The 41,894-nt window shown below is 71.5% G+C and carries 23 protein-coding genes (1 of these 23 running past the window's edge); 15 read left to right on the top strand and 8 right to left on the bottom strand.

Translation table 11 applies throughout. From position 1 onward, the window contains the following. Positions 1 to 930 precede the first annotated feature (930 nt). Positions 931 to 2,037 carry a DUF4037 domain-containing protein gene (locus tag HAV40_RS27070; RefSeq protein WP_166386041.1) on the top strand — a complete coding sequence of 369 codons (1,107 nt, stop codon included), beginning with the start codon at positions 931 to 933 and terminating at the stop codon, positions 2,035 to 2,037. Positions 2,038 to 2,129: 92 nt separating this feature from the next. Here the strand turns inward: HAV40_RS27070 and HAV40_RS27065 are convergent, their stop codons facing one another. Both HAV40_RS27065 and HAV40_RS27060 read right to left on the bottom strand, forming a co-directional pair. Then, positions 2,130 to 3,494, bottom strand: a complete 1,365-nt coding sequence (locus tag HAV40_RS27065; RefSeq protein WP_166386039.1) for a fibronectin type III domain-containing protein — start codon at positions 3,492 to 3,494, stop codon at positions 2,130 to 2,132. A gap of 129 nt (positions 3,495 to 3,623) precedes the next feature. Next, positions 3,624 to 7,928: a fibronectin type III domain-containing protein gene (locus tag HAV40_RS27060; protein WP_166386037.1), complete on the bottom strand. Its 4,305-nt coding sequence runs from the start codon at positions 7,926 to 7,928 to the stop codon at positions 3,624 to 3,626. Between the two features lie 439 nt (positions 7,929 to 8,367). Between HAV40_RS27060 and HAV40_RS27055 the strand changes: the two genes are divergently transcribed. The 4 genes from HAV40_RS27055 to HAV40_RS27040 all read left to right on the top strand — a co-directional run bounded on the left by HAV40_RS27055 (position 8,368) and on the right by HAV40_RS27040 (position 13,158). Continuing rightward, complete coding sequence (locus tag HAV40_RS27055; RefSeq protein ID WP_166386036.1) at positions 8,368 to 9,138, top strand: SDR family NAD(P)-dependent oxidoreductase; 771 nt, start codon at positions 8,368 to 8,370, stop codon at positions 9,136 to 9,138. A gap of 34 nt (positions 9,139 to 9,172) precedes the next feature. Further along, positions 9,173 to 10,552 (top strand): FAD-dependent oxidoreductase, encoded by a 1,380-nt coding sequence (locus HAV40_RS27050; RefSeq protein WP_166386034.1) that lies wholly within the window; start codon positions 9,173 to 9,175, stop codon positions 10,550 to 10,552. 237 nt (positions 10,553 to 10,789) lie between these two features. Next, a complete protein-coding gene (locus HAV40_RS27045; protein WP_203671942.1) occupies positions 10,790 to 11,962 on the top strand; it encodes an acyltransferase family protein in 1,173 nt (390 codons plus the stop codon). 179 nt (positions 11,963 to 12,141) lie between these two features. Next, entirely contained in the window at positions 12,142 to 13,158 is a 1,017-nt protein-coding gene (locus HAV40_RS27040) for an alcohol dehydrogenase catalytic domain-containing protein (protein WP_166386030.1), read from the top strand. Between the two features lie 73 nt (positions 13,159 to 13,231). On the opposite strand, the gene HAV40_RS27035 is transcribed toward HAV40_RS27040, so the two are convergent. Then, complete coding sequence (locus tag HAV40_RS27035; RefSeq protein ID WP_166386028.1) at positions 13,232 to 14,800, bottom strand: MFS transporter; 1,569 nt, start codon at positions 14,798 to 14,800, stop codon at positions 13,232 to 13,234. 67 nt (positions 14,801 to 14,867) lie between these two features. Continuing rightward, a complete protein-coding gene (locus tag HAV40_RS27030) occupies positions 14,868 to 15,425 on the bottom strand; it encodes a dihydrofolate reductase family protein (RefSeq protein WP_166386026.1) in 558 nt (185 codons plus the stop codon). A gap of 347 nt (positions 15,426 to 15,772) precedes the next feature. Here HAV40_RS27030 and HAV40_RS27025 point away from each other — a divergent pair, with 347 nt between their 5' ends. From HAV40_RS27025 to HAV40_RS27005, 5 genes are all read left to right on the top strand, one after another. Further along, positions 15,773 to 17,137: an extracellular solute-binding protein gene (locus tag HAV40_RS27025; protein ID WP_166386024.1), complete on the top strand. Its 1,365-nt coding sequence runs from the start codon at positions 15,773 to 15,775 to the stop codon at positions 17,135 to 17,137. A gap of 180 nt (positions 17,138 to 17,317) precedes the next feature. Continuing rightward, the gene (locus HAV40_RS27020; protein ID WP_275413528.1) at positions 17,318 to 17,554 is read left to right on the top strand and encodes an MbtH family protein; all 237 of its coding nucleotides are present in this window, start codon (positions 17,318 to 17,320) and stop codon (positions 17,552 to 17,554) included. A 16-nt stretch (positions 17,555 to 17,570) separates the two neighbouring features. Further along, positions 17,571 to 18,647, top strand: a complete 1,077-nt coding sequence (hppD, locus tag HAV40_RS27015) for a 4-hydroxyphenylpyruvate dioxygenase (RefSeq protein ID WP_166386020.1) — start codon at positions 17,571 to 17,573, stop codon at positions 18,645 to 18,647. Beyond that, positions 18,644 to 19,885: a cytochrome P450 gene (locus HAV40_RS27010; RefSeq protein ID WP_166386018.1), complete on the top strand. Its 1,242-nt coding sequence runs from the start codon at positions 18,644 to 18,646 to the stop codon at positions 19,883 to 19,885. Before hppD ends, HAV40_RS27010 begins: the two co-directional genes overlap by 4 nt. Further along, a complete protein-coding gene (locus HAV40_RS27005) occupies positions 19,876 to 21,642 on the top strand; it encodes a non-ribosomal peptide synthetase (RefSeq protein WP_166386016.1) in 1,767 nt (588 codons plus the stop codon). Before HAV40_RS27010 ends, HAV40_RS27005 begins: the two co-directional genes overlap by 10 nt. Before the next feature lie 68 nt (positions 21,643 to 21,710). On the opposite strand, the gene HAV40_RS27000 is transcribed toward HAV40_RS27005, so the two are convergent. The 3 genes from HAV40_RS27000 to HAV40_RS26990 are packed head-to-tail and all read right to left on the bottom strand — an operon-like array spanning position 21,711 to position 25,754. After that, complete coding sequence (locus tag HAV40_RS27000) at positions 21,711 to 23,102, bottom strand: condensation domain-containing protein (RefSeq protein ID WP_166386014.1); 1,392 nt, start codon at positions 23,100 to 23,102, stop codon at positions 21,711 to 21,713. Beyond that, positions 23,089 to 24,501: an FAD-binding oxidoreductase gene (locus HAV40_RS26995; protein ID WP_166386012.1), complete on the bottom strand. Its 1,413-nt coding sequence runs from the start codon at positions 24,499 to 24,501 to the stop codon at positions 23,089 to 23,091. The genes HAV40_RS27000 and HAV40_RS26995 overlap by 14 nt, the downstream gene beginning before the upstream one ends. Beyond that, entirely contained in the window at positions 24,498 to 25,754 is a 1,257-nt protein-coding gene (locus tag HAV40_RS26990) for an acyl-CoA dehydrogenase family protein (RefSeq protein WP_166386010.1), read from the bottom strand. Before HAV40_RS26990 ends, HAV40_RS26995 begins: the two co-directional genes overlap by 4 nt. Before the next feature lie 232 nt (positions 25,755 to 25,986). On the opposite strand from HAV40_RS26990, the gene HAV40_RS26985 reads away from it, so the two are divergent. Continuing rightward, on the top strand, positions 25,987 to 27,219 hold the full coding sequence (locus tag HAV40_RS26985) for a cytochrome P450 family protein (RefSeq protein WP_166386008.1): 1,233 nt from the start codon (positions 25,987 to 25,989) through the stop codon (positions 27,217 to 27,219). A gap of 227 nt (positions 27,220 to 27,446) precedes the next feature. Continuing rightward, the gene (locus tag HAV40_RS26980) at positions 27,447 to 28,124 is read left to right on the top strand and encodes a hypothetical protein (RefSeq protein WP_166386006.1); all 678 of its coding nucleotides are present in this window, start codon (positions 27,447 to 27,449) and stop codon (positions 28,122 to 28,124) included. Between the two features lie 230 nt (positions 28,125 to 28,354). Here the strand turns inward: HAV40_RS26980 and HAV40_RS26975 are convergent, their stop codons facing one another. Next, a complete protein-coding gene (locus HAV40_RS26975) occupies positions 28,355 to 28,741 on the bottom strand; it encodes a DUF6817 domain-containing protein (protein ID WP_166386004.1) in 387 nt (128 codons plus the stop codon). A gap of 202 nt (positions 28,742 to 28,943) precedes the next feature. On the opposite strand from HAV40_RS26975, the gene HAV40_RS26970 reads away from it, so the two are divergent. From HAV40_RS26970 to HAV40_RS26960, 3 genes are all read left to right on the top strand, one after another. Continuing rightward, a complete protein-coding gene (locus HAV40_RS26970) occupies positions 28,944 to 30,122 on the top strand; it encodes an MFS transporter (RefSeq protein WP_166386002.1) in 1,179 nt (392 codons plus the stop codon). Next, a complete protein-coding gene (locus tag HAV40_RS26965) occupies positions 30,119 to 40,459 on the top strand; it encodes a type I polyketide synthase (protein ID WP_275413527.1) in 10,341 nt (3,446 codons plus the stop codon). Before HAV40_RS26970 ends, HAV40_RS26965 begins: the two co-directional genes overlap by 4 nt. A 294-nt stretch (positions 40,460 to 40,753) precedes the next feature. Further along, a protein-coding gene (locus HAV40_RS26960; RefSeq protein WP_166385998.1) for a hypothetical protein crosses the window boundary here: on the top strand, positions 40,754 to 41,894 show its 5' portion. 641 nt of this gene lie beyond the right edge of the window; the window shows 1,141 of its 1,782 coding nt (coding positions 1-1,141); the start codon lies at positions 40,754 to 40,756; its stop codon lies off the right edge, out of view.

Below are 41,894 nucleotides of genomic sequence, written 5' to 3'. Positions count from 1 at the left end.
GGTCACCGGCATGATGCGGCGACCGACTCGATCGCTACAGGGGGATCTCGATGGACCCGCCCCTCTTCGCTCCGCTCAGAATCCGGCCCTTCGGGCCAGGGACCCCACTTCGTGGGATTATCTCGCGAAGTGAAGTTTTATTCAGTTGCTGTGTCCCTTCGGGACGGTGCCTTCGGCACCTGATTAGCTCATGTCGGTCCCTTTCTTCTGGTTGTCGAATCCTCAGCCTTGACACTCCAACCCCTTCGGGGTTGTGCCGGACCTTCGGTCCGGGTTGGTCAGCTCGTGGCTTCCCCTGTCCTCATTACGAGCTCATTGAAGCCGTAATTACAATATTACTGATATTTACAATACAGAAAAGTGACTCGGGAATGGACCTCCGCGCACAGAAGGCTTTGTAGCTCTGACCAACATCTTCTCGATAGCGGAACATCCGCGCGCGCATCCACAAGGTTCTAAGTTGAGACCATCGACCGCGAGCTGTGACTGCCACCTCGCCCAACGGAAACTAAATGGAAAACGACGCCACCGCCAGGCACGCTGTTGGACCGTCGGCAAGGGACGCCGAGATCACTGACAGCCCAGTTCGTGGCCGACCAACCAATCAGACAGCGCTGCCTGCCACCCTCCAGCCGAGCGTGCTACCAGATCAGCCGGTTCTCAAGACGCCACACCAACCCAACAGGCTTCATACACCACATGACCCTGACCGCCCGGACACCCGCGTGCCCTACAGGGCCCACGACAGCAAGCACCTCCATAACACCTCCGACAACACAACAAATTTATGCAAAACATGGCAATCACTAGAAATCGACACCAGTCGGGTACTGCCCGTGCTTGATGGGTGAGTTTCTGGGCGGAGTGGGTCTGAGTCGGCAGCAGTCGAAAGTGGTGGCCGCAGGGCGGACGGATACGTACGGTGGCGCTATGGCTCAATTTGTGCCCGGGGTGCGGCTGTGTGCGGTGTTCTATGCGCAGGCGGTGCGGCCGCTGGTGGAAGAGGTACTGCCGGGGGTGCGATACGCGGCGGCGCGGGTCGGGGCCGGATCAGAGGTGCTCGGATACGACACAGAGCAGTCAGTCGACCATGACTGGGGTCCGCGGCTGGAACTGTTCCTGACGGCCACCGATGCCGTCCGATATCAGGAACGACTCTCGCTACTGCTGGCCGACCGGCTGCCGAAACAGATACTGGGCTGGCCGACACATTTCGAGCCGCCCGACGAACGCATACGCGTCATGGCACATACGGACGGGGCGGTCGCGCATCGGGTACTGATCACCGATGTGGGTAGCTGGGCCACACCGCTGCTGGGATACAGCTCGGACGAACGGCCGACGACGCTGAGCTGGCTGTCGATACCCACGCAGACGCTCGCCGAGGTGACCGGTGGGAGCGTGTACCACGACAGCGTCGGTGAGCTGACCGCTCTGCGACGACAGCTGAGCTGGTACCCGGATGATGTATGGCGGTATGTACTGGCAAGCCAATGGACTCGGATCGGGCAGGAGGAAGCGTTCCCCGGCCGGACCGCGCAAGCCGGAGACGACCTCGGCAGCCGCATCGTCGCAGCACGCCTCGCTCGGGAAGTGATGCGGCTGTGTCTGCTACTCGCACGGCGATACCCGCCGTACAGCAAATGGCTCGGAACAGCGTTCGGGCGGTTGCCACAAGCCACGGGGATCGCCCAGGCGCTGCGGGCGGCGCTGAGCGCCGACGACGCTGATGCGCGCCAGGACGCCCTATGCACCGCGTATGAGGCAACGGGCAGGTGGCAGAACAGGCTCGGGCTGGCCGAACCTGTGGACCCGACACGACGGCCGTACCATGACCGGCCGTTCCCGGTGATCGGGGCACAACGATTCGCCGAGGCGCTGCGAGCACGCATCGGCGACCCATGGCTCGCAGGGCTCGCACCCGTTGGCGCTGTGGACCAGTTCATCGACAGTACCGACACGCTCACCCAGGCCGCCCTTGCCCGAGCTGCGACACGAGCCGTACACGCAAGCGGCCCACACACGGACAGACGGTGATCGACAACGGGGCGGGTGGCATAGGTGTGTCGATCGGTTGATGTCACCTTGCTGAGGCGATGCGGCACGGGGTGCGTTCTGGCGGGCGGCGGTCAGGTCGCCGGGTGGCTGCGCTCCTTGACGGTGGCGGCGACGGCGTTCTTCTTGTCGCACCTGGCGGTGATCTCGCTGTCGTTGCCCGGTGAGGCGAGTACTACGCGGACCTGGTCCTTGGGCTGTGGAACGTCCCGCACGGTGTAATCGGGAAGCGGGGCGATGCGTACGACCGTCGGTTTCCTGTTCACGCATGTGATCCGCACGGTTCCGCCGAGCGCGGTGACGTCGGTTCCCGGCAGCACGACGGGCGGCGACGGTGAGGGCGGGGAGGTGCCCGGCGGTGAGGGCGGGTCGTCCGTGGGCGGAACCGATACGGGCGGGCCGGCGGTGATCACGGTGACTGCTCTGCTCGGCGGGGATTGCCGACCTGCGGCGTTGTGCGCCACGACGACGAAGATGTACCGGGTGCCGGCCGTCAGGTTCATGATCGTCGCGGCCGGGGAGCGGGTCCAGCCGGCGTCGGCGCCGTCCTGCATGATGCGGTAGTACGCCACGCCGGCGGTCCCGGGATCGGCCGGAGGCGACCAGGTCAGCGTCACGCTGTTCTGCGTCGCGGCCATGGCGGTCAGATCTTGTGGCGCGGACGGCGGGCTGGATGCCGGGCCCACCGTCACGGGCTGCGGTGGCGGCTGGTCCGTGATCGCCGGCGGTGGCTGCGTGGCGGAGGGCAGCACGGTCGGCAGTGCGCTGGGCTGCGTCGAGGAGCCTACGACGACCGCCGCTTCTGTGGATGATGACGGAGCCGGCGGTCCGGCCGCTGAGGGCCCCTGGGAGGTGCGGTAGACCAGCGCGAGCACGGCCACGGCGGCCACTGATATCACTGACGCCAGGGCCCATGCCCTGCGTCTGGTGCTCGGAACGCCCTGACGTGGCTTGACCGGCGGGACGGGGTCGGCGTCGAGCTTCACCGTGTAGTCCGGGGTCGCCTGCGGTGAAGTGATCGCGTCGTCGCCCGGTGCGGGGGGAGCCGACGGGCCCCGCGTGCCGGCGATCTCGGCGTAGCCGGGCACCGCGTCGGTGGCAGCGCGCGCGGCCAGCCACTGGGCGGTGGCGAGTTCAAGGTGGATCTTCTGGGTGTTCGGGGTGCTGAAGGTGATCACAGTCGGCAGGACGATCCTCTGCCAGGCGGTCCCGGGCAGCGCGAAGCCTTGCTGGATGCCGGTCCACACCTGCGTGAACTCGTCGCGCCCGACCTCGACCCCGTCGATCCGGCTGTCGTCGTGCGGAGCGTCGAAGGCGTCCATCAGCGCGTGGTGGACCTCAAGGCTGCTTCGGCCGTTCACGACGTCGTCGAGCGTGACACCTAGCGTCATGATCAATGTGCGGGCGTTCTGCGCCTCGGCCGGCCATGGCTGAGCCACGTCATCTCCCGTCGTCGGTCGCGGCGATATGCCCGGCGGCCGGTGATCCAAACCTGCTGCGCCCTCGGCGCCGTCGCCGGGGCGCTTGCTCGACGTGCGTATCGAGAAAGCGCCCCGGCGACGGTCAACTCACATGACCGTCAGGTAGGTGTCGAAGGACGACGCGAGCACCCGTCGACGCGAGTACGCCTCGGAGTTGACGCCGTTGTACTCCTCGATGATCACGTATGCGCCGTCGACGCCGGCGACCCAGGCCACGTGCCCGTAGTCCCCTCGGCTGTGCTGGGCGATGGAGCCGACCACGGGTGTGGTCCAGACTGCGCCGCCGTGCTTGGGCGCTTCCTCGTCCCAGTTCTTGGCGTGCCAGTAGTTGGTGACGACGAAGCCCGGCGGGTCGGGGTTCGGATAGTGCCGCCACACTCGCGAGGCGACGAACGAGGTGCACTGCTTGCGCCAGAACCCGTACCGGTCGATCGGTGACCAGCCGCCGTTCCAGGGATAGTCGTCGACCGTGCCGAACGCCAGGATGGTGCCGGTCGAGTCGGGGCCGTAGACGCCGAAGCGGTCGGCGACGACACGGTAGGTGTAGCAGCCTGCCGCGCCGCCGACGCGGTGGGACGTACCCGTGATCATGAAGCCGACCCGGTACCAGGTTGACGTCTTGCAGACCTGTGCCTCCACGGTGTAGCCGGTGGCGTTGGCGACCGCGTTCCACGACACGTCCACGTCGGACGAGTCGACCCGGGGCACCGCCTTGACCCCGCCGGGCCGGCCCGGTGCGGTGATGGTCAGGGTGACCGCGGCGGTGTTGGACGCCGGCGACATGCCGGTCAGGTTCTCGGCCTTGAGGTGGAACTCGTAGCGTTTGCCCGGGGTGAGCAGGCTCATCGTGAACGCGCAGCAGGTGCTCAGCGGGTACTGCGCCTTCGTCCAGGCGCTCTGCCCGGCGATGCGGTAGAAGATCCAGTAGTAGACGCTGCCGGTCGGGCTAGCCGTCCAGGTCAGCCGCGCCGCCGTGTCACCCTGCGCGCTCACCGACAGCCCGCTCGGTGCCTGCGGCAGCGGCGGCATCGGCCTGGCCCCGGCCGCGACCGACGCCGCCGAATCGCCTGCCAGGTTCGTCGCCCGCAGCCGGAACTCGTAGTACGTGCCGTTGCTGAGCAGGCCGGCCGTGAACTGGCAGCACGTGGTGACCGGCAGGGGCAGCCGCTGCCACGTCCCGCCGGCCGGGCGCTGCTCGACCCAGTAGTACACGTTGGGGGTCGGGCTGGCCGTCCAGCGCAGCGTGATCTGCCCGTCGCCCACGATGGCGATCAGGCCCGTCGGTGGCTGCGGCAACGGCGGCAGGGGCCGCGCGCTGGCCACGTTCGAGGCCGCCGAGTCGCCGTGGACGTTGTCGGCCCGCACCCGGAACTCGTACGTCGTGCCGTTGTTCAGCAGCGTCGCGGTGAACACGCAGCAGGTACTCAGCGGATACTGCAGCCGCTGCCAGGTGCCGCCCGCAGCGCGCTGCTCGATCCAGTAGTACACGTTCGCGGTGCCACTGGCCGTCCAGCGCAACGTCACCTGCCCGTCGCCCGCGGTCGCGGTCAGGCCGCTGGGCGCCTGCGGCAGGCCGCCGGTCGCCGTAGCCCGCGCCACGGCCGTCGCCGGGCCCTCACCGCCCGGGTTCTCCGCGGTCACCTTGAACTCGTACACGTGCCCGTGCACCAGCCAGCCCCAGCTGGCCGACGTCCGGTCGGTCGGATACGCCGACTTCGTGAACGACTGACCCGCCGTGACATCGCGCGAGTAGATCCAGTACAGGACGTTGCCCGAGGTGGCGTCCCAGTCCAGGTCGATGCTGCCGTCCCCGGCGGCCGTCGCGCGCAGGTTCGCCGGAGCCGGCGGCTTGGCATAGTTCGCGGTGCCCCGTGCCGCTGCCGACGCGGGGCCGTCGCCGGTCTGGTTGGTGCCCGCGACCTTGAACTCGTACACGTGCCCGTGCGTCAGCAACCCGGCCGTGAACGTGCAGCACGTGCCGACGGGCAGAGACAGCTTCGTGAACGCGGTCTCCCCCGCCGTCACGTCGCGCTGGTACACCCAGTAGTACAGGTCGGCGTCCGGCGCGGTCCAGTTCAGCCGTAGCTCGCCGCCGCTCAGCGACGTCACCGTCAGCCCGGTCACCTGACCGGGCAGCGGCCGCAGCGGCGTCGCCCGAACCGTGTTCGACGCCGCCGACTCCCCCGCCTGGTTCGTCGAGGTCACCCTGAACTCGTACACGTGCCCGTTGGCCAGGTAACCCGCCGTCATCGTGCAGCAGGTCGAGATCGGGATGGGCAGCCGCGTGAACGCGGTCTCCCCCGCCGTCACGTCGCGCTGGTACACCCAGTACCAGGTGTCCGGGCTGCTGCTGGCACCCCAGGTCAGCTGAACCTGGCCGTTGCCGGCCACCGCGGACAGGATGCCCGGCGCAGCCGGCAGCGGATACGACGACACGGCCCTGGCCAGGTTCGACGCCGCCGACTCCCCGCCGGAGTTGCTGGCCACGACCTTGAACTCGTACTCGTGGCCGTGGGCGAGGTAACCGGCGGCCAGCTCGCAGCACGACAGCGGCAGCGGCAGCTGCGTGAACGTCGTCTCCCCGGCGGTCACGTCGCGCTGGAACACCAGGTAGTACACGTTGCTGGCCGGGCCGGACCAGGTCAGCCGGATCGTGCCGTTGCCCTGCGCGACGGCGGTCAGCCCGGTGGGCGTCGGCGGCAGCGCGTAGCGGGCGATCGCACGCACCGGCGCCGACTGCGGCGAGGTGCCGCCGCCGTGGCTGGCCGTGACGGCGAACTCGTACTCGTGGTTGTGTGCCAGCCAGGTGACGTTCAGCGTGGTGTCGCCCGGGTTGGCGTCGTTGACCGCGCTGAACGCCGTCTCGCCCGCCGTCACGTCCCGGCGGAACACGTCGTAGCGCCACGCGTACGGCACCGTGCCCCAGTTCAGGGTGATGGTGCCGTCGCTGCCCGCGACGGCGGTCAGCGCGCTCGGGGCCGGCGGGGCGGCGATGGTCACCGCGACGCTGCGCACCACCGACGCCACGCCCTCGCCCGCGGCGTTGCGGGCGGTGACCCGGAACTCGTACGTGTGGCCGGTACGGAACCCGCCCAGGGTCTGGTTCGCGGCCGTCGGTGACGCGACGCGGGCGAAGTGGGACTGTCCCGCGGTGACATCACGCTGGTAGACGGTGTAGGTCACGCCGCTGCCGGACACCGCGGGCCAGGTGAGGCTCACCGCGCCCGTCGGGTCGCCGGTCGCGGTCAGGCCCGCGGGCGCGGCCGGCACCGCGGCCGGGTCCGGGATCGGCACCGGCCAGGTCACGTCCACGAACCGGGGCCGGTAGATCCGCGCGTCGGCGTACAGATCCTCGCTGACCAGGCTGTGCACGTTGTACGACACCAGCAGCTTGCCGTTCGGCGCCAGGTGCGGGTGCAGGCGCGCGTCGTACACGATCACACCCTCCCGCTGGGCGGGCTCCGGCGCGGTGAACAACTCGACCGGGCCGGTGAACGGGCCGGTCGGGCTGCTGGCCGTGTACGCCACCGCGTGCGCCGCGAACGGGGTGTTGCTCTCCATCGTCACCACGACGTACTGCGAGCCGACCTTCTGCACCCCGAACGCGGTGCCGACCCCCGACAGGGGCAGCCGCGCCGACGCCGCAGCCGAGGCCGACCAGCCGCTGCCGGTCCAGTACTGCCACGCCCCGCTCAGCCCGCCCGCGGGCACCCTGGCCAGGCGGGCGAAACGCATCGCGTCGGCGGCGACGTACTCCGAACCGTAGATGTAGGTGTAGCCGCCGTCCTCCAGCAGCGCCGCGCCCCACGCGACGGTGTCGCCCAGCGGCAGCTCGGTGACGCTGCTGACGGTCAGGCCCGGCAGTGCCATGCTCGCCAGGGCGGTGCCCGTCAGCGCGAAGTCCAGGCCGCCGTCACCGGTCTTGCGATAGCGGTTGACCAGCACCTTCATCGTGCTCGCCTCGACGGTGGCGTCGGCGATCCAGTACCACTCGCCGCTGACCGCCGACGGGATCAGCGACTGCGGGGCGGCGGCCGAGCCGCCGTGCACGGTCGAGGTCAGCGCCGCGCCGTCCTGCACCACCAGCGAATTGTTGATCATCGGGCTGGACCGGGGCCGGCTGAAGTCGGCGTTGACCGCGCCGATCATCGTGTCGGAGAACAACCACGCCACCCGCCCGTCGGGCAGCAACACCGACGCGGTGCTGTCGGCACCGCTCCACCGGCCGCTGGTGTCGCCGTAGCCGGCGAACAGCTGGGTCAGCTGCGCACCGGTCATGCCGCCCGCGGGCGGTGCCGCAGCAGCCGCCGCAGGCCGCACAGCCGGTGCGGTGACCAATCCGATCAGGATTGCCGCCAGTGCCAGACCGGCGGTGTGGCGCCTCCGACGCATGAGCCCTCCCCAGGGGTCGTCGCCGCGCTCTGGCGGCGCGCCGGAAGGCTCGACCGGGGCGCGGGCCGATAAAAGATATCAATACATCGACTGGCTGATGGCCCCTCGCCCGCGATGTGACGAAGTCGCGCTCAGGCGGCCGGGTCACCGGCGGCCAGCAGGGGGTTTGCGTGCACCGTCGCGCCCCGCGACGATACTCGTCGGGCACCAACCGACCATCGCACCAGCCGCACGGCGGCGGCAACTCTCCGATTGCCTTCAGCGGGGCCCTGACCCCTGGCAGACCGCGCTCGTAGACGGCGGCGGCAGGGGCGCGGCAGCCAGCCGCCGAGCTACCGGGCGGTTCAGTGCGGCTGCGGTACGGCCAGCACGGGCGTCGACATCCCACTCGGCACTTCTGGAGATGAAAGTCGACCGCCCTCGATGTGAACCTACTGTCATGCATGACTTCCAAGGCAAATCAGTGCTCATCACCGGCGGCGGCAGCGGCATCGGGCTCGCCACGGCCAAACGGATGCTGGCCGCGGGCGCGAACGTGGCGCTGGCCGGGCGCAGCGGCGAACGCCTGGCATCGGCGGCCAAGGTGCTGGACGCGGGAGACCGGGTGCTCACCGTCCCCACCGACGTCAGTCGGCTCGCCGAGCTCGACAGCCTCGTGGAGTCGGTGCGCGGCCGCTTCGGCAGCCTGCACGGCGTCTTCGCCAACGCGGGCGTCGGCACCGCCGGCCGGGTGGCCCAGGTGACCGAAGACGAGTTCGACCGGGTTGTCGGCATCAACCTCAAGGGCACGTTCTTCACCGTGCAGCGGGCGCTTCCGCTGCTGGAGGACGGCGGCGCGGTGGTGCTGAACTCCTCGTGGACCGCGCACCGCGGGCTGGGCATCGGCTCGCTGTACTCGGCGACGAAGGCGGCCGTCGCGGCGCTGACCGGGTCACTGGCCGCCGATCTGGCCGAGCGCGGCATCAGGGTCAACACCATCACGCCAGGCCATGTCGCGACCGAGATGTTCGAGGGCATCACCGGAGGTTCCGAGCAGGTCCGGGAGATGTTCCGCAGCCAGGTGGCGCTGGGTCGGCTCGGCGACGCCGCGGATATCGCGGAGGCGGTGTACTTCCTGCTGTCGCCGCAGGCGTCGTACGTGACCGGGCAGCAGTTCGTCGTCGACGGCGGCCTGCTCGGCGCGGTCCCCTCAGGTCCCAGTCCCCGCTGAATCAGTGCCCACCGGCGTGTCAAGGAGCATTGTCATGTCCCACAAGAGCCGAGCCGTGGTGCTCGGGGGCAGCATCGCCGGCCTGTTCGCGGCAAGAGTGCTGGCAGAGGCGTACGACGAGGTGTTGGTGGTGGACCGGGACGAGCTGGTCGGGGTGCACGGTCCCCGGCGCGGTCGCCCGCAGAGCCGCCACATCAACGCCATGCATGTGCGCGGACGGGTGGTGATGGAGGAGTTGTTTCCCGGCATCACCGACGAACTGGTGGCCGACCAGTGCCCGACCGGCGACTTCGTCGGCTCGGTGCGCTGGTACTTCCAGGGCAAGCCGGTCAAGCGGGAGGACATCGGGTTCATCGCCGTGCCGGCCACCGCACCGGTGATGGAACGACACATCCGTGAGCGTACGCAGGCGCTGCCCAACGTCGTGTTCCTGGAGCGGCGTGACATCGTCGCACTGGAGATGTCGGCCGACCGCCGCCGGGTGACCGGGGTGCGGGTGAGGCACCTCGTGGACGGCGCGCAGGACGAGGTCGTCCCGGCCGACCTGGTCGTCGACGCGACCGGCCGGGGCTCGCGTACACCCGTGTGGCTGGAGGAGATGGGCTACCCGCGGGTCGAGGAGGAGCGCAAGAAGGTCGGACTGGGGTACGTGACCCAGCACTACGAGATCGACGGCGACCCGCTCGACGGCGACCTGGCCATCATCCCGGTCGCATCGCCCGACCTGCCCCGTGGCGCCATCTTCACCAAGACCGACAACGGCAAGTACGAGCTGACCGCGTACGGGCTGCAGGGCGACCACCCGCCCACCGACCAGGAGGGGTTCTACGCGTTCGTCAAGTCCTTGGCGGCCCCGCACATCCACGACGCGGTCCGTGACGCCCGGCCGCTGGACGAGCCGGTGCCGTTCCGGTATCCCACCACCGTCAGGCGACGCTATGAGCGGATGAGCCGCTTTCCCGAAGGCCTGCTGGTCACCGGGGACGCGGTCACCAGTTTCAATCCGGTGTACGCGCAGGGCATGACGGTGGCGGCACTGTCCGCGCTGATCATGCGCGACCACGTCTACGCCGGTAGCGCACCGCGGCCACTGGACTACTTCCGGGACCTGGCCTCGAACGTGATCGACCCGCCGTGGGACATGACCAACGTGGTCGACCTCAGCTTTCCGGGGGTCGACGGCGAGCGCACGTTCAAGGTGCGGATGCAGCAGGCGTACCTCAACCTCGTTCAGGCCGCGGCGACCCGGGACGTCAAGGTGACCACGGCGTACATGCGCGCGGCGGGCATGCTCGACCGGCCGGAGGCCCTGATGCGTCCGGCGATGGTGCTGCGGGTGCTGCTCGGCGCGGTCTTCAACCGGGGTGAGCCGGTGCGGGACGTGCCGCGGAAGGTGGCGGCGCGGTCGGTGTGAACGCGGCGTGCGGCGGCCTGCGAGTCGCCGCACGCCGTCGGCCGGTGCGTGCCGTGTGTCCGGCGGGCGTCGTCGGTCGCCGGTGAGCCGGCCTGCCGCAGTGGGAGGCGGCGAAGACTGAGCATTTTGGAAGATGCCCGAACGAGGTGCCGCATGCCACCCTGCGTTCTGGCACTGGCCATCAGCTGCGGTCTAGGGTGCCGATCCCGTCCCCATCGGCTGATCAGAGGTGCCTCCTTGGCAGACTTGTCGCAACAACCGCTCAACGTGACGACCTCCGGCAGGCGGCTGCCCGCCCTGACCGGCATGCGGTTTCTCGCTGCGGCGGCGGTGTTCTTCTTCCACGCCATGTATCAGGGCTTCTTCGCCTCCCCTGGCGTGCAGGAAGGCTATGTGTCGATCTTCGGCCGGGGCGGTCACCTGGGCGTCGGGTTCTTCTTCGTGCTGAGCGGATTCGTGCTCACCTGGGCCGCCCGTGACGAGGACACGGTCGGGCGGTTCTGGCGCAGGCGCCTGGTCAAGATCTACCCGAACCATGTGCTCACCTTCGCGGTGGCGTTCATCCTGCTGACCTGGGTTTCGCAGGCGGTCGTGGAGCGCGACACGGCGATCCTCAACTTCTTCCTGCTGCAGGCGTGGTTCCCGCAGCTGGAGGTCAACAACAGCGTCAACAGCATCTCGTGGTCGCTGTCATGCGAGGTGCTGTTCTACCTGGCCTTCCCGCTGCTGTACCGCCTCATCCGGCGCATCCGGCCATCGCGGCTGTGGGCCTGGGCCGCGGTCGTGGCCGTGATCGTGGCCGCGGTGCCGCTGCTGTCGCTGCTGCTGCCCCACCAGCCGCAGCTGCCCTGGGCGCCGGTCTCGGAGAACCGGTTCTGGTTCATCTACTTCTTCCCGCCGGTGCGCCTGCTCGACTTCGTCTTCGGCATGCTGCTGGCGCGGCTGGTCATCACCGGTCGCAGGCTTCCGTTCCGCTTGGGCGGCGCGATCGCGCTGACCACGGCCGCCTACGCGCTGGCGACGCTGGTTCCGGGCGAGTACGCCCTGGTGGCGGTCATGCTGGTGCCGGTCGGGCTGGTCATCGCGGCCGGTGCGGCCGCCGACGCGGCGGGCGAGCGCTCCTGGCTGGCGAGTCCGGCGATGGTGTGGCTGGGCAACGTGTCCTTCGCGTTCTACCTGTGGCACTTCCTGGTGCTGACGTACGGCGGGAGGTGGCTGGGGGCGGGCTGGAGCACTCCGGCCGCGATCGGTGTGCTGGCGCTGCTTTTCGGCGTCACGCTGCTGCTGTCCTGGGCCACCTTCGCCCTGTTCGAAAATCCGATCATGAAGCGGTTCGCCGGCAGGTCGCGGCCGACCCCCGCCCCCGCACCGGTGCCGGAGCCGGAGCCAGAACCGGCACTGGCCAAGTAGGACCAGCCGAGGGCGGTCGTGCGGTTGTCGCCGCACGGCCGCCCTCGCTGTGCGGGCGGTGCGCAACATGGGATAAGGATCCACTCAAGATGATCGATAGAGTGGAGTCGGCCGGCGGCTGCGGCATGGGCTCGGCACCGGACCTTATCCGCTGGTCATCGCGTGGAAAGGCGCATGCTGTGAAGGCTGCTGTGATCGTCAAGGCACAGAGTCCGTGGGAGCTGCGAGAGGTCCCGACACCGACGCCAGGGCCCGGTGAGGTGCTGATCCGGGTTCACGCCAGCGGGCTTTGCCACAATGACCTCTACCTCAGCAGCGGTGTGCTGCCACTGCCGCCGCTCGACCCGCTGATCATCGGCCATGAGCCAGCCGGGGAGATCGTGGAGGTCGGGGCCGGGGTCAGCTCGCGCCGGATCGGTGACCGGGTGGGTGCCACCTGGGTGCAGGCGACGTGCGGGCGGTGCGACTACTGCAGGACGGGTCTGCCGCTCACCGGGCAGTCCGCGATGAACTGCCGCGGCGCGGTGCTGACCGGGCTTACCGCCCAGGGCGGGCACGCCGAGTATCTCGTCGCCCGCGCCGAGGCCACCGTGCTGCTGCCGGACGGGATCGGCTACGAGGCGGCCGCGCCGGTGCTGTGCGCCGGATACACCGCATGGAGTGCGTTGCGGGCGGCGCAGCCGCAGCCGGGCGACCGGGTCGCCGTGCTCGGCATCGGCGGCCTCGGCCACCTGGCGCTGCAGTTCTCCCGGGCCTGCGGATTCGAGACGATCGCGGTGACCAGGACTGCCGACAAGCACGACCTGGCCGTGAAACTCGGCGCGGACGTGGTGGTGGGCGACGGCGCCCAGCTGCGCGACGTCGGCGGCGCCGACGTGGTGCTCGTGACGGGCACCTCCAACGCGGCCGCCTCGGAGGCGATGCAGGGACTGCGGGTCAACGGCCGGATGGTGCTGGCCTCCATCGACCCCGTGAGCCCGTTCGTCATCGATCCGGCCCGTGGGATCTGGGCCAGGCGGCAGCGCATCATCGGCGCCAGCCACGACGGGCTGCACCTGCTGTCGGAGGCGCTGGACCTGGTGGCGTCAGGGGCGGTCACCCCGATGGTCGAGGTCTTCGCGAGCGAGCGGATCGCTGACGCCGTGCAACGCCTCGACCGTGGCGAGGTGCGGTTCCGGGCGGTGGTCGCGTTCTGAGCGACGCCGGGTACGGCATACGCCGGGGCCCTGCCCTTCCGCCTGGAGCGGAAGGGCAGGGCCCCGGGTGTTGTCAGGAGTGCGCGGAGGACAGTGCGGGCTCCGCAGCCGGCGCCTGCTGGACGCGGGCCGCCTTGCGCTGGCTGGCCGCGACGATGGCGGCCATCGCCAGGAAGACCACGCCGCCGATCACTCCCGCGGTGTGCAGGCCCGAGGTGAAGGCCCCGTGGGCGACGGTGAGCAGTTGCGAGGCGGCTCCGGGTTCGAGCGTGCCCGCCGCCGCGGTCGCACCGGCCAGGGTCTCCCGGGCCTGCTCGGCCGCGGCGCCGGTGTAGCCGCTCTCCATCTGGTCGCGGTAGACCGCCGTGCCGATGGTGCCGAGCACCGCGAGCCCGAGGGTGGAACCGAAGTTGTTGCTGGTCTCCGACATGGAGGCCGCTGATCCGGCGCGCTCGGGCGGCACCGTGCCGACGACGAGGAAGGCGCCCAGCGCGAACAGCGGTCCCGCCCCCAGGTGCACCAGGGCCAGCCCGGCCACGACGAGTGCGAGGTCGGTCTCGCTGCGTACGAGCGCGATCAGCAGGAAGCCGACCGCGCCGACGGCGAGCCCGCCGGCGATGGCGCCGCTGTTGCCGAGCTTGCGGCTGAGGATCGGGCCCAGCTGCGAGCCGACGGCGATGGAGATGCCGGTCGGGGCCAGCCACAGCCCGGCCTCGGCGGGCGACAGCCCGAGCACGCTCTGGACGTACTGGCTCGACAGCAGGAAGGTGCCCGCCATGGCGCCCGCGGCCAGCATCATCGCGGTGAGCAGGGCGCTGAAGGCCCCGGTGCGGAACAGGCGCAGATCGAGCAGCGGGTGGTCCAGCCGCAGCTGGCGGCGGGCGAACAGGAAGCCCAGCACCAGACCGGCGACGATCGACACGATCGCCGTCGTCGGGCTGTCCAGGCCGTAGACGGCCAGCTCCTTGAATCCGTAGATGATCGACAGGACGGCCGCGAGCGACAGGACGACGCTGACCAGGTCGAGCCGGCCGGCGCCGGAGTTGCGGAACTCGGGCAGCAGCTTGGGGCCGACCAGCAGCAGCAGCAGCATAACCGGCACGCCCAGCAGGAACACCGCGCCCCACCAGAAGTAGTTCAGCATCACCCCGCCGATGACCGGGCCGAGCGCCGCCCCGGTCATCATGCAGCTGACCCAGGCGGCGATGGCCGTGCCGCGCTGGCGGTCGTCGTGGAACATGTTCGAGATGAGCGCCAGGGTCGACGGCATCAGGGTCGCGCCGGCGATGCCCAGCAGGGCCCGCGCTGCGATCAGCATCTCCGGGCTGGTGGCGTAGGCGGCCACGACGGACAGCACGCCGAACAGTGCGGCACCGATGAGCAGCAGCTTTCGCCGTCCGACGCGGTCGCCGAGGGTGCCCATGGTGATCAGGAACCCGGCGGTCAGGAACCCGTAGATGTCGGTGATCCACAGCTGCTGGGTGCTGCTCGCCCCCAGGTCGGCGCTGAGATGCGGCAGGGCCAGGAACAAGGCGCCGATGTCGAGCGAGACGAGCAGCGTGGGCAGGCCCAGTACGGCCAGCCCAAGCCACTCGCGTCGCCCGGCTCGTCGTGCTGTTCCCGTGGGCACTGTGTCGGACATGGAAGATCCTCTCGGATGGGACCCTCCGGCACGGCCGGTCCTGTCGCAGTTCCGCGGGAGGGCGAGGTTATCGGTTGACGGTGAACCTGAGGTGCGTGACGTCGGGGGAATCTGTCACCCGCACGATGCCGAGGTCGGTCGGTTTGATGTTCAGCCGGTCGAACAGGCGTGTCCCCGCCCCGAGCAGCAGGGGCGCGAGGTGGATGTCGATCTGGTCCAGGATTCCCGCGGACAGGCACTGCTGGGCGATGTCCGCGCCGCCGATGACGGTGACGTCCCGGCCGTCAGCCGCCTCTTTCGCCTGCGCGACGGCGAGCTCGACGCCGGGCACGAAGTCGAAGGAGGTCGCGCCCTTCACCAGCCGATCCCGTGTCTCGTGGGTGACCACGAAGCACGGCTTGGCGAAGGGCGGCTCGGCTCCCCAGGGCTCCTCGCCGGTGTCGAAGGTGCGCCGTCCCATGACCCAGGCGCCGGTGGAGGCGAAGAAGTCGCCGACCACCTCGGCGCTGCTGCCGGTGGGGCCGTTCTCGCCGATCAGCCAGGCCTGCACCCGGGAGAGATCACCGCCCTCTCCGGTCGAGTACCCGTCCAGCGACATGGTCATGTCCAGTTTGACCAGAGACATCGGCGTCCTTCAGGTAGACGAATCGGCTAAGAAGCCCGATTACATGGTTGATATCCGGAAATGCTAGCAAGCACACCGACATCACCATAAATCCGCTGGAAGAGGCACCTGATCGGGAAGGATTCCCCGTGGTCGCGAGCCGCTCTCGCCGCGTACGTCAACCACGCATCGAGACTCACATCGATCGTCGGGCCGGTCATCTTCCAGATTGCTCAATTCGATAACCGCAGGCAAGGCTTTGGCGGAGGACCGTCGACCCTCTTGACAGCACGGCAGGAGATGCCTCGCGGGCGCACCGGCCCCGACTATGAACCGGATTCACCCGGACTAATCATGGAGGATCGGGCATGCAGGATCCGACTGCGGCGACAGCCGACCACGCCGCGGAGATCTGGTTGCACCACTACGGCTACCCGGCATCGCTGGACGACGTCAGAGCGCTGGCCGACCGCTTCAACCTGGCACATCCCGATCACCCCGTCCGCATCGTGGGACTGGACTACCGGGAACTGCCGGCGGCGGTGGCCCGTGCCGCCGAACAGGGATGCCCGCCGGCGGTGGCGCAGTACTTCTACACATCGAGCCAGACCGCCCTGGACATGCGGGACAGCGCAGGCCAGCCGCTGTTCACCTCCGTGGAGCGGGCCGTCGGCGGGCGCGCACACATCCTCGGCGAGCGCGTCACCCTGCATGACCTGGTCCCGGCCGTGCGCGACTACTACACCCACGGCGGCGAGCTGTACTCCCTGCCGACCCACGCCTCCACCATGCTTCTCTACGCGAACACGACACTGCTGGAGAAGGCGGGCGTCGACGAGATCCCGCGCAGCTGGGACGAGGTCGGGGCGGCCTGCCGCGCCCTGGCGGAATCCGGCGTGCCCCACGGCATCACCTGGCCCAACCATGGCTGGATCTTCCAGCAGGCCGTCGCCGCTCAGGGCGGGCTGCTGGCCGACGCCGACAACGGCAGGTCCGGCCGGGCGCGCAGGGTCGATCTGTCCTCGGCCCCGATGCTCGCCTTCGTCGACTGGTGGCAGCGGCTGCACCACGACGGCCACTACCTCTACACCGGGATCATCGGCGACCAGTCCACGGCGGCCGAGGTCTGGCAGGCCAACTACGAGGCGTTCGCCCAGCAGCAGGCGGCGATGGTGTGCAGCTCCTCGGTCGAGGCCGAACGCATGGTGCAGGCTGGACGAGACGGCGGATTCACCGTCGAGGCGGCCCGCATGCCGCACAACGCCGCAGCCGTCTACGCCGGCAACGTCATCGGCGGCGACTCGCTGTGGCTGGCCGCCGGCCTGGACTCCCAGCGCCAGGACGCGGCGCTGGCCTTCATGCAGTCGCTCAACGAGCCCAGGCAGGCCGCCGAACGGCACCAGACCGGTCACTACATCCCGATCACCGGCGAGGCGCTGCAACTGCTCGACCACGAGGGATGGTTCACCGGCCGCCGCCACCGGCGGGTCGCGGTCGAGCAGATGGCCGCAGGCGACGGCTCGGCCGCGTCCCGCGGCGCGCTGCTCGGCCCCTTCGACGAGATCCAGGTCCGCATGGCCCAGGCGATGCACGACGTCCTGACCGGCGCCGCCCCGGCGGCGGACCGGTTCGCCCAGGCGACGGCCGCGGCCCAGCGGCTGCTCGACGAGTACGACGAGCACTGCGCGGGCGACGGGACAGCCCGCAGCCCGAAACACCTGTCCGTCGGCTGACCCCCGCCCGGTGGCCGCCGGACCGCCCCGCAGGCCGGTCCGGCGGCCACCGCCTGCCCCGGGGCCGGAACATCTTCACGATTGCCGAAGCGGATCCGCCTGTGCTCGTCGCCGCGGACCCGCCCCGGCAGGGCATTTCGGAAGATGCACGCCCACGGGCTCACCCCGGACCCTGGGCAGGTGAGCGAATCTGACATCTCGGTCTTCGACGATCCGGACGGCACCTTCACGGTGCTCATGAACGACGAGCAGCAGCGATGCCTGTGGCCCGAGCCGGTGCCCGTGCCACCCGGCTGGACGGTGACGCACGGACCCGCACGCCGGGACGAATGCCTCGCACACATCAACGACACCTGGACCGACACCAGGCCACGCAGCCTGGCGGACTGGGCCGCAGGCCCCGCCGCGGCCCACTGACCTGGGATTGGTGACCATGCCCGCACACCCCTTCGCCGGCCTCACGGTGGACCACGTCGAGTTCTACGTCGCGGACCTGCAGGCCGCGACCAGATACTTCGTCGACGGATACGGCTTCGCCGTCCACGGCATGTCGGACACCTCGAACCCGCAAGCCGACACCGCCTCGGTCGCACTCGGCTCGCACCAGATCCGCATCATCCTGACGACACCGCTCCGCGACGACCACCCCGGCGCCGCATACCTGGAGAACCACGGCGACGGCGTGGCCGACATCGCCATGCGCGTCGACGACGTGGCCGCCTGCTTCGCCGAGACGGTCCGCCGCGGCGGCCGCCCGGTGTCGCCGCCCACCCGGCACGGCGGCACCGTACTGGCCACGGTCGGCGGCTTCGGTGACGTCGTGCACACCCTGGTCCAGCGCGACCCGGGCGCCGACGAGCGCGTCCTGCCCTGGCTGGCCCCGGTCGTGCCGAGCGCCGCCGAGCGCGGTCCCGGGCTGCTGGCCATGGACCACTTCGCCATCTGCCTGGAATCCGGGCAGCTTGAGCCGACGGTCGACTTCTACCGCGAGACGCTCGACTTCGACATGATCTTCACCGAGCACATCGTCGTCGGCGCGCAGGCCATGAACTCGAAAGTGGTCCAGAGCCGGACCGGCGCGATCACGTTCACCCTGATCGAACCCGACGTGTCGCGTACCCCTGGACAGATCGACGACTTCATCAAGCACCACGGCGGCGCGGGCGTGCAGCACATCGCCTTCAACACCGACGACATCGTCAGCGCCGTCGCCGCGATGGGGGCGCGCGGCGTCGAGTTCCTGCGCACCCCGGCTGCCTACTACCGGCTGCTGCGGGAGCGGATCACGCCCGTGCGGCATGCGACCGGGGACCTGCAGGAGAGGAACATCCTGCTGGACGAGGACCACCACGGGCAGCTTTTCCAGATCTTCACCCGGTCCGCCCACCCGCGCAACACCCTGTTCATGGAGATCATCGAACGGGTCGGCGCGCAGACGTTCGGGTCCCGCAACATCCAGGCCCTCTACGAGGCCGTGGAGCTGCAACGAGCCGAGACAGGCACGTCGTGAGCGCCGCAGTGCTCGACGTCGACCTCACCGAACCCGCCACGTTCCTGCGGCCCGACCTGCGTGAGGTGTGGCGGCGGCTCCGGCAGGGGCCCGCCTACCGGCACCCGGCCACGGTCCACGGGCGCGCCTTCTGGGTACTGACGAGCTACGCCGACGTCCTGGCCGTGTACCAGAACACCGCGGTGTTCAGCTCCGCACGCGGCAACATGCTCGCGTCGCTGCTGCCCGGCGACGATCCCGCAGGCGGCAAACTGCTGGCGGTCAGCGACCCGCCCCGGCACACCGCCGTGCGTACGATGATGCTGCGCTCGTTCTCGCCCCGCGTACTGCAGCCCATCGTCGCCAAGGTGCGCGAACGAGCCGACAGCCTGGTGCGGGCCGCCGTCGACGCCGGCGAGGTGGACTTCGCCGCCGCCGTGGCCGAGCAGCTGCCGATCAGCACCATCTGCGACCTGCTCGGCGTCCCGGAGTCCGATCACGGCCTGCTACTACGTCTGAGTAAACAGGCCCTGAGCTCGGACGAGGCCGACCAGTCGGCGCGGTCGACCGCACTGGCCCGCAACGAGATCCTGCTCTACTTCGCAGAGCTCGCCGACCGCCGCCGGGCCGACCCCCGCGACGACGTCACCAGTGCACTGGCCACCACACCCGTCGACGGACAGCTGCTCAGCGACGAGGAGGTCGTGCTCAACTGCTACGGCCTGATCCTCGCCGGCGACGAGACCAGCCGCCTGGCCATGACCGCAGCGGTACTGGACTTCATCCGCCACCCCGGACAGTGGCGGGCGCTGCGCGACGGCCGGGTGTCGCCGACGAGCGCCGTCGAGGAGATCCTGCGCTGGAACAGCCCCGCCATGCACGTGGGGCGTACCGCGCTGGCCGACGTCGACATCGCCGGGCAGACGATCCGGGCGGGCGATGTCGTCACCGCGTGGAACGCGGCCGCCAACCTCGACGAGGCGGTCTTCGACCGGCCCGACGTCTTCGACCTGGCCCGCACCCCCAACCGGCACCTCGCCTTCGGCTACGGCCCGCACTTCTGCCTGGGCGCCTACCTGGGCAGGGCCGAGGTGACGGCGGTGATCGCAGCGCTGTGCCGAACAGCCCACGACTTCGAGCTGCGCGGCGAGCCGCAGCCGCTCTACTCCACCTTCCTGCGGGGACACATCAGCCTGCCGGTCGCCGTCACCCCGGCGCGGCGGGCGGTCACACAGATCGGAGCACGCGAGTGGAAATAGTGGCCGTACACCAGGGCTTCGAGGCGCAGGCGCGGCGCACGCCGGATGCCGTCGCCGTGTCCTGGGGTGCCGAGCAGATGACATACCGGGAACTCGACCGCCGGTCCAACCAGCTCGCCCACCGGCTCGCCGAACTCGGAGCGGGCCACGACCGGCCGGTGGCCGTGCTCATGGAGCGCACGCCGGACCTGGTCGTGGCACTGCTGGCCGTACTCAAGGCAGGCGGCTGCTACCTGCCGCTGCACAGCGCCTATCCGATCGAGCGGATGACGGCCATCCTGAGCCGCTCAGGTGACCCCGTGCTGCTGACCGACGCGGTCACCGCACGCCGCAGCCTGCCCGGCCGCGGACCGGTCCTGCTGGCCGACGCGGACGAGCAGCTGCCCGACCTGCCCGAGGACCCTCTCGACCTCCCGTGCCACCCCGCTCAGCTCGCCTACGTGATGTACACGTCCGGCTCCTCCGGCGAGCCCAAGGGCGTGGCGGTGACCCACCGCGACGTGCTGGGCCTGGTCGCGGACAGCAGCTGGGACACCGGCTGGCACCAGCGGGTGCCGATGCTGGCCCCGTACGCCTTCGACGTGTCCACCTACGAGCTGTGGGTGCCGCTGCTGCGCGGCGGGCAGGTCGTCATCCCGCCGCCGGGTGACCTCGACGTCGGTGTGCTGACCGACCTGGTCAAGCAGGCGTCCGTCACCGGGCTGCACCTGACCGCGGGCCTGTTCCGGCTGGTCGCCGAGGAGGCGCCGCAGTGCCTGGCCGGGGTACGCGAAGTGCTGACCGGCGGTGACGTGGTGTCCCCGACCGCTGTGCGACGGGTGCTCGACGCCTGCCCCGAGACCGTGGTGCGGGTCATGTACGGCCCGACCGAGACCACCCTGTTCGCCACGCACGCCAGGTTCGCCGCCCCGTTCACGGCCGCGGGCGCGGTGCCGATCGGCGTCGCGCTGGACGGCATGCGGGCCTACATCCTCGACGACGGTCTGCGGCCTGTCGCGGCCGGCAGCGTCGGGGAGCTGTTCCTGGCCGGTGTCGGCGTGGCCCGGGGCTACGCCGGGCGACCGGACCTCACCGCGGAGCGGTTCGTCGCCGACTGCGTGCAGGGCGACGGCAGGCGCATGTACCGCACCGGGGACCTCGCCCGCTGGACGGCGGACGGCCAGATCGACTTCGTGGGCCGCGCCGACGACCAGGTCAAGATCCGGGGGTTCCGGGTGGAGCTGTCCGAGGTCGAAGCGGTGTTGTCGCAGTGCCCGGGGCTGCTGGACGTCGCGGTGGTCGCGTGGGAGCCCGAACCGGGCGACAAGGCGGTCGCGGCCTTCGCCGTCGCGGCCGGCGCCGACCTCGACGCCGGCACCGTACGGGACTACGCGGCCGGCAGGCTCCCGGAGTACATGGTGCCGGGATCGGTGACGATGCTGCCCGCCCTGCCCCTGACCCCGAACGGCAAGCTGGACCGCAAAGCACTGCCGCGCCCGACGCCCCGGGCCGCGGGCCCGGCCCGGCGGGGGCCTGCGGGCAGCCTCGAAGAAGCGCTCTGCGAGCTGTTCGCCGACGTCCTGGGCGTCACGTCGGTGGGCGTCGACGACGACTTCTTCGAACGCGGCGGACACTCGCTGCTCGCGATGCGCCTGATCGCGCGGATCCAGGACCTGACGAACGTCCGGATCACCATGCGCACGCTGTTCGACACCGCCACGGTGAGCTCGCTGGCCGAGCAGCTGCGCGGCCAGCCGTCGCGCAGCCCGGCGCGCTGACGGACGGCGGTCCGGGTGCACGGATGAGGGGCAGCGGCATCGCGCCGCTGCCCCTCAAGCATGCACGGTCACGCCTTCGCGGCGTCCAGGCGCAGCGGCGCGTCCGGGTCGAGCACGGTGTCGCGCAGTGCCTCGACGTAACCGGCCACCATCGCGGCCGCCGTCGCCTCGTCGAACAGCGCACGCTTGAACTGCACGCTGCCGAGCACCTCACCGGCCGGGTCGACGTTGAGCGTCCACAGCATCCCGTCCGGGACGTCCGAGCCCACCGGCTGGCCGAGCAGCCGCTGCCGGACCTCGGTGTACTCGACGTCGCCCACCAGTTCGCCCTCCATCAGGAACGGGAACGGGAACGCCTGGAACACGACGGTGGCCCGGTCGTCGGCCATGGCCGGGGCCATCAGCTCCGGGGCCTCACCGAAGATGAACAGGCTGGGGATGTCGTAGGAGTAGGCGTCCAGGCAACTGGCCCGGGTCCGGCCGACCAGCTCGCGGAAAGTAGCGCAGCCGGCGATGTCGGTACGCATCGGCATGAAGTTGAAGAAGGACCCGACGGTGTGCTCCAGGTCCTCGCCACGTCCGGGCGTGAACGTCGGCACGGCCAGATCCGTCGCTCCAATGCGCCGATGAGCGAGCACGTAGAACGCCGACAGCAGGACCATGAACGGCGAGCTGCGGGTGGCCCGGCCAAGTTCCAGCGCGGGCCCGATGAGGTCCTTGCCGATGGCGAAGCGGTAGACCGAGGTCTCCTGGCCGAGCCCGGCCGAGCGGGGCCGGTCCGTGGGCTCGGTGTAGATCCCCGCGTGCGCGAGCTGGTCACGCCAGTAGCCTTTGGCGTCGTCGATGACGGGCCCGGCGGAGTTCTCCTGCTGCCAGGCGGCGAACTCCCGGTAGGCAGGGGTGTCGGGCAGGCCCGCGTCGGTCAGGCCGCGTTCGCGGGCGTAGAGGGCGGCGAGATCGCGCATCGTCACCCGCATCGACCACCCGTCGGTCGCCGTATGGTGCACGAGGATCGCCAGCACGCTGTCGGTGTCGTCGAACCGGGCCAGCACCGCGCGGATCAGAGGCGGTTCCTGCGAGCTGACGACACCCGACTCGATCTCGATCAGCAGCTCCTCGACCGCCTGTTCGCGCCGGTGCGGGTCGACGCCGGGCAGGTCGCGCACCTCCAGGTGCGGGGTGCTGGGCGGGAAAACGGTGGGCACGCGCGGGCCGGCGGGCTGCGCGACCAGCACCGTCCGGAGGGTCTCGTGCCGGGCGGCGAGCGCGGTCAGCGCCCGTCGCAGCGCGTCGACGTCTATCTCGCCGCGCAGCCGCCAGCCGTGCGCGAGGTGGTAGCGCGGGCCGAACGGGCCGGCATCGTCGCCCTGGTCCCACAGGCTCAGGAACTGCTGGTTGAACGAGAGCGGGATGGGCGCGGGCAGGCCGGCCACGGCCGGGGCCGTGTCAGCGATGGTCATGGCGTGCAACCTCTCTGTCGATACGATCAGGACTGCCCGGCCGGAGATGGTGGGCGGCGATGTCGCCGGCGAACATCCGCACGGGATCGACCGCTTCCCGTATCCGGTCGACCCGGGCGAGCTGTGACGGGCTGAGGTGCCCCTGCGGGTGCTCGCGGCGGCCGGCGAAGGTGGGCGCCGTGCGGCCGGTGTCCCACCGCCCGAGGGCTGTACGCACGACGGCGTGATGCTGCGCGATGGCAGCCGCCGTCTCAGCGCTGTCCGGCAGGCCCGCCCCGACGTACGCGTACGGGGCGTCGACGTGGCTGAGCACGCCGCCGGCCGGGTCCGGGACCGCGAACGCCCCGCCGAGCTGGCGCAGCTCGGCATCGACCAGTGGCGAACCCGATCCGGGGCCGGTCACGCGCAGGAACTCGCGCAGCCCGTCGTCGTCGAGTTCCGTGAGCAGCAGGTGATCGGTGCTGGTCGGAACGGGCTCCGGGGGGTCCAGATGCGCCGTGAGAACGGCTTCGGCGGTCGCCGGCCGCCAGGAGTCGACGATCGGGGCGGCGATCGAGCGCAACGGCCCGAGCAGCTCCTCGGCGTGGCTCAGCGCGTTCGGCCAGTCGTCCTCGCCGGTGGACGACACGGCGCCGTCTATGCACAGCACCGGTCCGGCGCTCAGCTCGGCCGGGATGATCCCGGGCAGCGTCGGCAGCCGCATCAGCCGCAGCGACGTGGTCGCCGCCCGGGGCGCGTGCCGGGTCCACTCGGCCCAGCGCGGCAGCAACCGGGCGGCATCCTCAGCCGGCCAGAAGGCCGCGCCGGTGACCACCCGCCCCATCGGCAGCAGGTCTATCTCGACGGCGGTGACGATCCCGAACCCGCCACCGCCACCGCGGATCGCCCACCACAGGTCCGGGTCCGAGGACGCGTCCACCCGGCGCACCTTGCCGTCCGAGGTGACCAGCTCGATCGCGCGCAGGCAGTTCACCGCCAGCCCGGTGCGCCTGCCGTAGAAACTCAGCCCGCCGCGCAGCAGGTAACCGACCACACCCACCAGCGGCGACGAGCCGTGCGGTGCGGTGAGCCCGTGCGGTACGGCTGCCTCGACGACAGCGCCCCAGCTGGTCCCGGCGGGCACCCGCGCCACGCGCCTGGACGCGTCGACCTCCACACCGCCGTCGATCATGGTCCGCACCAGCAGGCAGCCCTCCATCGGCGCCGAGGTGGCCGAAGCGTGGCCGGCGCCGTGCACGCGCACGGGCATCCCGTGCGCGGCCGCGTACTCGACCGCCTCCCCCACCTGCGCCACCGAACGCGCCGTGACCGCGACGGCCGGGTGCAGTGGGGCGGCCAGGTTGAAGACCTGTGTCGCCGACGCGTAGTCCGCCTCGCCGGGCCGGGCGACCCGGATCACGAGAACACCCCGCTCGCCGCGCCGAAGCGCAGCCGGGCCAGGTCGCGGTTGGCCACCGTCGGCAGGAAGACGCCGAAGCCGGAGTGGCTCTGCAGCATCGACAGGTCCCGCCAGACCCGTTCGATCCGCTCGCCGTGGCGTACCGCACTGGAACCCGCGGTGGGGAAGATGTGCTGCTCCACCGCGTGCCAGCAGAGCTTGATCACGTGCCGGCAGATCGTCGTGAGGCGGATGTCCTGCTCGCGGGTGAAGGCATCGGGGCCCTGGGCGGCCATGTCCTGCCACTGCTTGACGGCGTTGTCGGCAGCCGCCTCCGCGGTGGCGATCATGCCTGCGGCCTCGCCGTACCAGAACTGGTAGTCGACGTTCTCGGTCCGGCTCACGAACGGCGGCAGCAGCGTGGTACGGCTGCGCATCAGGTCGGCGTACGCGTCGAGGGCGCCCTGGGCGATGCCCACGGCGAGCACGGCGGCTTCGAGCACCATGTAGCTGAGCTGGCCGCCGCCGTACTGGGGGTTGCCGTGCAGCGCCCGGCCCGGGGTGCCCGCGGTGACGTCCACTTCGCTGATGTGCGATCCCGGCAGCACGAAGTGGTCGGGGACGCGCCCGTTGCGGATCGTGATGCTGTGCGAGCCGCTGCCGCGCAGGCCGAGCTGGCCGCCCCAGTCGTCCAGCCGCCGCCACTGCGAACGGGGGGCGATGAACAGCACCGGGATCGGCGGGGCGTCCGGCTCCGTCGCGGTCAGGGTGTGGCCGATGAAGTGCGTGGCGTACGGCGATCCGGAGCAGTAGTTCCAGGTGCCGTTGAGGAGCCAGGTGCCGTCGTCCTGCCGCTGGGCGCTTCCGCCGGGGACGATCGTGGCCGGTGCGATGAAGTCGGTGCCCTGGAAGATCTCCTGCTGCGCCCGCTCGCTGAACAGCGTCGCCGCCGGTATCGCGTGGGTGGCGCCCAGGCAGTACATCCAGGCGGTGGACGGGCAGGCCCGGGCCAGGATCTTCACCACCTGGAAGAAGGTGTCGACGCCGAACTCATACCCCCCGAAGCGGCGGGGCACGAGCAGCCGATAGAAGCCGGCCTCGGCGAACGCCCGATGGGTGTCCTCGGCGTAGTAGGTGCGTTGCTCGGTCTCGGCCTGGCGTTGCACCAGGGTCGCGGCGATGTCGTGGGCCCGCCGCAGGATGTCTTGCGGTGTCGCCGGCTCCGGGTGGGACGTCGATTCATCTGATGCCGACAGATCCGCGGCGAGAGTCATTGCGGCACGCTCCTTGGCCAATGGGGTACGGAGAACAGCGCGCGGCCGGGCGGGCCGTTGCCGTAGTGGCAGGGTCTCAGCGCCCGCCGGTGGCACGCACCTTTCAAAGTGCGGCCGCCACCCCCACCGCCGCTGTGACCGCAATCCAGCAAAGGTGAAGAAGACCCGGCAACGCGCGCCCGTTTACGGTTCTGGTGACGCTGTCGCGGACCGCTCAGGTGGAGGAATTCCTGTGGAAGAGCAATGCCCCGTCGTCATCGACCGGACCGGCCGCGACATTCACCAGGAGAACAGCCGGCTCCGTGCCCTCGGGCCGATCGCCCGGGTCGAACTGCCGGGCGGTATGCCCGCGTGGTCGGTCACCGGGTATGAGGCGGTTCGGCAGGCGCTGGCCGACCCGCGCCTGTCCAAGGACGCGCGCAGGCACTGGACCGCGTTCGCGGCCGGCGCGGTGGGGCCAGACTTCCCGCTGCTGAGCTGGGCGCTGATGGACAACCTGGCGACGGCGCACGGTGAGGACCACGCCCGGCTACGACGGCTCGTCATGCGCGGGTTCAGTGGCGGGCGGGTGGAGGCGATGCGGCCGAGCATCGAGCGGATCGTGGACCGTCTGCTCGATGAGCTGGCCGGGCTTGCGGCGGGTGCCGTGGTCGACATCAGGACCAGCTTCGCGCAGCCACTGGTCACCGAGGTCGTCTGCGAGCTGATCGGCGTGCCGGCCGGTTTCCGCGACGAGATGCTGCGCGGAGGCGAGGTGAACGTCACCACCACCATCACCCCCGAGGAGGCGGCCGCCAACGTGGCTCGGTGGCGTGGCGCGATGCAGGATTTCGTCGAGGCCAAACGGCGCCTGCCAGGCGACGACCTCACCACGGACCTCATCGCCGCGCAGGAGGCCGACGGCGCCCGCCTGACCGACGCCGAGATCATCAACACACTGCACTTCCTGCGGGCCGCCGGGACGGTGCCCACCATGAACCTCCTCGGCAACACGGTCTTCGCGCTGCTGACCCGCCCGGACCAGCGTGAACTGGTGCTCACCGGACAGGTGACCTGGGACGACGTCATCGAAGAGTCGCTGCGGGCGGAGGCACCGGTGGCCCACCTGCCGTTCCGGTTCCCGGTCGACGACGTGGAGATCTGCGGGGTCGCCATGAGGAAGGGGGAACCGGTGCTGATCAACTACGCGGCGGCCGGTCGCGATCCCGAGCTGCACGGCCAGGATGCCGGGCGGTTCGACGTCACCCGGCAGTCCAAGGAGAACCTCGCCTTCGGACACGGGATCCACCGCTGCGTCGGCGTCGCGCTGGCCCGGCTGGAGGTCCGGATCGCGCTGTCGTCGCTGTTCGCCCGGTTCCCCGATCTTCGCCTCGGGGTGCCCGCGGAGCAGGTCGAGCCACAGGAGAGCTTCATCATGAACGGGAGGCAGGCGGTGCCGGTGCTGCTGCGGCCGTCGGCGGGGTGAGCCGTCCGGTCCTGCAGGAGTGTTGCCCTGCCTGCCGTCGTGCGCGGATGCCCTGCCAGGTTGTCGGCAGCGAGCGCGCCGACACCCGTTCGGGTGAACATGGCGCCTGCGGTCGGATGGCTGTCCGCGCCCGACCGGACCGCCGTGGCACCGTCGATTGCCCGGCTCCCCGGGATCATCGCTGTCCACCAACGGCCGTCGATCCGGCTGTTGCGGAAGGAATCACCATGTCGTTACTCCGCCGTGCAGCCATCCTGGCGCTGGCCCTGGCCACCGGATCCCTGGGCGTCGCCATGCCCTCCGCCGCGGCCGCCCCACCCCACGCGATATCGATCGGCCAGGCGCGTTCGCTGCCACTGGGCAGCGTCGTCACGGTCAGCGGAACGGCGACCACTCCTTCTGGCTGGACGGAGTCCAGCTCCTTCGACAAGGGGTTCGGGCTCCAGGACCTCACCGGCGGGATCTACGTCAGCGTCCCTGCCGACCCGCACGTCAAGCCCCGAGACCGCATCCGGGTGACCGGCGCGCTGCAGGACAGCTACGGGCTGCTCATCCTCGTTCCCGACGGCCCGGCCGGGATCACGATCCACGGCCGGGGGCTGCCGATCCTGCCCAGGTGGCTTGCCACCGGCGCGGTCAACGAGCAGAGCGAGGGAAGCCTGGTCCGCGTCGTCGCGAAGGTCACCCAGGCACCCGAGTCCGACCTGCCGTACGGCCACAAGTTCCTCGTCGACGACGGCTCCGGCGAGCTCACCGTCTTCGTCAGCGTCCAGTCCGGCATCGACCTCTCCCGGATCGTGGCCGGCCCGGCTGTCGTCGTCACCGGATTCAGCGGCCAGTTCGACACGCACTACGAGATCATCCCGCGCTTCCCGTCCGACGTACTGGTCCTGCCCACCCTCTGAAGCAGCACCGCAGCCGCCTGTCGCAGGCCTTGCCGAGTCTGCGACAGGCGGCTCCGACCAACATCGCGGCCGCTGCGGCGACAGCGGTGCTGCAGTAAGCGGTGACGGGTGCGGTTTTGTGATTGCGCGGTGGGCCGCGGGTCGCCATCATCGCGGAGTGACCGAGCGACAGACCACCGATTTCGCCGTCAAACCGACCCTGGCCGGCGAGCGGGTCGTCCTGCGCCCCTTCACCGACGCGGACCTGGACGGTATCCGGGCCGCGCTGAGTGATCCGGAGGTGATCCGGTTGACGGGCAGCAGCGCCGTCGAGAAGGACGCGGGTGAGCGGGAGAAGGCGCTGCGGCGCTGGTACGGCACTGCCACCGGCGGTGGAAGGCTAGTTCGGCGACGGCGCGCAGCAGGTCGCGTTCGTCGCGGGTGAGCAGGGTGGTGTCGAAGCCGTCGGTGCCGTACGCGGCGTGGGCCAGGCCCGCGAGCGCGGTCGGCTCCGGCAGGCCGTGTGCGGCGAGACGGTCGTGTACGCGTACCAGATGGCGGTAGAGGGTGCTGCCAGGGTGGTCGATGGTCTGCGCGCCGCGCTCGCGCAGCAGGGCTTTGACGTCGTCGACGGGCATGGACGAACACTGGGGAATCCGAGAGACGTGTCGGGCGTATCTGACAGCCGCAGGTCTCAAGCGGCCGAACGGGGTCTACCGTCGGGCCGTACGGGCGATGATCCGACTTCGCATTGATCGAAGTATTGATACGAGCCCATTAATCGGCGATGATTGGATCTCGTGCGACGGGGCCTGAAACGTGACATCTGAGCAGGTTTCAGTGCCTTCGCGGCTGCGGCTGCTCGTGTCCGCGTACGCGATCTCCTCCTTCGGCAGCTATCTCGACATGGTGGCGTTGGGCCTGTTCGCCCTGCACCTGACCGGATCCCCGCTGCAGACGGGCCTGTTCATGGCCTTGCGCCTCGGGTCGGGTCTCGTCTGCGGGCCTGTAGCCGGCTGGCTGGCCACACGGCTGCCCCGCAAGCCGCTGATGGTCTGCGCCGACGTGCTGGCGGCCGTCTCGCTGCTGGTGCTCGCGGCGACCCCTTCCATGGGACTGCTGTACGGGCTGGCAGTGATCCTGGGGGCGGTTCAGGCGCTGTGGGGGGTGGCCCTGCGCAGCAGCGTTCCGGAGATCGTCGGGCACGACCGCCGGGCCCGCGCGAACAGCCTGCTGGTGACGGGCAGGTCCGCCGCCATGCTGCTCGGGTTCGCCGCGTCCGGGGTGCTGGTGACCTGGCTCGGCTATCGGGCCGTACTGCTGACGGACGCGGCAACCTACCTGCTCAGCGCCGCGCTGCTGGTCGCGGTGCCGTTCCCGCGCCGGGCCGCCGCGACCGCCCGGCAGCGCGGGACGCGCCGCCCCGGGGCCGTGCTGGCCGAACTTACCCCGGCCCTGATCGCGATGATCGGGCTGCGGGCGGCGGACGCGTTCGGCTCGGCCTCCCACAACATCGCCCTGCCCCTGTACGCCACGAAGGCTTTCCCTGCCGCCCCGGCGGCGTTCGCGGCGACGTTCACCACCGCGTGGGCGCTGGGAAGCCTGGTCACCGGCAGGTGGCTGACCCGCCGGGGCGACGTGGGTGGAACGCGCGGTTTCGGCGCGGCCACCGCACTGATGTCGGTGTTCTTCGTCGCGGCCTTCACCGGACTGCCGATCTGGCTGCTCGTCCCCGTGGTGTTCGCCGCCGGAGCGGCCGACACGTATGCCGAGGTCGTCTACACGACACGGTTGCAGGCTGTCGACGACGCGCAGCGGGCCGGAGTGTTCGGGTGGGCGGCGGCCGTGCAGAACGCGGGGTTCGGCCTGGGCATGGTCGGCTGCGCGGCACTGCTGGAGGTGTTCGAGCCGCTGCCGGTGGTGCTGGTCGCGCACGCGGTCGTCGTGGTCGTGGCGCTGGCATATCTGGCATCCGTCGTCCGGAAGGGACGTCTGCGCACCGTGGAGGCAGCCCGATGACACTGGCGATCAGCGACGGGGGCCCGCTGTCCCCCGGGCCGGACCACCCGCTCACGCTGGGGCATGCGCTAATTCGCGCGGCCCGGTGCTTTCCACGGGCGGGACTGCACCTCGATCCGGACCGTTTCATGACCTACCCGGACCTGCTGGCGGCAGCGTGCAGGGTGCTGACGGGCCTGCGTGCCGCGGGCGCACGCCCAGGCGACCATGCGGTGCTGCGGCTCGACGACGACGAGTACTTCCCTGTCTTCTGGGGCTGCGTGCTCGCCGGCGTGATCCCGGTGACCGCTGGTCCGCCGGCCGGCTACCAGCAGCCCAACCCGGGTCTGGACGCGTTGCTGCACGCCTGGGAGAGGCTGGGCCGCCCGATGGTCATCGGCGGCCGCTCGGACGTGAGCGGCCTGCGCACCCTGGTGCTGTCGGGGCGGGTGGTGGAGGCGACCGGGTTGCTGTCGGCCGAGGCTGGCGAGCCGGTGCCCGATGCCGGTCCCGACGACGTGGCGCTGGTGCAGCTGTCGTCGGGCAGCACCGGCAGACCGAAGCTCGTGCAGATCACCCACCGTGGGGTGAGCGAGTACGCGGAGGGGGCGCGGGTGCTGCTCGACATCGCGCCCGGCGATGTCCTGCTGAACTGGCTGCCGCTGGATCACGTCGCCGGCCTGATGCTGTACCACCTGGGCGGAGTGTTCCTCGGCGCGTCGTCGGTGCAGGCGGCCACCGAGCCGGTGCTGGCCGACCCGCTGCGGTGGCTGGATCTCATGCACGGGTACGGGGCGACCCACGCGTGGGCGCCGAACTTCGCGTACCGCATGGTCACCGATGCCCTGGGCAGGGGCACCGGCCGGCACTGGGACCTGAGCCGGGTACGCAGGCTCGTCAGCGGCGGGGAGCAGTGCACCCCGGACACGTTCGCGGCGTTCGTCGCGGCCACGGCGCCGTTCGGCGTCACAGCGGCGGCGCTGACGCCCGGCTGGGGCATGTCGGAGACCTGTACCGGGATCACGTTCTGCTCCTACGGCGATCCCCGCTGCACGCAGGGGTCCTACCTGTCGGTCGGGGCGCCGGCGCCGGGGGCGGTGCTGCGGATCGTCGGCGACGACGGCACGGTCCTGCATGAGGACGAGGTGGGGCGGCTGCAGGTCCGGTCGGGCAGGGTGACGCCCGGCTACGTCGGCGAACCCGACGCCGACGCGGCCGCGTTCCCGGAGCCCGGCTGGCTGGACACCGGTGACCTGGGGTATCTGCGCGGCGGGTGGCTGACCGTCACCGGCCGGGAGAAGGACCTGGTCATCCTGAACGGCCACAACCATCCCTGCCACGAGATCGAGGCCGCCGCGGCGCAGGTCCACGGGATCGCCGACCACCTGGTCGCCGCCTGCGGCGTGCCGGACGAACGGACCGGGACCGAGCAGCTGGTCGTCTGCTACGCCCCGGCACCGGGCGCCGACCACGCCCGCGTCGCGGCCGAGGTCGCCGCGGCCGTCGCGGCACGGCTGCGGCTGCCGGTGGCGCGGGTGGTGGCGGTCGCGGCGGCGGACTTCCCGCGTACCAGCGCCGGGAAGATACAGCGATCGCGGCTGCGTGAGCGGCTGCTCGACACGGCACGGCAGGCGACCGGCCCGAACCGGGGCGGCGAAGTCAGCTCTTCGCCGCAACCTGTGCGCAGCCGACAGCAGACGGGGCCAGCGGTCCGGGCGGCGGTGCTCGGCGTGCTCGGCGACGTCGTCGGCGGCCCCGTCGATCCCCGGCGGCCGTTCGCCGAGCTGGGCCTCGGGTCGGTGCAACTGGTGCAGGTCCGGGCGAGGCTGGAGCAGGTACTGGACCGGCCCGTCGGGCATACGGCCCTGTTCGACCACCCGACCGCCGAGGCGCTCGCCGAGCATCTGGGCGCAGGCCGCACGGCCGCAGCGGATCCCGAGCCGACGCCGGGTCCGGACCGGCGCGTCGCCGTGGTCGGGATGGCCGCACGGTTTCCGGGCGCGCCGGACGTCGACCGCTACTGGGCGAACCTGCGCGCCGGGGTGGCCAGCGTCCGCCGGTTCGGCACCGAGGAGCTCATCGCGGCCGGGATCGCCGCCGACACCGCCCGCGAACCCGGCTTCGTCGGCGCGAGCGGGGTGCTCGACGACGTCACGGGCTTCGACGCCGACGTGTTCGGCATCAGCGCCCGGGAGGCCGAGCTGCTCGACCCGCAGCACCGGCTGTTCCTGGAGACGTGCCTGCACGCACTCGAGGACGCGGGCATGGCCGGGGCGTCACCGGCGCGAACGGCCCTGTTCGCGGGCAGCGGCATGAACCTGTACCCGCATCACACGTACCTGCGCCACCAGCTCGCCGAGGACGCCGCATCCGATGACCCGGCCGCGTCGGTCGGGGCGGCGCTGGGCAACCAGCCTGACTTCCTGGCGACCCGGGTCGCGTACCGGCTGGGCCTGACCGGCCCGGTCGTCAACGTGCAGACGGCCTGCTCGACGTCGCTGGTGGCCGTCCACCTGGCGGTGCAGGCGCTGCTGACCGGGGACGCCGAGGTGGCGCTGGCCGGGGCCGCCGCCGTGCACGTTCCGCAGGTCACCGGATACCGCTACAGCGCCGACTCGATCCTGTCGCCGGACGGCACCTGCCGCCCGTTCGACGCCGACGCCGCCGGCACCGTCGGCGGCAACGGCGTGGCCGCCGTCGTCCTCAAACCACTGGCTGCGGCCCTGGCCGACGGCGACACCATCCATGCCGTACTGCTCGCCACGGCCATCAACAACGACGGCACCGGCAAGATCGGGTTCACCGCGCCGAGCGTCACCGGCCAGGCTGAGGTCATCAGCACGGCCCTGCGCCGCGCCGGTGTCACACCTTCGTCCGTCGGCTACATCGAGGCGCACGGCACCGGCACCGCGCTCGGCGACCCCATCGAGTTCGAGGCGCTGTCGCGGGCGTATCCCCAAGGCACCCGGCACCTGGGTTCGGTCAAGGCCAACATCGGGCATCTGGACAGCTGCGCGGGCATGGCCGGACTCATTAAAGCGATCATGGTCGTACGGGACGGGATCATCCCGCCGCAGCTCAACTTCACCCGCGCCAACCCCGCGATCGACCTCGCCGGTCGCGGGTTCCGCATCGCCACCGAGCCGACCGCGTGGCCGACCGGACCGGCACCGCGCCGCGCCGGGGTCAGCGCCCTGGGCGTCGGCGGCACCAACGCCCACGTCATCGTGGAGCAGCCGCCGCACCCCGCCCCACCGCCGGGCGCGGACGCGCCGGGACTGCTGCCGCTGTCGGCCGCCGACCCCACCGCACTCGACGAGCTGATCCGCGTCTACCCCGACCGGCTGGCGCAGGTCGCCCACGCCGACGCCGTACGCACCGCCGCGACGGGCCGCAGGCACCACCGCCACCGTGCCGTCGCGCTCGGCGCGAGCACCGCCGAACTGGCCGAGCAGCTTCGCCGGCCCGGCCTGCTGATCCGCGGGCACGTGCCGGTCACCGGGCCGGGACCGCTCGGGTTCGGGTTCCCCGGCCAGGGCGGCGGCCTGGGCGACGCCGCCAGGCTCGCGGCGCGGTTCCCGGCGTTCGCCGAGCACTGGTCGCTGCTGCCCGCCGACGTGCCGGGGCGGCTGCGGGCCGGTGAGCGCGGCACCGACGTCGTGCAACCCGCGCTGGTCGCCGCCGGGCTGGGCATGTGGGCGCTGCTGCGGTCCTGGGGCGTCGAACCCGCGTACGTGCTCGGCCACAGCGCCGGGGAGCTGGCGGCGCTGGCCGCCGCGGGGGCACTGAGCGCCGCCGATGCCATCGCGCTGGCCGGGCACCGGGGCCAGCTGATGCGCCGGCTCATGCCCCCGGGCGCGATGGCCGCCATCACCGGTTCCCACCAGCAAGTGTCGGCGCTGGTCGAGGCCACGCCGGGCCTGGAGCTGGCCGTGGTGAACGCGCCCGACCGGTTCGTCGTCGCGGGGCCGCCGGAAGCGGTCGCGTCGGTGCTCGCCCAGGGCCTGCCCGCACGGCTGCTACCCGTCGACCGCGCGTTCCACACCGCGGCCGTCGAGCACATCCTCGCCGACCTGCGCGAGGTGTCGCAGCGTATGCGCCCGCGTCCGATCCGGACACCGCTGGTCAGCACCGTCGACGGGCGGCTGCGTGAACCGGGCTGGCTGCCTGACGCCGAGTACCTGTGCGAGCAGGCCCGTCGCCCGGTGCTGTTCGACCAGGCCGTCGCGGGTTTGACCGGCGCCGGGTGCGTGACCGCCGTGACCGCCGGGCCGGGTGTACTGCCCGTGGCGGCGGACAGTCCGGTGACGTGGGTGGCCGCGCAACCGGGCGGCGAGCCGGTGGCAGGGCTGTGGCAGGGCATGGCGGAGCTGTACTGCCGCGGCGTGGACGTCGACTGGTCCGCAGTGATGCGGCACAGCGGCGGCAGGCGGGTGCCGTTGCCGCGCTACCCGTATCAGCGCCGCGCCCACTGGGCCGGTCCGCGTATCGCCGAACCCGCCGGCACGTCGGCCACCGACCGGGTCAGGGCTATGACCGCGGCCAGCCTGGGCCTGCCCGTCGACCGGGTGGGACCCGACGACGGGTTCCTCGGCCTGGGCGCGGACTCCCTGCTGCTGGTGTCGCTGGCCCGGCAGACCCAGCAAGCCTTCGGGGTACGCGTCCCGGTGCGGGAACTGTTCGGGCAGCTCGACACCCCGGCCCGGCTGGCCGCCGCCGTGACCGCCCGCGCCGCCGCGGCTCCGGACATGGACGGGATTCCGGGCGGTCACCCGGCGGCCCAGATCCCGGCCCCCGCCCCTGGTCCGGAAGGCTCAGCAGATGTGGGTTTCGCCGACCCCGCCGCAGGGACCGGTCCCGTCAGCGCGCTCGGGGAGCCGCCGCCTGTCGCCGAACAGCAGCCCACCGCTGCGGGGCCGGCTGGTGACCAGGCACTGGCCGAGGTGGTCCGCCTGCAGCTCGACATCATGCGCAGGCAGCTGGACCTGCTGTCGGGCCGTTCCCCGGCCGCCGCGAACGCCGAGCCGTCGGCAGCCGAGCGGATCGCGCCGGTCGCGTCCGCCGACCCGGTCGGCAGGACTGAGCCGGCCGACAGCGCCGCCGAGGTCGATGTCAGCCTCTACTTCTTCGGCGACCACGCCGGCACCGCCGCCCCGGCGGCATACCGCATGATCCTCGACGCGGCGCAGTTCGCCGACCGGCACGGGCTGCACGCGGTGTGGATCCCCGAACGCCACTTCCACTCCTTCGGCGGGCTGTTCCCCAACCCGTCGGTGCTGGCCGCGGCGATCGCCGCCCGGACCGAACGGATCCGGATCAACGCCGGATCGGTGGTGCTGCCGCTGCACCACCCGATCCGGGTAGCCGAAGAGTGGTCGGTGGTCGACAACCTGTCCGGCGGCCGGATCGGCCTCGGCGTCGCCTCCGGCTGGCACGCCGACGACTTCGTCTTCCACCCCGAGCACTACGGTCACCACAAGCAGGTGATGTGGGACCACCTCGACACCGTGCGCGCGCTGTGGCGCGGTGAGGCGGTGCCCGCCCGGTCCGGCAGCGGCGATCCGGTGCGGGTGCGGCTGTTCCCCGCGCCGGTGCAGGCCGAGCCGCCGCTGTTCACCGCCGTCGTCGGCAATCCTGACAGCTACCGGCAGGCCGCCCGCCGCGGCGTCGGGATCGTCACGAACCTGATGACCCAGGACATGGCCCGGCTCGCCGACAACATCGCCCTCTACCGCCGCACCCGCGCCGAGCACGGCCTGGACCCCGCGGCAGGCAGGGTGGTCCTGCTGCTGCACACCTACCTCGGCGACGACCTCGACGGCGTACGGCAGCAGGCGTTCGCACCGTTCTGCGCCTACCTGCGGTCCTCGCTGAGCCTGCTCGGCCAGGTCGCCAACAGTCTCGGGATGTCCATCGACCCCGGCGCGGACGACGACGACGTGCGGTTCGTGCTGTCGCGTGCCTACCGGCGCCACTGCGACGAGCGGGCGCTGATCGGCACCGTCGACAGCAGCCGGCAGGTGCTGGCAGCGGCACTGGCCGCAGGCGTGGACGAGGTGGCAGCGTTCGTCGACTTCGGCCTGCCGGCCGAGCACGTCCTCGCCGGCCTGCCTCACCTGGACCGGCTGCGGCGCACCGCCCGACGCCCGGCCCCACCGGCAGTCACCGCCGCCGACGGACACGCCGAAGCCGCAGACCTCCCCGGCGACGCCACGTCCCTCGAACAGGCCCCGCTGTCGGCCGGGCAGCACCGGCTGTGGCTCACCGAGCAGTTGGAGCCCGGACAGCCGGCCTACAACGAGGCGGCGGCCGTCAGCCTCGACGGGCCTGTCGACCCGGCCCTGCTGCGGCAGGCACTGGCCGACGTCGTAGCCCGGCACGCCCCGCTACGCACCCGCTACCGCCTGGCCGGAGGGTCGCCGGTGCAGGAGGTGCTCGCGCAGGTGCCGGTGGACCTGCCCGTCGTACGCTGCGCGGGCCCCGAGACCGAGGCCGTGCGCGACGCGCTCGCGCGGGAGAGCAACCGCGTGTTCGACCTGGCCGAGGGCCAGGTGTTCGCGTTCACGCTGCTGCACTTCGCGCCCACCCGGCACGTGCTGATCCTGTCGTTCCACCACATCGCCATGGACGGCCGCTCGTACGCGGTCTTCGCGACGGACGTGTCGGCCTGCTACCGGGCCCGGCTCGGCCACGCCACGGCACTCGCGCCGCTGCCGACCAGCTACCCGCAGCACGCCCGCCGGCAGGCGGTGGACCCCGCACAGCACCAGGCAGCCCTGGCCTACTGGCGCCCGCGGCTCACCCCGGCCCCCGCCCCGGTCACCGTGCCCTGCGACCGGCAGCGCCCGCCCCGCCCGTCCTCGGCCGGGCACAGCGTCTTTTACGAACTGCCGGCCGATGTGGCCACCGCCGTCCGCGCCGCCGGCCGGGCCCACCAGGTCACCGCGTTCACCGTATTGCTGAGCGCGTTCGCGATGGCCGTGTCGCGCCTGAGCGGGCAGCACGACCTCGTCATCGGCACCGGGATGGCCAACCGCGACGAGCAGACCGCCGACCTCATCGGCTTCTTCGTCGACACGGTGCCGATGCGCATCGAGATCCGGCCCGGACAGACGTTCGCCGACCTGCTCGGCCGCGTGCAGCACGACGCCGCCGACGCGTACACCCATCTGCTGCCCTTCGACCAGCTGCTCGCGGAACTGGCACCGGCCCGCGAACCCGGCCGGCATCCGCTGTTCGACATCGTCGTCGAGTACGAGACCGGCGGCGCGTTCGCCTTCGACCTGCCCGGCGTCAGGGCGACCGTGCTCGACGCGGGCCTGGACAAGGCACCCGCCGACCTGGTCCTCTACCTGACCCACGAGACCACGGTCCGCTGCCACGTCGAATACCGCACCGAGGTGCTCGACGAGCCGACGGTCCGGCGGCTGCTGGCGCTGTTCGAACAGCTGCTCGCCGCGGCCGTCGAGACCGCGGCCGTCCCGCTGCGGGACCTGCCCGCACCCGCCAGCGTGCTCACCGGACCCGCCACCGAGCCGGACGGGCAGCGGCTCGCCGACCTGATCCTGCGCCAGGCCGAACGCAGCCCCGGCGCGATCGCCGTCGTCGACGGCACCACCGGCTGGACCTACGACCGGCTGCTGACCCGCGCCCGCGACCTGGCCAAGGAACTCGACGTCCAGGCAGGCGAGATCGTCGCCGTCGCGCTGCCGCGCAGCCCCGAACTGATCGCCGCACAGCTGGCGGTGCTGCTCAGCGACTGCGCGTTCCTGCCCCTGGACCCCGCAGAACCCGCCGCCCGGCTGCGTGACCTCGTCACCCGCAGCGGCGCCCGCGTCCTGGTGACCGGCGCAGGCCTCACCCGCACCGGCAACGCACCCCGCCGCGTCGCCGAGGGCGCGGCCTGGTGCGTGTACACGTCCGGATCCACCGGGCAGCCCAAAGCGGTGGTCGTGCCGCACCGCGCCGCCGTGAACACGGTGCGCTGGCACGTGAGCGAACTCGGCCTGACCCCGGCCGACCGGGTCGCGCACGGCCTCGCGCTCGGCTTCGACGCCAACCTCGCCGAGATCTACCCGGCGCTGGCGGCCGGGGCCTCGGTGCACCTCGTGCCGGACGACGCCCGCGCCGATCCGGCGCTGCTGACCGGCTGGTGGGCCCGGCACCAGATCACCACCGCGTTCCTGACGACTCCCGTCGCCGAGGTGCTGTTCGCCCGGCGCCAGCCCGTGTCCCTGCGGACCCTGGTGGTCGGCGGCAGCCGGCTGCGCAGGCGCCCGCCCCACGGATTCGGCGCGCGGGTGGTCAACGCGTACGGGCCCACCGAGAACGCCATCGTCACCACCGCCGGCACGGTCGCCGAGCATGCGAGCGGACCCATCGACATCGGACGCCCGGTCGACAACGTCACCGTGCACCTGTGCGACGGCGACGGCCTGCCGGTGGTCCCCGGCGCGGTCGGCGAACTGTGGGTGTCCGGGCGCAACGTGGCGCTGGGCTACCTCGACGACCCGGGCCATCCGTCCTTCCGCGACGGCCGCTACCGCACGGGCGACCTCGCCAGGTGGCGGGCCGACGGCACGCTCGACTACGTCGGCCGGGTCGACGACCAGGTCAAAATCGGTGGACGCCGGGTCGAACCAGCCGAGGTCGGCACCGTGCTCGCCGCCATGCCGGGCGTCGAGCAGGCGGTCGTCGTCGCCCGCCAGGGCCACGGCGACCCCTACCTGGCGGCCTATGTGGTCGGCGCGGACCCCCGGCCCGACGTCACCGGCCTGCTGCCGGCCTACCTCCTCCCCCGCACCTGGACCTTCCTGGAATCGCTGCCGCTGACCGTCACCGGCAAGGTCGACCTGGCCGCGCTGCCCGCACCACCACCGGCCCCGGCCGGGCCGGGGCCGCAGACCGCAGCCGAGCGCACCGTCCACGACAGCTGGTGTGCCGAACTGGGCGTCGAGCGGGTGCCCGTCGACGTCGGCTTCTACGCCGCAGGCGGCGACTCGCTGGCCGCCATGCGGGTCGCGAACCGGCTCGGCGTGCTGGTGCACACCGTCCTACGGGCCGAGGGCGTCCGCGACCTGGCCGCCCGCCTGCGACCGCAGGAGGTCGCGCCCGCCACCCACCAGCAGGAGCAGATGTGGCGGCGCCAACTGCGCGCACCCGACCCTGCCGCAGTACACATCGCCCTCCGGCTCGACATCACCGGCCCGCTGGACCTGCCTGCCCTGCACCAGGCGCTCGACCTGGTCGTCAGCAGGCACGCCCCGCTACGCACGTCGCTGGTCGAACAGGACGGCAGCCTGCTACAGCACGTCCACGCACACCGCACGCTCGCCTTGTCCGTCGTCGACGTCGCCGAGGACGACGTCGACACGTGGTGCGTACGGCAGGGCCGGACCGTGTTCAGTGAACCGCCGCTGCTGCGGGCCGCGGTGGCCCGCGTCGCCGAGCACCGATGGGTCGTCCTGCTCACCGTCCACCACCTGGCCGCCGACGGATGGTCCATGCTCAGACTCGTCGAGGAGCTGCAGGACGGCTACCGGGCGAGCACCAGCGGACGGCAACGCGCGACGGCCGAGCTGTCATCCACCTACCCGCAGTATGCCCGCGCCCAGCGGGCCGCCGACGACGACCCGGTGCTGCTCGGGCACTGGCGCGAAACGCTCGCGGGCGCACCGCCGACGCTGCGGCTGCCCACCGACCGCCCCCGCCCGGCCGGCACCACCCGCGGCGCGGAGTTCACGTTCACCGTCTCGGCACAGCTCACCGCGCAGCTTCGCGAGCTCGCCACAGCGTTGGGCACCAGCCTGTTCGCCGTGCTCGCCGCCGGCTACGCCACGCTGCTGGGCAGACGCACCGGATCCGGCGACATCGTGCTCGCCACACCGTACGCGCACCGGGACGGCACCGGCGTCGAACCGCTCGTGGGCCTGTTCTCCTCGACCATCCCGATCCGGCTGCGCCCGGTGCCGGAGCGTTCGCCCGCCGAACTCGTGCGCGAAGCCGACGCAGCGCTCGCCGCCGCCCTCCTGCATCAGCCGCTGCACCTGCCGCAGCTCTACCGGCTCCTCGACCGGGGCTGGGCGCCGGGAATGCCCTCGCCGGTCGGCGACATGCTGTTCGCGTGGAACCCGCCCCTACCGGCGATCAACCTGCCGGGCCTGGAAGTCCGGGCAACCGACCAGCCTCTCGAGTGCGCGCGCCGGGACCTGGCCGTCGTGCTGAGCCCCGACGGCGACGAGTTGCGCGGGGTGGTGGAGTACGCGACCGGCCTGTTCGACGTCTCCACCATCGAGGCGTTCTGCGCCGAGTACACCGAGATCCTCGACCACATGGCCAGGGGCTCGTCTGCCCCTTGAATAGGCACCTCGTGCATGTCGTGCCGGTGGCGAACGCCGGCCTGTACGAGCATTCAGGTCTTGCCGCGACGCGGATCGATCGTCGGGTCGGTCGTCCGGATGACGCCGGACGCCCACCCGTCGCCGACACCTGGCCGTGTCGTGCCAGCCACTGCCCGCGCCGACGACCGCACAGTGCACCCACGTCGTCACCAAACGCACATGAGGATCCATTCATCGACGTGAAGGCGCATGGGCCAGCCAAGATCGACATAGGTAGAGTGACCGCTCACATCCCGATCCCTAGGCGAGGTCATGTCGGTCCCCAGCCAGTCCAGCCCCGCCCGCCCGTTCGGCTTTCCCACCTACCACCCGCCCCGGCGGCTCACCGACGACACCCGCCACCTGTGCGCAGCGCCGTACGTCGACCAGGACTTCGCCCACCAGGTGATCGCCGAGACAGTCGAGGACGAGCACCGCGCCGTGGCCCCCTCGTTCGGCTTCGACCTGGACCCGGTCATCCGGCACTGCTTCCGCGCCCGGCGGCTGCTGCTGGCCCGCCACCTCACCATCGCGGCACTGGTCGTCGCCGGGCTGTGCCTGGCCCCGCTGGCGACCATGTCCTTCCTCTCGCTGGGATACACCATCCTCGGGGTCCGCTGGTCGCGGACCGTGACTCCACAGCGCCTGCGGCGGCTGGGAATGTATCTGGCCGGCGGCCTCATCGCGCTGTGCTGCCTGCCCAACGCGCTGCTGCTGCCGCTGACCCTGCTGGCCGACACCGCGCCGGCCTCCACGCCGTCGCCGCGCTCGCCGCTGACGCCGTCGCCGCAGGAGCCGTCGCCGCTCGCCGGCCTGGTCGAGGACCTGCTGCGCTTCGCCGTCGAATCAGACCTGCTGGGGTACGCGGTGCAGGCGCAGGCTGCCATCGGCCGGATCGCACCGTTCGCGCTCACTGCGGCCTGCCTCGGCCTGCTGTGGAGTTTCCGGGTCAAGGCGTACCGGGTGATCAGCGAGGAGCTGGCCCTCGACGCCCCGCCGTCGCGGCCTGACCTGCCCAACGAGCGCATCGTGCGCCGCGTGAACACCGTCGCCGCAGCCCAGTACGGCAACATCACCGTCCAGCAGAGCGAGCCGTTCCTCGGCAGCGGGTCCCGGCTCAAGTACGGCTGGAGCTTCGCGCTCATCCTGCGGCCCGCCGACCCCGGCAGCGACGCGCCGATCGCCGCCGATGTCGGCCCGCGCATCTACCAGCGGCTCAAGGACTCCGTGACGGCCATGAACGACCCCGCCCTGCCGTACGGGGCCCGCCTGCCCAACGCGCACCAGATGGAGTACCTGGTCGCCGACGGCGTACGGACGCTCACCGACCCGCTGCTCGAACCGGTGAACTGCGTGCCCTACTCGACGGCGTCCGACGAGGTGGTGGAGGCCGTCAAGCGCCAGCCGCAGTCCG

The organism is Catellatospora methionotrophica, assembly GCF_011297335.1.
GTDB lineage: Bacteria > Actinomycetota > Actinomycetes > Mycobacteriales > Micromonosporaceae > Catellatospora > Catellatospora methionotrophica.
Note: the sequence above shows the minus strand (reverse complement) of the source record. Positions and strands in the feature narration are given on the sequence as shown.

Bases quoted from the DNA above. Each gene is read 5' to 3' on its own strand.
- HAV40_RS27070 (WP_166386041.1), top strand. From the start codon at position 931: ATGGCTCAATTTGTGCCCGGGGTGCGGCTGTGTGCGGTGTTCTATGCG.
- HAV40_RS27060 (WP_166386037.1), bottom strand. From the start codon at position 7,928: ATGCGTCGGAGGCGCCACACCGCCGGTCTGGCACTGGCGGCAATCCTG.
- HAV40_RS27055 (WP_166386036.1), top strand. From the start codon at position 8,368: ATGCATGACTTCCAAGGCAAATCAGTGCTCATCACCGGCGGCGGCAGC.
- HAV40_RS27050 (WP_166386034.1), top strand. From the start codon at position 9,173: ATGTCCCACAAGAGCCGAGCCGTGGTGCTCGGGGGCAGCATCGCCGGC.
- HAV40_RS27035 (WP_166386028.1), bottom strand. From the start codon at position 14,800: ATGTCCGACACAGTGCCCACGGGAACAGCACGACGAGCCGGGCGACGC.
- HAV40_RS27030 (WP_166386026.1), bottom strand. From the start codon at position 15,425: ATGTCTCTGGTCAAACTGGACATGACCATGTCGCTGGACGGGTACTCG.
- HAV40_RS27025 (WP_166386024.1), top strand. From the start codon at position 15,773: ATGCAGGATCCGACTGCGGCGACAGCCGACCACGCCGCGGAGATCTGG.
- hppD (WP_166386020.1), top strand. From the start codon at position 17,571: ATGCCCGCACACCCCTTCGCCGGCCTCACGGTGGACCACGTCGAGTTC.
- HAV40_RS27000 (WP_166386014.1), bottom strand. From the start codon at position 23,102: ATGACCATCGCTGACACGGCCCCGGCCGTGGCCGGCCTGCCCGCGCCC.
- HAV40_RS26990 (WP_166386010.1), bottom strand. From the start codon at position 25,754: ATGACTCTCGCCGCGGATCTGTCGGCATCAGATGAATCGACGTCCCAC.
- HAV40_RS26980 (WP_166386006.1), top strand. From the start codon at position 27,447: ATGTCGTTACTCCGCCGTGCAGCCATCCTGGCGCTGGCCCTGGCCACC.
- HAV40_RS26975 (WP_166386004.1), bottom strand. From the start codon at position 28,741: ATGCCCGTCGACGACGTCAAAGCCCTGCTGCGCGAGCGCGGCGCGCAG.
- HAV40_RS26965 (WP_275413527.1), top strand. From the start codon at position 30,119: ATGACACTGGCGATCAGCGACGGGGGCCCGCTGTCCCCCGGGCCGGAC.